The sequence below is a fragment of the Pseudomonas mohnii genome (assembly GCF_900105115.1).
In the GTDB taxonomy this organism is placed as follows: Bacteria; Pseudomonadota; Gammaproteobacteria; order Pseudomonadales; family Pseudomonadaceae; genus Aquipseudomonas; species Aquipseudomonas mohnii.
The window spans coordinates 1,655,840-1,711,647 of the sequence record NZ_FNRV01000001.1 but is presented as its reverse complement, the minus strand read 5'-3'; the positions used below and the strand labels follow the sequence as shown (position 1 = coordinate 1,711,647).

Below are 55,808 nucleotides of genomic sequence, written 5' to 3'. Positions count from 1 at the left end.
AAAGCGTGTCTGACCAGTCCGCTAGCGAAGCTAGTGATTTGGGGCATTCTGTCCGCTCTGCTGTATCACTTGGTTGCCGGTGTGCGCCACTTGATCATGGACATGGGCATCGGTGAGACGCTGGAAGGCGGCAAGCTGGGCTCGAAAATCGTTATCGCCGTCTCCGTGGTGGTAATCGTTCTGGCAGGAGTTTGGATATGGTAACTAACGTCACGAACCTGTCGCGTTCGGGCCTCTATGACTGGATGGCGCAACGTGTGTCTGCGGTCGTTCTCGCGGCTTACTTCATCTTTCTGATCGGATACGTCGTTGCCCACCCGGGCCTCGGCTATGCCCAGTGGCATGAACTGTTCGCCAATAACTGGATGCGTATCTTCAGTCTCCTGGCCCTCGTTGCCCTTGGCGCTCACGCCTGGGTCGGCATGTGGACCATCGCGACCGACTACCTGACGCCAATGGCGTTCGGCAAGTCCGCGACTGCTATACGTTTCCTTTTCCAGGCAGTATGCGGCGTTGCGATGTTCGCTTACTTCGTCTGGGGTGTGCAGATTCTCTGGGGTATCTGAGTCATGGCTAACATTCCAACGATTTCTTTCGACGCCATCATCATTGGTGGTGGCGGTGCTGGCATGCGCGCTGCGCTGCAACTGGCACAAGGCGGTCACAAGACTGCCGTAATCACCAAGGTTTTCCCGACGCGTTCGCACACCGTATCGGCACAGGGTGGCATCACCTGCGCCATCGCGTCTGCGGATCCGAACGATGACTGGCGCTGGCACATGTACGATACCGTCAAGGGTTCCGACTATATCGGTGACCAGGACGCTATCGAATACATGTGTCAGGAAGGCCCGGCTGCAGTTTTCGAACTGGACCACATGGGTCTGCCGTTCTCCCGTACCGAAACCGGCCGCATCTACCAGCGTCCGTTCGGCGGTCAGTCCAAGGACTACGGTAAGGGCGGCCAGGCTGCACGTACCTGCGCGGCATCCGACCGTACCGGTCACGCCCTGCTGCACACCCTTTATCAGGGCAACCTGAAAGCCGGTACCACGTTCCTGAACGAGTACTACGCTGTCGATCTGGTAAGAAACCAGAAAGGCGAGTTCGTCGGCGTTATCGCCATCTGCATCGAAACCGGCGAAACCACCTACATCCGTGCCAAGGCTACCGTTCTGGCCACTGGTGGTGCAGGTCGTATCTACGCGTCCACCACCAACGCCCTGATCAACACCGGTGACGGCGTCGGCATGGCTCTGCGTGCTGGCGTTCCGGTGCAAGACATCGAAATGTGGCAGTTCCACCCGACCGGCATCGCCGGCGCCGGTGTACTGGTGACCGAAGGTTGCCGTGGTGAAGGTGGTTACCTGATCAACAAGCACGGCGAGCGTTTCATGGAGCGTTATGCTCCGAACGCCAAAGACCTGGCGGGTCGTGACGTTGTTGCCCGTTCGATGGTTAAAGAGATCATTGCCGGTAACGGCTGTGGCCCGAACGGCGACCACGTGATGCTCAAACTCGACCACCTGGGCGAGGAAGTGCTGCACAGCCGTCTGCCAGGCATCTGCGAACTGTCGAAAACGTTTGCTCACGTTGACCCGGTGGTTGCTCCGGTTCCGGTTGTTCCGACCTGCCACTACATGATGGGCGGCGTTGCCACCAACATTCACGGTCAGGCGATGACTCAGGACGCCAACGGCGTAGATACCATCATCCCTGGTCTGTTCGCTGTAGGCGAAGTGGCTTGCGTATCGGTTCACGGTGCCAACCGCCTGGGCGGTAACTCGTTGCTCGACCTGGTGGTCTTCGGCCGTGCGGCCGGTCTGCACCTGGAAAAAGCGCTGACCGACGGTATCGAATACGACGACGCCACCGACGCCGACATCACTGCGGCCCTGGCTCGTCTGTCCGCTCTGAACGCGCGTACCGATGGCGAAGACGTGGCAACCCTGCGTCGCGAGCTGCAAAGCTGCATGCAGAACTACTTCGGTGTATTCCGTACTGGCGAATACATGCAGAAGGGTATTGCCCAGCTGGCTGATCTGCGCAAGCGCATCGCCAACGTCAAGATCAACGACAAGTCGCAGGCGTTCAACACTGCGCGTATCGAAGCTCTGGAACTGCAAAACCTTCTGGAAGTGGCTGAAGCTACCGCCATCGCTGCCGAAGTGCGTAAAGAGTCCCGCGGTGCTCACGCCCGTGAAGACTTCGAAGACCGTGACGACGAAAACTGGCTGTGCCACACCCTGTACTTCCCGGGTGAGAAACGCGTCGCCAAGCGTGCCGTAAACTTCTCGCCGAAAACTGTTCCGACTTTTGAACCTAAGATTCGGACTTATTAAGGGTGGCCGCCATGTTGCAAGTCAGTGTTTATCGTTACAACCCTGATCAGGACGCTGCGCCGTTCATGCAGGATTTCCAGGTTGATACCGGTGGTAAAGACCTGATGGTGCTGGACGTACTGGCCCTGATCAAAGAGCAGGACGAAGGTTTCTCCTATCGTCGCTCTTGCCGTGAAGGTGTTTGCGGTTCCGACGGCATGAACATCAACGGCAAAAACGGTCTGGCGTGCATCACGCCGCTGTCCGCCGTTGTAAAAGGTAACAAGTTGATCATTCGTCCTCTGCCAGGTTTGCCGGTTATCCGTGACCTGGTCGTCGATATGAGCATCTTCTACAAGCAATACGAGAAGGTTAAGCCTTACCTGCAGAACGACACGCCGGCTCCGGCCATCGAACGTCTGCAGTCCCCTGAAGAGCGTGAAAAGCTCGACGGTCTGTACGAGTGCATCCTGTGCGCTTGCTGCTCGACCTCTTGCCCGTCCTTCTGGTGGAACCCGGACAAGTTCCTGGGTCCAGCTGCACTGCTGCAAGCGTATCGCTTCCTGGCAGACAGCCGTGACACCAAGACGTCCGAGCGTCTGGCTTCGCTGGATGACCCGTTCAGCGTATTCCGCTGCCGCGGGATCATGAACTGCGTCAACGTTTGTCCGAAGGGCCTGAACCCGACTAAGGCCATCGGTCACATTCGTAACATGCTGCTTTCCAGCGGCGTGTGATTCAGCTGCTGTACCCGTAGGACCGCTGTACCCGTGGATGCTACGGTGCAGGCTTCAACCGGCACCGTAGTTTTAACCTGAGCAGCAGCTCATAAAGCTGCCGCTCTTATTTTGAAGAAATGAGACAAGCAGGGGCATCCGGGCTGGTACCCGGACTATCAGTGTGATCCTAGTGGCTTGTTTTGGTCGCTGCATTCGGACTTCTGCAAGTTTGCTCGGCGTCGACACCGATGGTGTTCCCCTAACCGAGGGTGACCAAGCATGCAAGAAAGCGTGATGCAGCGCATGTGGAACAGTGCCTACCTATCCGGTAGTAACGCTGCCTATGTGGAAGAGCTCTACGAGCTTTACCTGCACGACCCTAACGCTGTGCCAGAAGAGTGGCGCACCTACTTCCAGAAGTTGCCTGCTGACGGCAACTCTTCCACCGATGTTTCGCACTCCACAATTCGCGATCATTTCGTCTTGCTGGCAAAGAACCAGCGCCGCGCTCAACCGGTTTCCGCCGGAAGCGTGAGCAGTGAGCACGAGAAGAAGCAAGTTGAAGTGCTGCGATTGATCCAGGCCTACCGTATGCGTGGCCACCAGGCAGCCCAGCTTGACCCGCTGGGGCTGTGGCAGCGTCCTGCACCTGCAGACCTGTCGATCAATCATTACGGCTTGACCAATGCCGATCTTGATACGACCTTCCGTGCCGGCGACCTGTTCATCGGCAAAGAGGAGGCGAGCCTACGCGAAATTCACGAAGCGTTGCAGCAGACATATTGCCGCACCATCGGCGCTGAATTTACGCATATCACCGATTCCGAGCAGCGCCAGTGGTTCCAGCAGCGTCTGGAAAGCGTACGCGGCCGTCCAACGTACTCCGCTGACATCAAGAGCCACTTGCTTGAGCGCGTGACTGCCGGTGAAGGCCTGGAAAAATACCTGGGCACCAAATACCCGGGCACCAAGCGTTTCGGTCTGGAAGGCGGCGAGAGCCTGATTCCGATGCTTGACGAGCTGATCCAGCGTTCCGGTTCCTACGGCACCAAGGAAATCGTCATCGGCATGGCTCACCGTGGCCGTCTGAACGTGCTGGTCAATACCTTCGGCAAGAACCCGCGCGAGCTGTTCGACGAGTTCGAAGGCAAGAAGAAGGTCGAGCTGGGTTCCGGTGACGTTAAATACCACCAGGGCTTCTCGTCCAACGTAATGACCACCGGTGGTGAAGTTCACCTGGCCATGGCCTTCAACCCGTCCCACCTGGAAATTGTTTCTCCAGTGGTCGAAGGTTCGGTCCGTGCCCGTCAGGATCGTCGCAACGACCCTACCGGCGAGAAGGTTCTGCCGATCTCCATCCACGGTGACGCTGCAATTGCAGGTCAGGGCGTGGTCATGGAAACCTTCCAGATGTCGCAGACCCGCGGTTTCAAGACCGGCGGTACCGTGCACATCGTGATCAACAACCAGGTTGGTTTCACCATCAGCAACCCGCTGGACTCGCGCTCCACCGAGTACGCCACCGACGTTGCGAAAATGATTCAGGCGCCGATCCTCCATGTGAATGGTGATGATCCGGAAGCTGTATTGTTCGTGACCCAGCTGGCCATCGATTACCGCATGCAGTTCAAGCGCGACGTGGTGATCGACATGTTCTGCTACCGTCGTCGCGGCCACAACGAGGCCGACGAGCCAAGCGGCACCCAGCCGATGATGTATCAGCAGATCACCAAGCAGCGCACCACCCGTGAGCTGTACGCTGATCGTCTGACCCAGAGCGGTGTGCTGGACGCAGAGCGTGTTCAGGCGAAGGTCGACGAATACCGCAACGCGCTGGACAACGGTCTGCACGTAGTGAAGAGCCTGGTCAAAGAGCCGAACAAAGAGTTGTTCGTGGACTGGCGCCCGTACCTGGGTCACGCCTGGACTGCGCGTCATGACACTCGCTTCGACCTGAAAACCCTGCAGGAACTGTCCGCCAAGCTGCTGGAAATTCCGGAAGGCTTCGTGGTTCAGCGCCAGGTTGCGAAGATCTACGAAGACCGTCAGAAGATGCAAGCCGGCGGCCTGCCGATCAACTGGGGTTACGCCGAAACCATGGCGTACGCGACCCTGGCGTTCGAAGGTCACCCGATTCGCATGACCGGTCAGGACATCGGCCGCGGTACGTTCTCGCACCGTCACGCTGTTCTGCACAACCAGAAAGATGCCGGCACCTATATCCCGCTGAAACACTTGTACGAAGGTCAGCCACGCTTCGACCTGTACGACTCGTTCCTGTCGGAAGAAGCGGTACTGGCATTCGAATACGGCTACTCGACCACCACGCCGAACGCGCTGGTGATCTGGGAAGCCCAGTTCGGTGACTTCGCCAACGGTGCGCAGGTTGTTATCGACCAGTTCATCACCAGCGGCGAGCACAAGTGGGGCCGTCTCTGTGGTCTGACCATGCTGTTGCCACACGGCTACGAAGGTCAGGGTCCGGAGCACTCCTCTGCACGTCTTGAGCGTTACCTGCAGCTGTGCGCCGAGCACAACATTCAGGTGTGCATGCCGACCACCCCGGCTCAGATCTACCACTTGCTGCGCCGTCAGGTGATTCGCCCGCTGCGCAAGCCACTGGTCGTCCTGACGCCGAAGTCGCTGCTGCGTCACAAGCTGGCCATCTCGACTCTGGAAGATCTGGCCGAAGGTTCGTTCCAGACCGTGATCCCGGAAATCGATGCCCTGGACCCGAAAAAGGTCGAGCGCATTGTTCTGTGTAGCGGCAAGGTCTACTACGACCTGCTGGAAAAACGTCGTGCCGAAGGCCGTGACGATATCGCCATCGTGCGTATCGAGCAGCTGTACCCATTCCCTGAGGACGACTTGAAAGAAGTCCTGGCTCCTTACACCAACGCCAAGCATGCCGTTTGGTGTCAGGAAGAGCCGATGAACCAGGGCGCCTGGTACTGCAGCCAGCACCACTTGCGTCGCAGCATCAGCAACCTCAACAAGTCTCTCGTACTTGAGTACGCGGGCCGTGAGGCTTCTGCTGCCCCAGCATGTGGTTACGCATCGATGCACGCCGAGCAGCAGGAAAAACTGCTGCAAGACGCGTTTACCGTTTAACGCCTTCGCGCACTTGAAACCGAATTTAAGGAACCACAGATAATGGCTATCGAGATCAAAGCCCCCACTTTCCCGGAATCGGTTGCCGATGGCACCGTTGCCACCTGGCACAAAAAACCGGGCGACGCCGTCAAACGTGACGAACTGATCGTCGACATCGAAACCGACAAAGTCGTACTGGAAGTTCTGGCCACCGCTGACGGCGTGCTGGGCGCTATCGTCAAGAACGAAGGCGACACCGTTCTGTCCGACGAAGTCCTGGGCTCCATCGTTGAAGGCGGCGCTGCTGCCGCTGCTCCAGCCGCTGCCGCTCCGGCCGCTGCCCAGGCTGCTGCTCCAGCTGCCGAAGGCGAAGACGATCCGGTCGCTGCTCCAGCCGCTCGCAAGCTGGCTGAAGAGAACGGCATCAACATCGCTTCCGTTGCCGGTACTGGCAAAGGCGGTCGTGTGACCAAGGAAGACGTGGTTGCAGCCGTTGCTGCCAAGAAAGCCGCTCCAGCCGCCGCGCCTGCCAAGGCTGCGGCACCTGCCGCTGCTGCTCCGGTGTTCGCTGCCGGTGACCGCGTTGAAAAACGCGTTCCGATGACCCGTCTGCGTGCCAAGGTTGCCGAGCGTCTGGTTGAAGCTCAATCGAACATGGCGATGCTGACCACTTTCAACGAAGTCGACATGACCGAAGTCATGGCCCTGCGTTCGAAGTACAAGGATCTGTTCGAGAAGTCCCACAACGGCGTGCGCCTGGGCTTCATGTCGTTCTTCGTGAAAGCGGCCACCGAAGCGCTGAAACGCTTCCCGGCAGTTAACGCATCGATCGACGGTGCCGACATCGTTTACCACGGCTACGCTGACGTCGGTGTTGCTGTTTCCAGCGATCGCGGCCTGGTTGTGCCGGTTCTGCGTAACGCCGAACTGATGAGCCTGGCTGAAATCGAAGGCGGCATCGCCACTTTCGGCAAGAAAGCCCGTGACGGCAAACTGTCGATGGAAGAGATGACCGGTGGTACGTTCACCATCACCAACGGTGGTACCTTCGGTTCGATGATGTCGACTCCGATCGTCAACCCGCCGCAAGCAGCTATTCTGGGCATGCACAACATTCTGCAGCGTCCAATGGCGATCAACGGTCAGGTCGTTATCCGTCCGATGATGTACCTGGCTCTGTCCTACGATCACCGTCTGATCGATGGCAAAGAAGCTGTGACCTTCCTGGTGACCATCAAGAACCTGCTGGAAGACCCGGCTCGTTTGCTGCTGGATATCTGATAGAAGCAGTCGCGAGCTGCAAGTTTCAAGCTGCCGGTAAAGGCAGTTTGGCTTGCAGCTCGCGGCTTCAAGCTTTTCGCTAAAGAGGATTTTTTGAATGTCGCAGAAATTTGACGTAGTAGTGATCGGTGCGGGCCCTGGCGGCTACGTGGCTGCCATCAAGGCCGCTCAGCTGGGCCTCAGCACTGCCTGCATCGAGAAGTACACCGACAAGGAAGGCAAACTGGCCCTCGGCGGTACTTGCCTGAACGTCGGCTGCATTCCATCCAAGGCGCTGCTGGACAGCTCCTGGAAGTTCCACGAAGCGCAAGACGGTTTCGCGATCCACGGCATCAATCACGCTGGCGTGACCATGGACGTGCCAGCGATGGTCGGCCGCAAGGCCAACATCGTCAAAGGCCTGACCTCCGGCGTTGCGACCCTGTTCAAAGCCAACGGTGTGACCTCCATCCAGGGTCACGGCAAGCTGCTGGCCGGCAAGAAAGTCGAAGTCACCAAGCCTGACGGTTCGGTTGAAGTCATCGAAGCCGAAAACGTGATCCTGGCTCCTGGCTCGCGTCCGATCGACATTCCGCCGGCTCCGGTCGACCAGAATGTGATCGTCGATTCCACCGGTGCCCTGGAATTCCAATCCGTACCCAAGCGTCTGGGCGTGATCGGCGCTGGCGTGATCGGTCTGGAGCTGGGTTCGGTCTGGTCGCGTCTGGGCGCGCAAGTGACTGTCCTTGAAGCACTGGACACTTTCCTTATGGCAGCGGATACCGCTGTTTCCAAGGAAGCGCTGAAAACCCTGACCAAACAAGGTCTGGACATCAAGCTGGGCGCGCGCGTTACCGGTTCCAAAGTGAACGGCGACGAAGTCGTTGTGAACTACACCGATGCCAACGGCGAACAGAACATCACGTTCGACAAGCTGATCGTAGCCGTTGGTCGCCGTCCAGTGACCACTGATCTGCTGGCCGCCGACTGCGGCGTGACCCTCGACGAGCGCGGTTTCGTGCACGTTGATGATCACTGCGCGACCACCGTACCGGGCGTCTACGCCATCGGCGACGTGGTTCGTGGCATGATGCTGGCTCACAAGGCCTCGGAAGAGGGCATCATGGTTGTCGAGCGCATCAAGGGCCACAAAGCCCAGATGAACTATGACCTGATCCCTTCGGTTATTTATACTCACCCGGAAATTGCATGGGTGGGTAAAACCGAGCAGGCCTTGAAAGCTGAAGGCGTTGAAGTTAACGTCGGCACCTTCCCGTTCGCAGCCTCTGGCCGTGCCATGGCTGCCAACGATACCGGTGGTTTCGTCAAGGTCATCGCAGATGCCAAGACCGACCGCGTATTGGGCGTCCACGTGATTGGCCCGAGTGCTGCAGAACTGGTTCAACAGGGCGCAATCGGTATGGAATTCGGCACCAGCGCTGAAGACCTGGGCATGATGGTTTTCTCCCATCCGACCCTGTCTGAAGCCTTGCACGAAGCAGCTCTGGCAGTGAATGGCGGCGCCATCCACATCGCCAACCGCAAGAAGCGTTGAAGGCAATTTGAAAACGTAGCGAGCGAAGGAAAGACAAGGCAAAAACAGGTGAGGAAGCGGAGTTGACGTCAGTCAATGAGCATTCCGAGCCTGTTTTTAACGCAGTATTTCCTAGCGCAGCAGTTTTCAAATGTCTGAAAAGACAATAAGAAACCACGGCGGTTGCGGCCCGTCGTGAGCCTTGCATGCAAGACTCACCGCGGAATGTCCGCCGGACGCAGTCTTGCGTAGCTCAGCTACGCAAGCAGCAGTCACAGGTGGTGCGGCACTTCAATAAGTGCAGCACCGAATGCGCAGTACCTAACGAAGACGGTAATAAGCATGAATCTTCACGAGTATCAGGGTAAGCAGCTGTTCGCTGAGTACGGCCTGCCAGTATCCACCGGTTACGCGGTAGACACCCCGGAAGCAGCAGCAGAAGCTTGCGATAAAATCGGCGGCAGCGAGTGGGTTGTCAAAGCCCAGGTTCACGCCGGTGGTCGCGGTAAAGCGGGCGGCGTCAAGCTGGTTCGCAACAAAGAAGACGCCAAAGCCTTCGCACAGCAGTGGCTGGGCAAGCGTCTGGTGACCTACCAGACTGACGCCAATGGTCAGCCAGTCACCAAGATCCTGGTTGAATCGTGCACTGATATCGCTAAAGAGCTGTACCTGGGCGCTGTCGTTGACCGTTCGAGCCGTCGCATCGTGTTCATGGCTTCCACCGAAGGTGGCGTGGACATCGAGAAAATCGCTCACGACACTCCAGAAAAAATTCTGAAAGCCACTATCGATCCACTGGTTGGCGCTCAGCCGTTCCAGGGTCGCGAGCTGGCATTCCAGTTGGGTCTGGAAGGCAAGCAAGTTGCCCAGTTCGCCAAGATCTTCGTAGGTCTGGCCAAACTGTTCCAGGATCACGATCTGGCCCTGCTGGAAGTGAACCCGCTGGTGATCAAGGCTGACGGCGATCTGCACTGCCTGGACGCCAAGATCAACATCGACGCCAACGCCATGTACCGTCAGCCTAAGCTGAAGACTTTCCACGATCCGTCGCAAGACGATCCGCGCGAAGCGCACGCTGCCAAGTTCGAACTGAACTACGTAGCACTGGAAGGCAACATCGGTTGCATGGTCAACGGTGCCGGCCTGGCCATGGGTACCATGGACATCGTCAACCTGCACGGCGGCAAGCCAGCCAACTTCCTCGACGTAGGTGGTGGTGCTACCAAAGAGCGCGTGACCGAAGCATTCAAGATCATCCTGTCCGACACCAACGTCGCTGCAGTACTGGTTAACATCTTCGGCGGCATCGTTCGTTGCGACATGATTGCCGAAGGCATCATCGGTGCAGTGAAAGAAGTCGGCGTGAAAATCCCGGTTGTTGTTCGCCTTGAAGGCAACAACGCTGAGCTGGGCGCTAAAGTACTGGCAGAAAGCGGTTTGAACATCATCGCTGCTACCAGCCTGACCGACGCTGCTCAACAAGTTGTCAAAGCTGCGGAGGGCAAATAATGAGCGTCCTGATCAATAAAGACACCAAAGTTATCTGCCAGGGTATTACCGGTTCGCAAGGTAGTTTCCACACCCAGCAAGCCATCGAGTACGGCACCAAGATGGTTGGTGGTGTAACTCCTGGCAAAGGCGGCACCGAGCACCTGGGTCTGCCAGTGTTCAACACCGTGAAAGACGCTGTAGCAGCCACTGGCGCCACCGCCAGCGTGATCTACGTTCCGGCTCCTTTCTGCAAGGACTCGATCCTGGAAGCTGCTTTCGGCGGTATCAAGCTGATCGTGTGCATCACCGAAGGCATTCCTACCCTGGACATGCTGGACGCTAAAGTTAAGTGCGACGAACTGGGTGTTACCCTGATCGGCCCTAACTGCCCAGGCGTGATCACTCCAGGCGAATGCAAGATCGGCATCATGCCTGGTCACATTCACTTGCCAGGCAAGGTCGGTATCGTTTCCCGTTCCGGCACCCTGACCTACGAAGCTGTGAAGCAAACGACTGACGCCGGTTTCGGCCAGTCGACTTGCGTCGGCATCGGTGGTGACCCGATCCCGGGTTCGAACTTCATCGACATCCTGAAGCTGTTCCAGGAAGACCCGAAGACCGAAGCGATCGTGATGATCGGTGAGATCGGCGGTTCGGCTGAAGAAGAAGCGGCTGCCTACATCAAGGCACACGTGACCAAGCCGGTTGTTTCCTACATCGCTGGTGTGACTGCTCCTCCGGGCAAGCGCATGGGCCATGCTGGCGCAATCATCTCTGGCGGCAAAGGCACTGCAGACGAGAAATTCGCTGCTCTGCAAGACGCAGGCGTTAAAACCGTGCGTTCGCTGGCAGACATCGGCAAGGCCCTGGCCGAGCTGACTGGTTGGGCAGTCAAGTAAGCTTCGCGCTTAGCTGACGCTTTACCAAACAAAGGCCACCTTCGGGTGGCCTTTGTCGTTTCTGGTTCTTTTGAAACGCTTGAGGCTGTTTTGTGGCGAGGGAGCTCATGAAATTTAGATACGTAAACACGACAAGGTAGTGTCGCGTATCGGATAGTTCGCCCCTTAACAGTGCGCTTGACGCTCAAATTCGTTAGGATACGCGCCATTTTTGCGTCTGCGGCCCACAAGGCAGCGACGCGCTAAACGGGTCAGTCTCATACAGACCGACAGCATTTCCCTCACCCATAGGGAAATCCCTCTCTAAATTCCGATTCAGTAGTGTGGTATTTCCTTAATGAAAGTGTTGAAAGGCCAGGACATCCTGGCACTTGGTTTTATGACGTTTGCCCTGTTTGTCGGGGCTGGCAACATCATCTTCCCGCCTATCGTCGGTTTGCAGTCCGGGCCTAATGTCTGGATGGCGGCGCTGGGTTTCCTGATCACCGCCGTTGGTCTGCCGGTGATCACCGTTGTCGCACTGGCCAAGGTTGGTGGTGCAATGGATACATTGAGCAGTCCGATCGGTAAAGTCGCTGGTGGACTGTTGGCGGCTGCGTGCTATCTGGCCGTTGGTCCGCTGTTCGCGACGCCACGTACCGCGACCGTATCGTTCGAAGTGGGCCTGGCGCCTTTGACCGGCGAAAGCCCTCTGGCGCTTTTCCTGTATAGCTCGGTCTACTTCCTGCTGGTGTTCTTCATTTCCCTGTACCCGGGCCGCTTGCTGGACACGGTTGGACGCTTCCTCGCACCGTTGAAGATCTTTGCCCTGGCTGTGCTGGGCATCGCAGCATTCAGCCTTCCCGCCGGAGACATCGGCCATGCAACACCTGAATACGTTGCAGCGCCATTCTCCCAAGGTTTCATCAATGGTTACCTGACCATGGATACCCTGGGCGCCCTGGTGTTCGGCATCGTTATCGTCAACGCTATCCGCTCCCGCGGTGTCGAGTCGCCAGCGCTGATCACCCGATATGCGATCATCGCCGGCTTGATTGCCGGCGTGGGCCTGGCACTGGTTTATGTCAGCCTGTTCCGCCTGGGTTCGGGCAGCCATGAAGTGGCGGCTGGTGCGACTAACGGTGCGGCGGTACTGCATGCCTACGTACAACACACCTTTGGCTCCCTCGGCAGCGGTTTCCTGGCGGTACTGATTTCTCTGGCGTGCCTGGTGACCGCGGTTGGCCTGACCTGCGCCTGCGCCGAATATTTCAGTCGTGTACTGCCACTGTCCTACAAGACGCTGGTGATCCTCCTGGCTGCGTTTTCCCTGTTGGTGTCCAATCTGGGCCTCACCAAGCTGATTGCGTTCTCCATCCCGGTACTCACCGCGATTTACCCGCCATGCATCGCCTTGGTCGCACTGAGCTTCTGCAAGGACTTCTGGCATGAGCAAGGCCGCATCGTCGGCCCGGTGATGCTGGTGTCGTTCATCTTCGGTCTGATCGACGCCCTCAAGGGCGCGGGTCTTGCGGACTGGATGCCTGCCCAATTGGCTCACCTGCCGCTGAGCGAACAAGGTCTGGCGTGGCTGGTGCCATCGTTCATGACTCTGGTGGTTGCTGTGGTCTGCGACCGCCTGCTGGGCAAGCGCGCCGAAGCGCTGGCTTAAGCTTCGTGGGTCCGCCACAAGCGGGCCGGCGAGCAGAAACGGAAATGCCCCGTATCAATCGATACGGGGCATTTTTTATGGGCATCAGGCAGTGTCTTTTCCCCTGAACCAACGTCGAAGCATTGCAGAACCCCTGTGTGAGCGAGCTTGCTCGCGATTGTGGCCGGCCAGGCACAAGAATTTTGAATGTAATTCCGCCATCGCGAGCAAGTTCGCTTCCACAGGTTTTCGATCACCCGTTACTACATCACAAGGACCTGCATGTCGTTCATCCACGCCAACCTGATCCATATCCTCGCTGCGCTTTGGTTCGTTATCTGCTGGGGTGGCTACACCCGTTACGCGACATGGAAGGGCCGCGACACCGCGTGCCTGGCCAGCGTGCTGCACCTGTATCGTGAAGACTGGATGCGTCGCATGTTGCTGCGTGACAACCGCATCGCCGATGCCAGCGTGATTGGAAACCTGGAGCGCAATGCATCGTTCTTCGCCTCCAGCACGCTGATTATCCTGGCCGGTATTCTCACGGTGCTCGGCGCGTCGGAAAGAGCGGTGTCGCTGCTGGCGGATATCCCGATGGTGCAACAGGCTTCCCAGGGGATGTCGGAAATCAAGTTGCTGTGCCTGGCGCTGGTGTTCGTCTACGCGTTCTTCACGTTTAGCTGGTGCATGCGCCAGTACAACTTCGCGGCCGTTCTGGTGGGTTCAGCACCCATGGTTGGCGAACGCCATGTGTCCGAGCAGGAGCGAAAAGCCTTCGCGTCCCGGGCAGCCCGGGTTATTTCCATGGCGGCCAACCAGTTCAACTTTGGTCTGCGTTCCTATTACTTCGGCATGACCATGCTGGCGTGGTTCGTCAGTCCCTGGTTGTTCATGTTGATGAGTGCCGGTGTCGTGTTTGTTTTGTATCGCCGCGAATTTCACTCCGACGTTCTCGACGTGATGGTCTATACCCCTACAGAGGCACCATTGCCTGAGGTGAACAAAGAGGCGGCTTGATGAGTATTCCGTTCTGGTGTGTGTTTATCAGTGCGTTGCTGATTTACGTGGCGCGTATGCCCGTGACCAAAGCCATGAAAGAGCAGGGCGGTTACAACAACCACCTGCCGCGCCAGCAGCAGGCGCAACTTACGGGCTTGGGTGCCCGCGCAGTGGCCGCGCACCAGAACAGTTTCGAAGCGTTCATATTGTTTGCCGTGGGTGTGTTGATGGCGCATACCACGCAGACGGCGGGCTGGCTCATTGACTGGTTGGCGATCATCTTCGTGATCGCGCGAATTATCTACTTGCTGTGCTACTGGAAGGACCTGACATGGCAGCGCAGTCTGGTTTGGCTGGTGGGTTTAATCTGTTCGTTGTTGTTGATGATTAGTCCGACTTTTAGAACAGTTTTACTCTTGAACTAAGGTGGAAAACAAAACTGCAGGCGAAAGAAAACCCGCGCTTGGCGGGTTTTCTTTTATCACGCTAAAAACTGTTTCAGTTTTTAGGCGCGGCTTCTTTTGCCGCTGCTTCGTTCGATTCAGCCTGAGCTTTGGCAGCTTCAGCGTTTTCTTTCGCAGCGTCGTTCACCTTATCCTGAGCTTTGTTCATGTCTTGCTGAGCTTGCTCAGCATGTTTGTTGGCATCTTGAGCTTTGTCCTCGGATTTTTTATCGCAGGCAGCGAGACCGAGGGAAGCGGTCAACATCAAGGCAATAGCTAAAGTCTTACGCATGGGGTGTTTCTCCTTATGGAAAATATCTACTGGTCTTTCGAGCACAGCCACCAAGGTTAAGTTCCTCAAATCGTTCAGATATATAAGTTTGTTCTAATGCGGAACTTTTGCCGGGACCGTTACTTCACTGCACGAATTTTTAAATATGAGTTTCTATCAAATGGCCGAAAACCCCGTTTTTGAGCGCGCCACACGATTTCTGTCGGCACTGCGCCATTGCCAGGTCCTTGGGCTGCGTGTTCACAGCGCCAGCAGCGAAGGGCTCACGGTGGTGCTGCCCTATAGCCCGCAAATCGTCGGAAATCCGCAAACCGGCGTCATCCATGGCGGTGCGCTGACCACGCTGATGGACACCGCCTGCGGCATGTCCACCCTCTGTGTGCTGCCGGAGTTCGAGGTCTGCCCGACCCTCGACCTGCGCATCGACTACATGCACGCCGCCGAGCCGAATAAAGACGTCTTCGGTTTCGCCCAGTGCTACCGCGTGACCACCGATGTGATCTTTGCTCGTGGCTTCGCCTACCAGGACGATCCCGAGCAACCCATTGCCCACGTGGTGGGCACCTTCATGCGGATGGGCAAGGGCATCAAGGGCGCAAAAGGCTTGGGTGGCGCGATCGCCGGAGGTGCGAAATGACTGACTCATTCAAGCAGCAGCTGCAACAGGCTCATGAGCGGGGCGACTATGGCGTATTGCTGCAGCGGATTCCCTACGCCGCGCTGATCGGCGTCGAATGCTCACGGGTGGGGGATGAACTGCTATTTCGTCTGCCGGCCAACAAGGACAACATTGGTAACCCTTTATTGCCGGCTATTCATGGCGGTGTCATTGCCGGTTTCATGGAGCTGGCCGCCGCGTTGCACCTGCTGGTGTCCACCGGCTCGCCAGGCGTACCGAAGATTATCGACTTCTCCCTCGACTATCTGCGTGCCGGGCAGTTTCGCGATACCTGGGCCCGATGCCAGGTGTGTCGCCAGGGACGCCGCGTCGCCAACGTGGCGATTACAGCCTGGCAAAGCACGGAAGCGGAACCCATCGCCACGGCCCGGGCGCATTTCAAACTCGAGGAGCCCTTGAAATCCTGAACACAGCCCCCAACTCTGATGACATCCCGCCGCCGGCCTTCAAGGTCGCGGCTTAGCCATCTGATTGGAGTTTGATGACCATGAGTGTGGAAACTCAAAAGGAAACCCTGGGCTTCCAGACCGAGGTGAAGCAACTGCTGCACCTCATGATCCATTCGCTGTATTCCAACAAGGAAATTTTCCTTCGCGAACTGATCTCGAACGCCTCTGACGCTGTAGACAAATTACGTTTCGAAGCGCTGTCCAAGCCGGAACTGCTGGAAGGTGGCGCCGAGCTGAAAATCCGTGTGAGCTTCGACAAGGACGCCAAGACCGTCACCCTCGAAGACAACGGCATCGGTATGAGCCGTGAGGACGCGATCACGCACCTCGGCACCATCGCCAAATCAGGCACCGCCGATTTCATGAAGCACCTGACCGGTGACCAGAAGAAAGATTCGCACCTGATCGGTCAGTTCGGTGTCGGTTTTTACTCTGCATTCATCGTCGCCGACAAAGTTGACGTGTTCAGCCGTCGTGCCGGCAGCGCCGCCAGCGAAGGCGTGCACTGGTCGTCCAAGGGCGAAGGTGACTTCGAAGTTGCAACCATCGATAAAGCCGAGCGCGGTACCCGTATCGTCCTGCACCTGAAATCCGGTGAAGACGAGTTCGCCGATGGCTGGCGCTTGCGCAACATCATCAAGAAGTATTCCGACCACATCGCCTTGCCGATCGAGTTGCCGAAAGAAGTGGCGGCCGTCGAAGGCGAAGAGAAGCCGGCCGCCGAATGGGAAACCGTCAACCGCGCCAGCGCCCTGTGGACCCGTCCGCGTACCGAGGTCAAGGACGAGGAATACCAGGAGTTCTACAAGCACATCGCTCACGACTTCGAAAACCCGCTGAGCTGGAGCCACAACAAGGTTGAAGGCAAGCTGGAATACAGCTCGCTGCTGTACGTGCCGGCCCGTGCTCCGTTCGACCTGTACCAGCGTGAAGCGCCGAAAGGCTTGAAGCTTTACGTGCAGCGCGTGTTCGTCATGGATCAGGCGGAGTCGTTCCTGCCGCTGTACCTGCGTTTCATCAAGGGCGTGGTTGACTCCAACGATCTGTCGCTGAACGTGTCGCGGGAAATCCTGCAGAAAGACCCGATCATCGACTCCATGAAGTCGGCGCTGACCAAGCGCGTTCTGGACATGCTGGAAAAACTGGCGAAAAACGAGCCTGAGCAATACAAAGGTTTCTGGAAAAACTTCGGCCAGGTCATGAAAGAAGGCCCGGCGGAAGACTTCGCCAACAAAGAGAAAATCGCTGGCCTGCTGCGTTTCGCGTCGACCAACGGTGACGACGGCGAACAAGTGGTCGGTCTGGCCGATTACCTGGCGCGCGCCAAGGAAGGTCAGGACAAGATCTACTACCTGACTGGCGAAACCTACGCGCAAGTCAAAAACAGCCCGCACCTGGAAGTCTTCCGCAAGAAAGGCATCGAAGTGCTGCTGCTGACCGACCGTATCGACGAGTGGCTGATGAGCTACCTCAACGATTTCGACGGCAAGAGCTTTGTTGACGTGGCACGCGGTGACTTGGACCTGGGCAACCTAGACTCGGAAGAGGACAAGAAGGCCGCGGAAGAAGTCGCCAAGTCCAAAGAAGGTCTGGTTGAGCGTCTGAAAACCGCGCTGGGCGAATCCGTCGCCGAAGTTCGGGTTTCCCATCGCCTGACCGATTCCCCGGCGATTCTGGCCATCGGCGAGCAGGACCTGGGCCTGCAAATGCGTCAGATCCTGGAAGCCAGTGGGCAGAAGGTCCCGGATTCGAAGCCGATCTTCGAATTCAACCCGGCTCACCCGCTGATCGAGAAGCTCGATAAAGAGCAAAGCGACGAACGCTTCGGCGACCTGTCGCACATCCTCTTCGATCAGGCGGCCCTGGCGGCCGGCGACAGCTTGAAGGATCCGGCGGCCTATGTGCGTCGTCTGAACAAGCTATTGGTTGAGCTGTCGGCTTAACAGCGTTGTAGAAAAACCCGCTTCGGCGGGTTTTTTCATTCTGGTGTTTAAAAAATCAGGAGTCAGAAATGAGCCAAATCACTGTACGTTCCGTTGCCTATCAGATTGACGGTCAGCCCTACGAAAGCCGTGTGGCCTTTGATGCCGACCATAAGGGCCCGCGTCCGGGCTTGTTGATGGCACCGAACTGGATGGGCGTCAGCGCTGGCGCCGAGGAAATCGCCAAGTCGGTGGCGGCCAAGGGATACGTGGTCCTGATCGCTGATCTCTACGGCCAATCGGTTCGTCCACAAAATAACGATGAAGCGGGCGCGGCGATGATGCCGTTGAAGAATGACCGCCCATTACTGCGTAAGCGCATGAAAGTGGCGTTCGAGCAGCTGCAAAGCCAGGGCGAAGTGGCCGTCGATACCTCGAAACTGGCCACGTTCGGTTTCTGCTTTGGTGGTTGCTGTGCGCTGGAGTTGGCCCGGACCGGTGCGCCGGTGAAAGCGGCAGTCTCGTTCCACGGCACGCTGGATACACCGGACGTCAACGATGCGAAAAACATCAAGGGTAAGGTGTTGGTCCTGCACGGCGCTTCCGATCCATTGGTTCCGAAAGAGCAACTGCCGGCTTTTGAAGAGGAAATGAATGCCGCTGGCGTGGATTGGCAACTGCTGAGCTACGGCGGAGCGTTCCATTCGTTCACCGATCCGCATGCGAATGTGCCTGGCATGATGATGTACGACGCCAAGGTCGCTGCTCGGGCATTTACCTCGATGCATAACTTGCTGGATGAAGTGTTCAAGGGCTGATGTTGTCCGGCACTGGCTAATGCAGTGCCCGCGCCGGCCTCTTCGCGGGCAAGCCCGCTCCCACAGGGACAGATGGCGTTCGCATCATTTGTGACTCACCTCGAACCCTGTGGGAGCTGGCTTGCCAGCGAAGGCGACCTGCCAAGCGACACAAAACTAAGGCAATTCGATCCGCTCGCTTTCCCCCGGTACGGTTGGCCAATCCCCGGCCGCCCAGCGTCGGCGCGCTTCATCGATAGCCGCCGGATCGCTCGTCACAAAATTCCAGTTGATTCGTCGCGGACCATCCAGCGGTGCGCCACCGAATACAACGGCATGACTGTCGCTGTCAGCGAACAAAGTCATCTCCTCTCCGCCCGGTAGCACCACTAATGTGTGTGGCTCTACAGGTTCGCCGTCCAGTTGTACCTCGCCGCTCAAGACATACAGCGCGCGCTCTTCATGTTCGGTTGGAATCAGCAACGTCGTCGCCGTTTGCAGGGTCAACTCCGCATAGAGCGTCGGAGAAAGTACGGGAACCGGCGATTCCAGGCAGAAGCCCGTCCCGGCAATCATGCGGATTTTCACCCCCAGGTTCTCGCTGACCGGCAGTGTGGCGGCGGGGTGATGGCTGTAATGTCCCGGGCCTTGCTCATGATCCTTGGGCGAGGCCAGCCAGATTTGCAGGCCGTGCATCGTAAATCCGTTTTCCTTGAGCGCCTCTGGCGTGCGCTCGACATGGGCAATGGCGCTGCCAGCGGTCATCCAGCTGACATCACCGGTATCCACGACCTGATCGGAACCGAGGCTGTCCTTGTGCTGGATCTGCCCCTGGAACAGGTAGGTGAGGGTGGAGAGGCCGATGTGTGGATGTTGGCGGATGTTCATGCCTTTGCCCGGTGGGTAGCGGGTTTCCAGCATGTGGTCGAAAAATACGAAGGGTCCGACGCTGCGGCATTTGGCGGTCGGCAGTGGGCGAAGAATCGGCTGGCCCTCGACATCTTCGACGCGGGGGCGGATCACGAGCGGAGTGTTCATTGTGCATTCCAGACTGAGCGGGTGATGCATTCGAGCATAACCCGCTTGCGCAGCCCTTGCCGCTATTGGCTGAAAGCGCCTTCGGACAAATGGGTTTCGATGCTGACGTCGCTGGTGGTCATCAATTTGTGGATCGGGCAACGATCCGCCACGCGATGCAGTTCTTCGCGCTGGGCATCGGTCAGCACGCCCTTGAGGGTCAGTTTGACGTGCAGCGCGTACTTGCCTTTCTGCTCCTGGCTGTTGTCGCGCTTGACCTCGACGCCGACACCGGTGAGCGGGATGTCTTTTTTCTTCGCGTACATTTTCAGTGTCAGGGCCTTGCAGGCACCGAGGGCGGCGTCGAAGTAGTCGTGTGGCTCCGGCGCCGAACCCTCGCCACCGGCTGTGGTGGGCGCATCGGCAAAGAGTTCATGGTCGTCGATCTGGACGCTGTGACGCAAACCTTCGGCGGAAACGGTGTTGACGGTGACAGTCATGGGAAACCTCGCAAGCGACAGGAAAAGTCATTCGATCAAAAAAGACCTTGAAGGTATAGAGCATGCGCGCGGCGACGCGTTCCGGTTTTTTGTTCCGGCATGAAAAAGCCCCGCGATTGCGGGGCTCTTTGTCTTGATCCGGCTCAGCTGCCTTTGACGGTCTTGCCGTTGACCTTGCCGTCCAGGAGCATGATGTTGTACTCCTTGCCGTCGGTTTCGACCTGTTGCAGACGGACCAGCAGGTAATCCCAGTCCTTGGCGAACCACAGCACGGTGGTGCGCTTGCTTTGAGTCGGGTCACGCACGCGCTCGACCTTGATCGCATCGATCTGGCCAGCCTTGGTGTCGACTTTTTCCGAGCCCAGCACGCGGAAGTCATAGGTATCGACTTCGCCATCATCGACAACCTGATAGCTCATGCTCTTTTTGCCGGCGGCCACGTCATGCTGCAGCGCCAGTTGATAGGTGGATTTGTCGACCATGCCGCGATTGAGCGGAATATTGACCGCGTCGCCCCGATCGGTTCCGGTGACCTTCTTGGCCGTCCAGTCGAAGTCCAGATCAGCTTTCTTGGCCTTGCCCAGACCGCCGCGTGCGAAGTGGTAGGACTGCGGCAGCAGAGTGTCTTTGTCGACGGTCAGCGTGCTTTCTTCGGACAGGCTGGCGATCATCATCGAAGCCTTGAAGCTGAGTTTCCAGACGCCATTGGCTTCCTTGGTCAGGCTGCGTTCGGCGGTGCCGCTCATGGGCAACTGCTTCCAGTCGGCGGTGTAGCTGGCGGAGAAAGGTTGAAGGTCTGCAGCCTGCGCGAAGGGCAAGGCGAGCAGAGCGCAAGCGAAGAGCAGGGCACGACGCATAAAATCTCCTAGGTTCGAATCAAGTGGCCGCTGGCCGCGAGTAACTGTCCATCCAGTAAAGCACCATGCTCGCCGAGCGATAACCGGCCTTCTGCAAACCAGCGGACGGCCATCGGGTAAATCAGGTGTTCCTGAACGTGGACCCGCTGCGCCAGACTCTGCGGCGAGTCGTGCAACTCTACCGGTATTACAGCCTGTACGACCAGTGGTCCGCCATCGAGTTCCTCGGTGACGAAGTGCACGGAGCAACCGTGTTCGGTGTCCCCGGCTTCCAGCGCTCGCTGATGAGTGTGTAACCCTTTGTATTTGGGCAGCAGCGAAGGATGGATATTGAGCAGGCGGCCCTGATAGTGGCGAACGAAGTCAGCGCTGAGGATGCGCATGAAACCGGCCAGGACCACGAGTTTGGGATTGAAAGCGTCGATCAGTTCAATCAGAGCGGCATCGAAGGCCTCGCGGCCGTCGAAAGCCTTGTGATCCAGGAAGCGGGTGTCGATGCCCGCATCCCTGGCGCGTTGCAGGCCGTAGGCGTCGGCGCGGTTGGAGATCACCGCAGCGATGCGGACCGGGCTGTCGCCGGTCCGCGTGCTGTCGATCAAGGCCTGCAAGTTACTGCCGGTGCCGGACAGCAGCACCACCACATCACAGGTCTTAGGCATCAGTGAGCCTTGAGGTTCTTCAGTTCAACCTGGGCCGCGCCTTCGGCAGCGGTGGAGATCTGACCGATGACCCAAGGTTGCTCGCCAGCTTCGCGCAGGACCTTCAGGGCAGCGTCCACGTGCTCTTGCGCCACGCAGATGACCATGCCTACGCCGCAGTTCAGGACGCGGTGCATTTCGTTCTCGTCGACGTTGCCTTTCTCTTGCAGCCAGTCGAACACCGCAGGGCGGGTCCAGCTTGCCACGTCAACCACTGCTTGGGCGCCTTTTGGCAGCACGCGTGGAATGTTGTCCAGCAGGCCGCCACCGGTGATGTGGGCCATGGCTTTGACGGCACCGGTTTCCTTGATCAGCTTGAGCAGCGGCTTGACGTAGATACGGGTCGGGGCCATCAGCAGGTCGGTCAGCGGCTTGCCGTCGAGCTGGGTGTTTTCGATGTCGGCACCGGACACTTCGATGATCTTGCGGATCAGCGAATAACCGTTGGAGTGCGGGCCGGACGACGGCAGGGCGAGCAGGGCATCGCCCGCTGCGACTTTGGAGCCGTCGATGATTTCGGATTTCTCCACGACGCCGACGCAGAAACCGGCCAGGTCATAGTCTTCGCCTTCGTACATGCCAGGCATTTCAGCGGTTTCGCCGCCAACCAGGGAGCAGCCGGACAGTTCGCAGCCAGCACCGATGCCGGTCACGACCTGGGCCGCGGTGTCGACGTTCAGTTTGCCGGTGGCGTAGTAGTCGAGGAAGAACAGCGGTTCGGCGCCGCAGACCACCAGGTCATTGACGCACATGGCAACCAGGTCGATGCCGATGCTGTCGTGTTTGTTCAGGTTCAGCGCCAGGCGCAGTTTGGTGCCGACGCCGTCGGTACCGGAAACCAGCACAGGCTGTCTGTAGCCGGCCGGGATTTCGCAGAGGGCGCCAAAACCGCCCAGGCCGCCCATGACTTCCGGGCGCGCAGTGCGCTTGGCGACGCTCTTGATGCGTTCGACCAATGCTTCACCGGCGTCGATGTCTACACCGGCGTCCTTGTAGCTCAGGGAGGGTTGCTTGCTCATGATCCAGGCCTTTAGGGGGGATTCAGGGGTAACGACCGGGTCCAGCGGGGCCGCCGAAATCGACGAGGGCGATTGCCTCACGCGATATTCGAAGGTGCCCGGCTGTTGCCGGTCTGCGAAGGCGCGCGATTTTATCAGGCTTGAAGGGCAGCGGCCATCCTCAGGCCGACGGCAGGGGCATATCCGCCTAAAAAAACCGTATTTGTTCCGTTTGGTGGCATCCTTCACGCCTGCTCAAGGTACCGCCATTAAGCGTCTATCGTTATGACAGTGCGAAAACTTACTCGGGACGTGTGAATATTTTGCGCCGGGCGATGGTCACAGCCTTGCTCGATCGTCTTCATGCGGTCTGTTCCAGCCGCTCTTGTCGCCAGGAATCTTCCATGCGTTTTTCTAAATTCTTGTTTGTGGGCTGTTTATCCCTGACCAGTCTGGTCACTCATGCCGAAACCGTCAAAGGCCTCTATCAAGTACGCGAGCCCGTCAGCAGCCAGACGCAGGAGGAGCGTGATCAAGCGACTCAGCGCGCGCTGGACACCCTGGTATTGCGCCTGACCGGTGACCCCAAGGCAGCGCAGAGTCCGGGGTTGGCGGCGATTCGCAAAGATCCGCAGCAAATCATCAGTCAGTACGGCTTTGACGCAGGGCCGCCGGAAGTGTTGAAGGTCGATTTCGACCCGACAACCACCGAGCAGGCGTTACGTCGCGCCGGGTTGGCCATGTGGGGCGCCAATCGGCCGTCGATCCTCGGCTGGTGGTTGAATGACTCCACGGAGGGGTCAAGCCTGGTGGGCGATGGCCAGGCCAGTGCGACGCCGTTGCGCCGGGCAGCGCAGCACCGTGGTTTGCCGTTGCGCCTGCCGCTTGCGGACCTGAATGAGCAAGTCGTCGCCACGGCGCCGAATCTGGAAAGTTCCGATCCGGCTGCGTTGCGCGCCGCCTCGGAACGTTACAACGCCGACGCCGTGCTGGCGGTGCATGCCCGCGAAGAGGGCGGTCAATGGCAGGCCAAATGGCATTTATGGCTGGGTGACCAAAAAGAAGCCGGCAGTGTGCAGGGGGCCGATCAGGCTGCCGTGGCGGATGCAGTGATGCTCGCGGTCAATGAGCGTCTGGCGCCGCGATTCGTCGCCAGGCCGGGGGCTTCGACGCAGCAGTTGCTGGAAGTGCAAGGCATGAACCTTGAGCGCTACGCGACGCTCGGACGTTTACTGGAACCCTTTGGCGGGCGTCCGCAAAGTGTCGACGGTGACCGGATTCTGTATCGGGTCAATGGCAGTACCGATCAATTGCGGGCGCAGTTGTCACTGGCGAAGTTGCAGGAGGTGGCGGCGGCGCCAACCCCGGCACTCCCTGTCCAGCCCGTAGCGGACGGTTCGACCCCGGCTGTAGCGCCCGCTCCGGTTGCGACGCCGCAATTGCATTTCCGCTGGTAGATTATCTTTCTTTATATAGAAGCAATGGAGTGGTTCATGGTCGATACGCGGCGTTGGTTCTGGTTGGGTGGAGTAGTCCTGCTCTGCGCGTTTGTCTGGCTGTTGCATCCGATCCTTACGCCGTTCCTGGTGGCGTTGCTGCTGGCCTATCTGTTTGATCCATTGGTGGATCGGCTGGAAAAGGCCGGGTTGTCCCGGACCTTGGGTGTGGTCGCGGTGTTCGCGCTCTTCACCTTGATCTTCACCGCGCTGCTGCTGGTGCTGGTGCCGATGCTCGCCAAGCAGTTGTTCCGGTTGTATGAGCTGGCGCCACAGATGCTCGATTGGCTGCAGCACACTGCATTGCCGTGGGCGCAATCGAAGTTCGGGTTGTCAGAGGGTTTCTGGAAATTCGACAAACTCAAGGCTGCGATCAGCGAGCACATGGGCCAGACCTCCGATATCGTCGGCGTGGTACTGAGTCAGGCGACGGCTTCCGGCCTGGCGGTGATTGGCTGGCTGGCCAACCTGGTGTTGATTCCGGTCGTGAGTTTTTACCTGTTGCGGGACTGGGACCTGATGATGGCCAAGATCCGCAGCCTGCTGCCGCGCGACCGTGAAGAGCGCGTGGTGTCGCTGGCCGGTGAATGTCATGAGGTGCTGGGAGCGTTTGTCCGTGGCCAGTTGCTGGTGATGGTGGCGTTGGGTGTGATCTATGCCGCGGGCCTGATGCTGGTGGGGCTGGAGTTGGGGCTGTTGATCGGCCTGATTGCCGGTCTGGCGGCCATCGTGCCGTACATGGGCTTCGTCATTGGTATCGGCGCCGCATTGATCGCGGGCCTGTTTCAGTTTGGTGGCGATCTGTATCCCATGGCCGGCATCGTTGCGGTGTTCATGGTGGGGCAAGCGCTCGAAGGCATGGTGCTGACGCCATTGCTGGTAGGTGACCGGATTGGCCTGCACCCCGTGGCGGTGATTTTCGCCATTCTGGCCGGTGGTGAGTTGTTCGGGTTTACTGGCGTTTTGCTGGCGCTGCCGGTCGCGGCGGTGATTATGGTGCTGGTGCGCCATGTGCATGATTTGTATAAGGATTCTGATATGTACTCGGGTGTTGATGAACCTGAGCTCTAGGCCTTGTCATGGGTAGCCCGGCTCTTCGCCGGGTTATCGCCGGCTCCGCCAAAGAAACTGTCATAAAATCAGGGCGCCAACGCAAACCTTTGATTTTGCTTGTGGTCTGTCGCATTGTGCGGTCGGCGTCACGGGTATAAACTTCGCAAACTTTACACAGAGGCCACTAACGGTTCCTTTGGAACTGTTCAGTCAGCATGAAACCGATTCAGCTGCCCCTAGGTGTGCGTCTGCGTGATGACGCCACCTTTATCAACTACTACCCAGGCGCCAATGCCGCTGCACTCGGCTATGTCGAGCGTCTATGCGAAGCCGACGCCGGCTGGACCGAAAGCCTGATTTACCTATGGGGCAAGGACGGGGTAGGGCGTACGCATCTGTTGCAGGCGGCCTGCCTGCGCTTCGAGCAGTTGGGCGAGCCGGCGGTGTATTTGCCGTTGGCCGAATTGCTGGACCGCGGTATCGAAATTCTCGACAACCTTGAACAGTACGAGCTGGTCTGCCTGGATGATCTTCAAGCGGTGGCCGGCAAGGCCGACTGGGAAGAAGCGCTGTTCCATCTGTTCAATCGCCTGCGCGACAGTGGCCGACGGCTGTTGATTGCCGCATCGACTTCCCCGCGTGAGCTGCCGGTGAAGCTGGCAGACCTCAAATCCCGCCTGACCCTGGCGCTGATCTTCCAGATGCGTCCGCTTTCGGACGAAGACAAATTGCGAGCCCTGCAACTTCGCGCATCGCGGCGAGGACTGCATCTGACCGACGAGGTCGGGCACTTTATTTTGACCCGTGGAACCCGCAGCATGAGTGCGCTTTTCGAATTGCTCGAGCGGCTCGATCAGGCCTCTCTTCAAGCACAGCGCAAGCTGACTATTCCCTTCCTGAAAGAGACGCTCGGCTGGTAGAAAAAAGCCGGGAATGCCAAGGCCAGCGGGGTTTTCGGCATATTTCAGGCGCCAGGAAATACGCTTTCCTGCTGGGCTGCAGGCTACGCAAGTGTTTAATATGGGCTTAAGCGCTTAGATGTTGGCAAGAAACCGATAAGTCACAAAAAGTTCGATTGAATTTGCAAATGAGGATGATAGCGGGCATAGTCTCGACTTCTTTACAACTATCAGCCACGGTCGTGCCCATGCTAAAGCGCTTCGCACCCCTCGTGCCTCTCGCACTCGTCACCCTGTTGTTCGGTTGCGCTGCTCACTCTCCAGTGTCCCAGCAAGAGCAGCAGCAACAGGTTAAAAATTCTGTTACCGCACAGTCGTCCGCTCTTTACCAGGACGCTTTTTACCAGGAAGAGAAGGCCACTGAAAAAGAGCTGGCTGACTTCGCCGATGGCAAGTCGTATCAACTTCCGGCGCTGGCTGACAGCATCCTCGAACGCGGCATGTCCCTGATCGGTACCCGTTACCGTTTCGGCGGTACTTCTGAAGCCGGTTTCGATTGCAGTGGGTTTATCGGCTATCTGTTCCGTGAACAAGCCGGCATGAACCTGCCACGCTCCACTCGCGAAATGATCAACGTGGATGCGCCGCTGGTGTCTCGCAGCAAGCTGAAGCCTGGCGATCTGCTGTTCTTCGCCACCAACGGTCGTCGCGGTCGTGTCAGTCACGCCGGGATCTACCTGGGTGACAACCAGTTCATCCACTCCAGCAGCCGCAAAAGCGGTGGTGTCCGGATTGATAGCCTGGGCGACAGCTACTGGAGCAAGACCTTCATCGAAGCCAAGCGAGCGCTCGCGATGGCGCCAAACGCGGCTCCGATCGTGACCGCACGCAATTAAGCGGACATTTTGTAAGGCGAACTTAAAGTCTTACTTGAAGTTTGCCGCATAAGCGCTAGAATCTGGTCTATGAATGATGGCAAACCGCCTGCGTAACGCGCAGGCGGTTTTCTTTTCTGCACTCCAGCAGAAAAACGCCGCAGCCAGATCAGGATGCTCTGCTTATGTCGACGTCGGCCCGCCTCGCAATCATGCTTTTCGCAGCGCTGCTCAGCGCTTGCGCCAGCCGCACACCGCCGCCTGCGCCGGTGGCTCACACTCCTCTCGTTTTCGGTTCCTCCCAAGCCTTTTCGCCTGAAGCGGAAGACGTACTGTTTCGTGCGTTGGGCCTGGTGGGTACGCCGTATCGCTGGGGTGGCAATACACCGGATTCCGGGTTCGATTGCAGCGGGCTGATCGGCTACGTGTACCGTGATGTCACCGGTATCTCGCTGCCGCGCACCACTCGCGAAATGATCTCCATGCAAGCGGCCAATGTGGGCAAGGAAGGCCTGCAGACAGGTGACCTGATCTTCTTCGCCACCAATGGCGGTTCGCAGGTCAGCCATGCAGGCATCTACGTCGGCGAAGGTCGCTTCGTCCACGCGCCTGCCACCGGTGGCACGGTGAAGCTCGACAGCTTGTCCAAGGCGTATTGGCAGAAAGCCTACCTGAGCGCCAAGCGCGTTCTGCAACCGGAACACCTGGCGCGCAACCCGTAACAGCCAGAGGGTGCTGTCATGACCGCTCGCACGCTCAATCTTGACGACTCGCTCTATCACTACCTGCTTGATGTGTCCCTGCGCGAAACCCCGCTGCTCAAGCGCTTGCGCGACGAAACCCAGGCGTTGCCCATGGCGCGCTGGCAGGTGGCGCCGGAGCAGGGGCAGTTTCTTGCATTGCTGGTGAAGCTGACCGGCGCGCGACGTCTGCTGGAAATCGGAACGTTCACGGGGTACAGCGCGCTGTGCATGGCTGCGGCACTGCCCGATGACGGCTCGATGATCTGCTGCGATATTCCCGGCGACTACAATGCCACCGCACGTCGTTACTGGCGGGAAGCCGGCCTGGCCGAGCGCATTGATCTGCGTTTGGCGCCCGCGCTGGAAACCCTCGCCGAACTGGAGAGGCAAGGGCAGGGCGGGCAATTCGATCTGGTCTTCATCGACGCCGACAAGGCCAATTATCCCAACTACCTTGAACACGCGCTGCGGCTGCTGCGGGTGGGTGGATTGGCGGTGTTCGATAACACGCTGTGGAGCGGGCGGGTACTGGAAGAGCGTCCGCTGAGCGCAGACACCCGAGCCATCCAGGCGCTTAACCGTGCCTTGAAGGATGACTCGCGCTTGGACCTGTCGATGTTGCCGTTGGGCGATGGGCTCACGCTCTGCCGCAAACGGTGATCCTTGTGGATGCCTTGTGGGAGCGGGCTTGCCCGCGAGGCGGCCGTGACATTCAGCATTGATGTTGCCTGTTCTACCGCCATCGCGAGCAAGCTCGCTCCCACAGAGTGGTCAGTGACTTATTTGACTGCTGAAACCCGCCAAACCTTGTTCCCTACATCGTCCGCCACCAACAAGGCGCCTTGCTGATCTATCACCACGCCCACTGGTCGGCCCATGGCTTTTTCTTGGTCATTGAGAAAACCCGTGAGCACATCCACCGGCTGCCCGCTTGGTTTGCCGGCGTCGAACGGCACGAATATCACTTTGTAGCCGCTGTGCGGCTTGCGGTTCCATGAGCCGTGCTGGCCAACGAAGGCGCCCTGGGTGAATGGCGCCGGCAACCGGCTGCCTTCGGCGAACGTCAGTCCCAGGGAAGCGGTGTGCGGGCCGACCGCATAGTCTGGCGCGATAGCCTTGGCCACCATGTCCGGGTTTTGCGGCTCGACGCGAACGTCGACATGCTGGCCGTAATAGCTGAATGGCCAGCCATAGAACGCGCCGTCCTTGACTGAGGTGATGTAGTCCGGCACCAGATCGCTGCCGATTTCATCGCGCTCATTGACCGCCGTCCACAGTGCCCCGCTTTGCGGCTCCCAGGACAGGCCATTGGGGTTGCGCAAGCCCGAGGCAAAGATCCGGTGGTTGCCGGTGGCGCGGTCCACTTCCCAGATCGCCGCGCGGCCTTCTTCCTTGTCCAGGCCGTTTTCGGCAACGTTGCTGTTCGAGCCCACCGTGACATACAGCTTGCTGCCGTCGTTGCTGGCGATGACGTTTTTGGTCCAATGGTGATTCAGCGTGCCGCCGGGCAGGTCGAGTACTTTGATCGGTTGCGACTTGATCGCTGTATCGCCGTTTTCATAGTGAAAACGCAGCAATCGATCGGTGTCGGCGATGTACAGGTCATTGCCGACCAGCGCCATGCCGAAAGGGGAGTTCAGGTTTTCCAGAAACACCGTGCGGGTTTCCGCGATGCCGTCGTGGTCCTGGTCGCGCAGCAGGGTGATGCGATTGGCGCTCGGCACGCCCGCACCGGCGCGCCCCATGACTTTCTTCATGATCCAGCCGCGTATGCCTGTTCCGTCATCGGGTTTGGGCGGTGCATTGGTTTCGGCCACCAGCACGTCGCCGTTGGGCAGCACATAGAGCCAGCGCGGGTGGTCGAGGTTCTCGGCGAACGCGGCTACTTGGGTGCCGGCAGCGGCGACGGGTTTGGCGCCCTCCGGCCAGCCGATCGCCGGGGCGATGTTTACCGTCGGAATCAACGTCTTGTTGGGTTCTGGGAGCCTGGGTGACGGGCCGGTGCCGTCGGCGACTTGCAGGCTGGAGGTTTCACCGCAAGCGGCGAGTCCTCCGGCGAGCGCGATAGCGAGTACGAGTTGGGGCTTGCGCATACTGATCTTCCCTATGAATGCAGTGACCTGATCAGTAGAGAAGTTACGTTGCACGATGGTTCAACCGTTAGCCGCGAGCTTCCTTGAACAGCACGGCTATGCCGGGATGATAGTGACCTCCTTCGTTGTGCAACTTGCGGTAGGCGTAGGGGAAATACCAGGCGACGGCGCAGGTGTGCTCCTTTTGCAGGTCGTCGACCATGTCCTGCAATTCTTCCGGGGTGGCGCCATGCTGGGTTTTCTGCGGTGCCACAAACAGGCAGCCGAGTCTCAGGTCGCTGGCGTAACTGATGCGTTTGGCTTCGCTGGTGATATCGAGCAGGGCCTGGGTCAGGTTCAGGCTGTTCACCCGTGGCCAGCGTTGTGTGGCTTGAATCCAGGCGCGTGCTTCGGGTGTGGCGATAAACAGGTCGGCACGACCGTTGCGTTCGCCTTCATCGATTTGTTTGCGGGTGGGCGATTGTTGCAGGGTAACCATTTCAGCCATCCAGGCAGCGGCGGAAAGCAGGCCGAGATTGGCTTTTTCGTCGAGCCAGTAAGGCGTTTCGTTATCGCCGCGTACGGCATTGTAGCGGTCGATACAGTCAAACCAGCGCTCCAGCACCGGGCGCAGGAATTCCAGTTGCGGATTGCTGATGATCATGCCTTGCATGGGGCTCACCCTTGTTATTTTGATGTGGGGTTGTGGCTCTTTGATATCACTGCTTGAAGTGTGGCACAAGATTGGCGTCAGTTTATTGATTAACGGCAGTTATTCGCGCGCGTACCCCGTCTTCAATTGACGCTCCACCCCCAACCCTCTAACCTTCGCGGCTTGTTTCAGGTGCTCTGTGACTTGGGTCGACAGAGTGAAACAGGGAAGCCGGTGAGCAGGTCCTTCAATGCGTGAAGGCCTTCGATCCCGGCGCTGCCCCCGCAACGGTAAATGAGTGAAAGCTGCGCCTTGAGCCACTGCGTCGTCATCGATGTGGGAAGGCGCGCAGTCAGGCCAACGCCGCTCATGAGCCCGGAGACCGGCCTGATCCATCCAAGCGGCATCACGGTGGGCGATGCCAGGCTTCTTGCCGTCTGTTCTTGTGCCTGCCCGCCGTTATCCTGCCTCAACGGAGAGCTCTCCCATGACTGATACCCCGGATCGTGACGAACGTCACCTGGCGCGCATGTTGCGCAAAAAAGCCGTAATCGATGAACGCATCGCCAACTCCCCGAATGAATGCGGCCTGCTGCTGGTGCTGACCGGCAACGGCAAGGGCAAGAGCAGCTCGGCGTTCGGCATGCTGGCCCGCTCGATGGGCCATGGCATGCAGTGCGGTGTGGTGCAGTTCATCAAGGGGCGCAACAGCACGGGTGAAGAGCTGTTCTTCCGGCGCTTCCCGGAACAGGTGCGTTTTCATGTGATGGGCGAAGGCTTTACCTGGGAAACCCAGGATCGTCAGCGCGACATCGCCGCCGCCGAAGCCGCGTGGGAAGTGTCCCGTGAGTTGCTGCGCGATCCATCCATCGGCCTGGTGGTGCTGGATGAGTTGAACATCGCCCTCAAGCACGGTTACCTCGATCTGGATCGGGTGCTCAGTGACTTGCAGGCTCGCCCGCCAATGCAGCACGTGGTGGTCACTGGTCGTGGCGCCAAGCCTGAGATGATCGATCTGGCCGACACCGTCACTGAAATGGGCATGATCAAGCACGCCTTCCAGGCCGGTATCAAGGCGCAGAAAGGCGTCGAGTTGTGAGTCGCACGTTATGAATAGCCCTCGTCAATGCCCGGCCGTACTGATTGCCGCGCCGGCCTCCGGTCAGGGCAAGACCACCGTCACCGCCGCGCTGGCCCGTTTGCATCGCAATCAGGGACGCAAGGTTCGTGTGTTCAAATGTGGCCCGGACTTTCTCGATCCGATGATTCTGGAGCGCGCCAGCGGTGCGCCGGTGTATCAGCTGGACATGTGGATGGTCGGCGAGCAGGAGAGTCGGCGTCTGTTGTGGGAGGCCGCAGGCGAAGCGGACCTTATCCTCATCGAAGGTGTCATGGGGCTGTTCGATGGCACGCCGTCCAGTGCTGACCTGGCGCGGCACTTCGGTGTGCCGGTGCTGGGTGTGATCGACGGCACCGCCATGGCCCAGACCTTTGGTGCCCTGGCCCTGGGGCTGGCGCGCTATCAACCTGACTTGCCGTTTGCCGGTGTCCTGGCCAACCGCGTGGGCACCCTGCGTCACGCGCAGTTGCTTGAAGGCAGCCTGACCGAAGGCCTGCGTTGGTATGGCGCGTTGTCCCGCGAAACCGCCATCGAATTGCCGAGTCGTCACCTTGGCCTGGTGCAGGCCAGTGAGTTGAACGATCTCGATCTTCGCCTCGATGCGGCGGCCGAAGCCTTGGCTGGCAGTTGCGAGGTGGCGCTTCCGCCGGCCGTGGAATTCGCAGCCCCGGATGTGATCGCCGCCGAACCCTTACTGGCGGGTGTGCGCATTGCCGTGGCCCGTGATGAAGCGTTTGCCTTTACCTATGGCGCCAGCCTGGATTTGCTGCGGGCCATGGGCGCCGAGTTGTCGTTCTTTTCACCGATGCGTGACACTCGGCTACCCGAGGCAGACAGCCTCTATCTGCCGGGCGGTTACCCAGAATTGCATCATGTGGCGTTGTCGCAAAACACCTCGATGCTGAACGCGATCCGCGCGCACCACGAGGCGGGCAAACCCTTGCTCGCCGAATGTGGCGGCATGTTGTATTTGCTCGATTCGCTCACCGATGTCGACGGTACGCGTGCAGAATTGGTCGGCCTGCTGGCCGGGGATGCGGTGATGCAAAAGCGTCTGGCGGCGCTGGCGCTGCAGGCTGTCGAATTGCCCGAAGGTTCCCTGCGTGGGCATACCTATCATCATTCGCTGACCACCACCGGGCTCGTGCCGATTGCCCGTGGCTTGAGCCCCAATGGCGGTCGCGGGGCGGAGGCGGTTTATCGTGAGGGGCGGATGACAGCCTCTTATGTGCATTTCTATTTTCCGTCGAATCCGCACGCGATTGCCGCACTGTTTTTACCCGACCTTGAGGCTGCCTTCGCGGGCACACTCGCTGCCACTGTGGGCGGTGTGACACCTGAAGAAACGTGGTCTTCTGCAGGCGCTGGCTTGCCAGCGAAGAGGCCATGACCGACAACGCCTTTTCCAACGCCGAACGCGCAGCGGTCTATCGGGCCATCGGTGAACGTCGCGACATGCGTCACTTCAGCGGTGGCACGGTCGAGCCCGAATTGCTGCGGCGGTTGCTCGAAGCCGCGCACCAGGCGCCGAGTGTTGGCTTGATGCAGCCCTGGCGGTTCATCCGTATCAGCGATCGAACCTTGCGCGGGCAGATCGGGGAACTGGTGGAACAGGAGCGCATTCGCACCGCCGAAGCCCTTGGCGAACGCACTGACGAATTCATGCAGCTCAAGGTCGAAGGCATCAATGATTGCGCCGAGGTGTTGGTGGCGGCGCTGATGGACGATCGCGAGCGACATATTTTCGGTCGTCGCACCTTGCCGGAAATGGACATGGCTTCGTTGTCCTGCGCGATCCAGAACCTGTGGCTGGCCTCCCGGGCCGAAGGGTTGGGCATGGGGTGGGTCTCGCTGTTCGAACCGCAAGACCTGGCCGATTTACTCGGCTTGCCGCCCGGTGCCAAACCACTGGCTATTTTGTGCCTGGGACCGGTCAAGGAATTCTACCCGGCGCCGATGCTGGTCCTTGAAGGCTGGGCGCAGGCGCGTCCGCTAAGTGAATTGTTGTATGAAAATTATTGGGGAGTGCGCCAATGAGTGTGGCGTTGTTGAGTGTCGCCGCCGTGGCGCTGGATGCGCTGCTGGGTGAACCCAAACGCTGGCATCCGCTGGTGGCGTTCGGCCGGTTTGCCGAGCGTATCGAGCAGCGTTTCAACGCGGGTGGTCGCGGCTGGCGCAGTCACGGGGTCACCGCGTGGGTGATTGCGGTGTTGCCGTTGACCTTGTTGGCCACGGCATTTTCCTGGGCGCCTTATGTTGGATGGGCAGTGGAGATTCTTGCGTTGTACTGCGCCCTCGGCATGCGCAGCCTGGGCGAACACGTCGAACCCGTGGCCAGGGCCTTGCGCAGCGATGATCTGGATGAGGCGCGTACGCGCGTCAGTTACCTGGTCAGCCGCAAGACCAGCGAGCTGGATAAAACCGAAGTGGCCCGTGCTGCCACCGAGTCGGTACTGGAAAACGGCAGTGATGCCGTGTTTGCCGCACTGTTCTGGTTTGCCGTGGCCGGTGTGCCTGGCGTGGTGCTCTACCGTTTGAGCAACACGCTGGACGCCATGTGGGGCTATCGCAATGAGCGCTTCGAGCGTTTCGGTTGGGCGGCAGCCAGAATTGATGATGTGCTCAATTACATTCCCGCGCGTTTGGTGGCATTGACCTACGCCTTGCTGGGCAAGACCCGACTGGCCCTGAAATGCTGGCGGACCCAGGGCCCGACCTGGGACAGCCCGAACGCCGGCCCGGTGATGGCTGCGGGGGCCGGTGCGCTGGGCGTCGAATTGGGTGGGGCGGCGATCTATCACGGTGAACTGCATCAACGTCCGCAACTGGGCGAAGGCGTGCCGGCGGATGCCGACTCCATCGATCGTGGCTGGCAACTGGTCCAGCGCGGGGTATGGTTATGGCTGCTGATTCTCTGCGTGGGGGCTGAATTTTATGCTTGAGCACGGTGGACGGTTGCGCAAGGCGGCGCTCGAATACGGCATCGAGGAAGCCGATTGGCTTGACCTGTCCAGCGGCCTCGCGCCCTGGCCGTTTCCCGTTCCGGATATCCCGCTGCGGGCCTGGGCGCGGTTGCCGGAAAACGATGACGGGCTGGAACAGGCCGCCTGCGATTACTACGGCACCCTGCAGGTATTGCCGGTGGCGGGGTCGCAGATGGCCATCCAGTTACTGCCGCGCCTGCGACGGGCCGGGAAGGTTGGCGTGCTGTCGCCGTGTTATGCCGAACATGCCGAAGCGTGGCGCCGCAATGGCTACATCGTGCGTGAGGTACTGGAGCAGGAAGTCGATTTCTTTGTCGACAGCCTGGACGTGTTGGTGGTGGTCAACCCGAATAATCCCACCGGCTTGAGCCTGCCCCCCGCTCGTCTGCTCGACTGGCACTCACGGCTGGCCCAGCGCGGTGGCTGGCTGGTGGTGGACGAAGCATTCATGGACAACACACCGCAGCTGAGCCTGGCGCCGTTCTCCCATCTGGTCGGCCTGATCGTGCTGCGTTCGTTCGGCAAGTTCTTTGGTCTGGCCGGGGTGCGGCTGGGATTTGTCCTGGCCGAGCGCAAGTTACTCAAGTTGCTCGCCGAACAAGTGGGGCCATGGGTCGTCAGCGGTCCGACCCGGGTGGTGGGCCAGGCCTGCCTGCGTGACGTCGAAGGGCACGCATTGCAACGCGTGCGTGCCGAAGTGGCCAGTGAACGTCTGGCGGCGCTCCTGGGGCAGCACGGTTTCAAGCCTGATGGCGGCTGCGCACTGTTCCAGTGGTTGATCACCGATCGCGCCGAAGAACTGCATGAATTCATGGCTCGGCGCGGCATTTTGCTGCGGTTGTTCACGCACAACAGCAGTCTGCGTTTCGGGTTGCCTGCCGATGAAGCTGACTGGGTGCGTCTTGCCGCCGCATTCGCAGCCTTTGCCAAGGAAGGCCAATGACAACGTTGATGGTGCAGGGCACCACATCCGATGCCGGTAAAAGCACACTGGTGACGGCGCTGTGTCGCTGGGTTACGCGTCAGGGCGTCAACGTGGTGCCGTTCAAGCCGCAGAACATGGCGCTCAACAGCGCCGTGACGGCCGACGGTGGCGAAATCGGTCGCGCGCAAGCCGTGCAGGCGCAGGCCGCTTACCTCGAGCCGCACACGGATATGAACCCGGTGCTGCTCAAACCCAACAGCGATACCGGCGCTCAGGTGATCATCCATGGTCGCGCCGTCACAACCATGAACGCCGTCGCCTATCACGACTACAAAGCCATCGCCATGCAAGCGGTGCTGGCTTCCCACGCGCGGTTGAGTGCGGCGTATCCGGTGGTGATGGTCGAAGGTGCGGGGTCGCCAGCGGAGATCAACCTGCGTGCTGGGGACATCGCCAATATGGGCTTCGCCGAGGCGGTGGATTGTCCGGTGCTGCTGATCGCCGACATCAATCGTGGCGGGGTGTTCGCGCATCTGGTGGGCACGCTCGAGCTGCTGTCGCCCAGTGAACAGGCGCGGGTCAAAGGCTTCATCATCAATCGTTTTCGCGGCGATATCGCCTTGCTGCAACCCGGCCTCGATTGGCTGGAACAGCGTACCGGCAAGCCAGTGATCGGCGTGCTGCCGTACGTGCTGGATTTGCATCTGGAGGCCGAAGACGGCATCGATCAGCGCCAGACCGACAAGGCCGATCAGGTTTTGAAAGTGGTGGTGCCGGTGCTGCCGCGCATCAGCAACCACACCGATTTCGACCCGTTGCGCCTGCACCCGCAAGTCGACCTGCAATTCGTCGGTCCCGGCCAGGCGATTCCGCCAGCCGATCTGATCATCCTTCCCGGCTCGAAAAGCGTGCGCGACGACCTGGCGTATCTGCGCGCCAACGGTTGGGAAATCGCGATCTCACGGCACCTGCGCTACGGCGGCAAAGTGCTGGGCATCTGCGGCGGTCTGCAAATGCTCGGCGAGCAGGTGCACGATCCGCTGGGCCTGGAAGGCGTTCCGGGGTCCAGCGCCGGGCTGGGGTTGTTGGCGTTTGAAACCCGACTCGAAGAACACAAGCAGCTGCGCAATGTGCGCGGGCGTCTGGCGCTGGAGAATGCTGAAGTCGGCGGCTATGAAATCCATGCCGGCGTCACCACCGGGCCGGCGCTGGAGAACGCCGCCGTACTGCTCGATGACGGACGCTGCGACGGTGCGCAAAGTGTCGATGGGCAGATTTTCGGCACCTATCTGCACGGTCTGTTCGAATCCCCGGCAGCGTGCAGCGCCCTGTTGCGTTGGGCGGGTTTGCAGGCTGTGCAGGACGTGGATTACCACGGATTGCGCGAGCGGGATATCGAGCGGCTGGCGGATCTGGTGGAGACGCATCTGGATACCGGGCTGCTGCGTGAGCTCTGTGGGATTTGAAGTGACTGTGCAGGCCCCATCGCGGGCAAGCCCGCTCCCACAAGGATCGGGGCTGTCTACCGATTTTTTGGTCTGCACGCAGTACCTGTGGGAGCGGGCTTGCCCGCGATGAGGCCTGTCGCTACACCGCCAAATAAAAGGTTATGAACATGCTCCAACTGATCCTCGGCGGCGCCCGCTCCGGCAAAAGTCGTCTGGCTGAAAAACTCGCCTCAGACGGCCAATTGCAAGTGACTTACATCGCCACCAGCCAGCCGCTGGACGGTGAAATGAGCCAGCGGGTCGCCCATCACCGTGCCCGTCGTCCGGCCGAATGGGCGTTGATCGAAGAGCCGCTGGAATTGGCCCGCGTCCTGCGCGAAACCGCCAGTGCCGAACGCTGCCTGTTGGTGGATTGCCTGACCCTGTGGCTGACCAATCTGCTGATGCTCGACGATGCGCAACGCCTGAGCGCCGAGCGCGATGCCCTGCTGGAGTGCCTGGCGTCGCTGCCGGGTGAAATCATTTTTGTCAGCAACGAGACCGGAATGGGTGTCGTGCCGCTGGGCGAATTGACTCGCCGCTATGTCGATGAGGCCGGTTGGCTGCATCAAGCTCTGGCCGAGCGTTGTCAGCGAGTCATCCTGACCGTCGCCGGCCTGCCCCTGACTTTGAAAGGTACTGCGTTATGACCCAATCCTGGTGGCTGAACCCGTGCAAGCCGATCGATCTCGATGTGCTCGAGCAGGCGCAAGCCCGGCAACAGCAACTGACCAAACCGGCCGGTTCGCTTGGCCAGCTCGAAGCGGTGGCGGTGCAATTGGCGGGCTTGCAAGGGCAGATCAAGCCAAGCCTGGATCAGCTGTGGATCACTATTTTTGCCGGTGACCATGGCGTGGTGGCTGAAGGCGTGTCGGCATTTCCCCAGGAAGTCACCGGGCAGATGCTGCACAACTTCGTCACCGGCGGTGCAGCGATCAGCGTGCTGGCGCGGCAGTTGGGGGCTTGCCTCGAAGTGGTGGACCTGGGGACGGTGACGCCGGCATTGAACCTGCCGGGTGTGCGTCATCTGAACATCGGTCCGGGGACCGCGAATTTTGTGCAAGGTCCGGCGATGACACAGGCGCAAGGTGAGCGTGCTCTGCAGGCGGGTCGCGACAGCGTGCAGCGCGCGCTCGCCTCGGGCGCTCAGCTATTCATCGGTGGCGAAATGGGCATTGGCAACACCACGGCGGCCAGCGCCCTGGCGTGCGCATTGCTGGAGTGTCCGGTCGTACATCTGGCCGGGCCGGGCACCGGTTTGAATGCCGCAGGCGTCAGCCATAAAGCACAAGTGATCGAGCGCGCGCTGGCGCTGCACGGGGCTCAGCGTGGCGATGCGTTGCAGACCCTGTTCAACCTCGGCGGTTTTGAAATTGCGGCACTGGTGGGGGCTTACCTGGCCTGCGCCCAGGAAGGCATTGCGGTGCTGGTGGACGGTTTCATTTGCAGCGTCGCGACGCTGGTCGCGGTGCGCTTGAATCCCGAGTGCCGACAGTGGCTGCTGTTCGGCCATCGCGGTGCCGAGCCGGGGCACCGCCATGTGCTGGAAACCTTGAGTGCCGAACCCTTGCTCGACCTCGGCTTGCGTCTGGGCGAGGGCAGCGGCGCTGCGCTGGCCGTGCCATTGCTGCGCCTGGCCTGCGACCTGCACGGGCAGATGGCGACGTTCGCCGAGGCAGCGGTGGCGGATCGTCCGGCATGACGTTGCGTCTGGATATGCTGCGTCACGGCGAAACCGAGCTCGGTGGCGGCTTGCGTGGCAGCCTCGATGATGCGTTGACCGAAAAAGGCTGGCAGCAAATGCGCGAGGCGGTGCTGGCGCAAGGGCCTTGGGATCGTCTGGTCAGTTCGCCCCTGCAGCGTTGTGCGCGGTTCGCTGAAGAACTGGCAGGGCGATTGGGCTTGCCGGTCGAGTGGCAGGCCGACCTGCAAGAACTGCATTTCGGCGCCTGGGAGGGGCAGAGCGCTGCGGCGCTGATGGAAACCGATGCCGATTCCCTCGGGTTGTTTTGGGCTGATCCTTATTCGTTCACGCCGCCTCAGGGCGAGCCTGTCGCGGCGTTCGCAGCGCGGGTGTTGGCGGCGGTGGCGCGTTTGCAGGCCGCCTACGCGGGCGAGCGGGTATTGCTCGTCAGTCATGGCGGGGTCATGCGCTTGTTGCTGGCGCAGGCGCGCGGCTTGCCGCGGGAGCAATTACTCAACGTTGAAGTCGGCCATGGCGCACTGTTTTCGCTGTCGGTCGAGTCCGACGGATTGTTAAGGGAAGCGGTCTGACCATGCTGCCGTTCTGGATCGCCTTACAGTTTCTCAGCAGCCTGCCGATTCGTCTGCCGGGCATGCCGACACCGCAGGAGCTGGGGCGGTCGCTGCTGTTCTATCCGCTGGTGGGCTTGTTGTTCGGCGGTATTTTATGGGGACTCAACTGGCTGATGCTCGGCGCGCCGCTGCTGCTGCACGCGGCACTCCTGCTCACCGTTTGGGTGTTGCTCAGCGGCGCATTGCATCTGGACGGCCTGGCCGACAGCGCCGATGCGTGGCTCGGGGGCTTCGGCGACCGTGAACGCACATTGACCATCATGAAAGACCCGCGCAGCGGTCCGATTGCGGTGGTCACACTGGTGTTGGTGCTGCTGTTGAAATTCGCCGCGCTGCTGGCCTTGATCGAACAGCAACACGCCCTTGCGCTGATCATCGTGCCGCTGCTTGGTCGCAGTGCGTTGCTGGGGTTGTTCCTGACCACGCCCTATGTACGTGCCGGTGGCCTGGGTCAGGCGCTGGCCGATCATCTGCCACGCTCGGCAGGCAAGCGGGTGTTGGCGGTCAGTGGGTTGGCCTGCGTGCTGATTGCTGGCTTGAGTGGTTTTTTTGCCTTGGTGCTGGCAGTTGTGTTGTTCGCGTGGTTGCGACGGGTCATGCTGCGGCGTTTAGGCGGGACGACGGGCGATACGGCCGGGGCGTTGCTGGAATTGCTGGAAGTTGCGATGCTGGTCGGGCTGGCCCTGATATAAGGCTTCGCGAGCAGGGTTGCTCTTACGGGTTGTATGTAACAAAAAATTTGCTTTCACTTAACCGCGGGTATATACACGCACCATGCTCGAATCCCAATGTTTATGCATCAACCTGCGTCGCGCCGCCCGTGGCGTCAGCAGGCATTACGACGGCGCTCTCGACGGTTTCGGGATCAACGTTGCGCAGTATTCTTTGCTGTGCAATCTGCAGCGTCTGGATCAACCGAGTATTTCCACCCTGGCCGAGGCCATGGGACTGGATCGCAGCACCCTGGGGCGCAATTTGCGCGTCCTGGAAGGCGAGGGCCTGGTGATGCTGGTCGAGGGCGAAGACATGCGTAACCGTATCGTCCGCCTGACCGAAGCCGGTGCCGAGCGCTTGAAAGCAGCCCTGCCGGCCTGGGAAGCGGCACAGCAGCGACTGGTTGATCGCTTGGGCGCCGAGAAACGGGAAACGTTGTTGAAATTGCTGGACGAACTGGCTTGATGCCGGTTTTCCAGAACTTAAGCGGGTATATACCCGCGATTGGAGAATAATAATGACATCGATGTGGCGTACCTGTGGTTGGGTTTTGTTGGGGAGTGCGCTGATCCTTGCGTTGTCGCTTGGCGTGCGACACGGCTTCGGGCTGTTTCTGGCGCCGATGAGTGCCGAGTTTGGCTGGGGGCGTGAAGTCTTTGCCTTCGCCATCGCCCTGCAGAACCTGATCTGGGGCTTGGCGCAGCCATTCACCGGCGCGCTGGCGGATCGCTTCGGTGCGGCGAAAGTGGTGCTGATCGGCGGCGTTCTGTACGCCCTGGGCCTATTGTTCATGGGCCTGTCGGATTCGGCCGTCACGCTGTCCTTGAGTGCGGGACTGTTGATCGGTATCGGTCTGTCCGGCACTTCGTTTTCGGTGATTCTCGGCGTGGTCGGGCGTGCTGTCCCGCCGGAGAAACGCAGCCTGGGCATGGGGATTGCCAGCGCCGCCGGTTCCTTTGGTCAGTTCGCCATGGTGCCCGGCACGCTCGGGTTGATCGGTTGGCTCGGCTGGTCTGCAGCGCTGCTGGCTTTGGGCTGCCTGGTGGCCTTGATCGTGCCGTTGGTCAGCATGCTCAAGGACAAGCCTTTGCCAGTGCTTGGCCATGAGCAAACCTTGTCCGAAGCGCTGCGTGAGGCCTGTTCCCATTCGGGGTTCTGGCTGCTAGCGTTCGGCTTTTTTGTCTGCGGTTTTCAGGTGGTCTTCATTGGCGTGCACTTGCCGGCGTATCTGGTGGATCAGCACCTTCCGGCGACGGTCGGCACCACGGTGCTGGCGCTGATTGGTTTGTTCAATATCTTCGGCACCTACACCGCAGGCTGGCTCGGTGGACGCATGTCCAAACCGCGTTTGCTCACGGGTCTTTATCTGTTGCGGGCGGTGGTGATTGCGTTGTTCCTGTGGGCGCCGGTGACCACGACTACCGCTTATCTGTTCGGTATGGCCATGGGTTTCCTGTGGCTGTCGACGGTGCCGTTGACCAATGGCACGGTAGCGACCTTGTTCGGCGTACGAAACCTCTCCATGCTCGGTGGGATTGTCTTCCTGTTTCACCAGCTCGGTTCGTTCCTCGGTGGCTGGTTGGGCGGGGTGGTCTACGACCGTACCGGGAGTTATGACTTGATCTGGCAGGTAGCGATTCTGTTGAGCCTGATGGCCGCCGCCCTCAACTGGCCGGTGCGCGAAACGCCGGTGGCACGCCTGCAAACGCAAATGAGTGCGACATGAATAACTTCTGGCCGCGCATTACCCTTCTTGGCGTTTGTGCCTTGCTGCTGGCTCTGGCGTGGTGGGGCTGGCATCGGGGCGGGTTGGCCTTGATGCAGTTGGGCATGGGTGCTTGCTAGCAGGATAAGAGGGCGAGTAACTTCGATAACTGACGACTTATAAGGAAGCCCTGACATGTTGATGCGCTGGCTGGCGGTACCTGCATTACTGGTCGCGTTTACCGGGTTGGCTCAGGCCGCAGAATGCCCGACGCTGTTGGAAGGTTCGCTGCCCAAACTACGCGCCAAGGAATCCATCGACTTGTGCCAGCGCTTCGCGGGCAAGCCGTTGGTGGTGGTCAATACCGCCAGTTTTTGCGGCTTCGCCCCGCAGTTCAAAAGCCTTGAAGCGCTGAATCAACGTTACAAGGATCAGGGGCTGGAGGTGATCGGTGTGCCGTCCAATGACTTCAAGCAGGAGTCAAAGGACGGTGCCGAGACGGCCAAGGTCTGTTATGTGAATTATGGTGTGACCTTCACCATGACCGAGCCGCAGAATGTTCGCGGTGACGATGCGACGCACCTGTTCCGGGTGCTCGCCGAGCAATCCAGTGCGCCGAAATGGAATTTCTACAAGTACGTGGTCGATCGTCAGGGCAAGGTGATTGCCAATTTCTCCAGCCTGACCAAACCCGATGATCCCGATTTCATCGCGGCAGTAGAGAAGGCTCTGGCTTCACCGCCTCCCGCTCCCTGATCGATGCCCACTAAAAAGCCCCGCCTCTGTGCAAGAGAGCGGGGCTTTTTTTGCTTCAGGTGGCGAGGGATTCAGGCTCGCCGTGAAACATCAGAAGCGGTAGGTAGCGCCAACACCGAAACCGTTTGCACTGTTCTCGTACTTGGCGTTGTAGGACTGACCCAAAGCGTTAGCACGTTTGACAGTGACAGATTCTTCCTTGAGGTAGGAGTAAGCCACATCAATGGTCCAGTCGTCGGTTGGGTTGAAGCCTGCACCGATGCTGAAAATCGTCCGGTCGCCGGTAGGAATGCGTGGCGAACGATCAGTGTTGTTGGTCGGCGACTGGTCAAAGGAGAGACCGGTACGCAATACCCACTGCTTGTTCAACTGATAGGAAGTACCCAAGGCGTAGGCCCAGGTGTCATGCCAGTTCTGGTCTTCCTTGATGGTACCAACGATTTGTGGGGCGAGGGCACCGCCGCTTTGTGCGGTTACGCCGTCGTTGTTGACCGTGATGTCTTTCAGGCGGCTCCAGCGGGTCCAGGTCGCACCGGCATAGAGCTTCCAGGCGTCATTCAAATCTTGAGTCACGGAAAGGTCATAGGACTCAGGTGTTTCGAGCTTCAGCGAGGCATCGTAACGGTTGGATTTGAGTAGCTGAGGTGGCACGCCAGCGCCAGCCGTCACATCGGTGTGGCCGTCGAGCTTGTAGTTCACTTTCGAGTGGTAGGTCAGGCCCACGCGAGTGGTGTCGGTGGCTTGCACCAGGATGCCAGCGTTCCAGCCCAAGGCTGTATCGTCGCCCTTGATCTCGACATTGTTGTCGCCAGACCGTGGGACTGGGAGAGCAATGTCCGATTCCAGGGTGCCGGTAATCCGGTTGATGGTAGGGCCAAAACCGATCGATACCTTGTCGTTGAACGCGTAACTGACGGTTGGTTGCAGAGTGACGACTTTGACTTCGCTCTTGCTGCCGAAAGCGCGGCCCTGAAAGCCGTTTTCGTAGTTGGTAATCAGCCCGAACGGAGCGTAGACACCAAAACCGACAGCCCATTCATCGCTGAGTTTATTTGTATAGAAACCCATCGGTACTGAAGTGAACGGAACCATATCGCCTTTGTTGGTTCCGCTTGAACGGCCGCTGGTATCGCTGATATCGGTCGAGGCGTCGATCGCTGCGATACCGCCGGTGATTTGCTGGCCTTTGAGGCGGGCCATACCGGCAGGGTTGCCAAAAACTGTACTTGCATCTTCGGCGGAAGAAGAGCGCCCGGCATAACCAGTACCCATTCCGCTGATGCTTTGTTCGTTGAGGGCAAAGCCGCTTGCGAAGATTTGGGTGGATGCCAAGGCAACGGCGAGGCTAATGGTGGTTTTGAGCATTACTTTTTTCATTATTAGAACTCCTGGAGATCACCGGGGCGGAAATTACCAACATTTTCGTCCGGGCGCCATAGGCTGTATCGCTTGATTTAGAGCGGTTTTGTAGGACAATCCGACCAAATTCGCGACCAGATGGGCGATTTTTGGATCCAGGGTGATCAGCAGGCCACCTGATTCAGCGGTGAAACACAGGTCTGCCACGCGTAGGTGAAGTCTCTCAGGCGTCCTTGGGGCTGGAAGGTCTGGCGCCAGATTCGCGCCATTCCCAGCAGGTCGCCGGCTTCAGGGAGGGGAGTGTTCTGTTCTTCGACCAGCAGCCAGGCGATGGCTGTGGCGTAACGCAGGTTGACGGTCAATTCGAGGTGCGGGCCGCTGAGGAAAGCATGTTGGCTGGCCAGGCCCCGGACCAGGCTGGCGCGTTCGGGATCGAGTGCCAGATAGTGGTCCCAGAGTGCCTGATGACGGGGTTCGGCGATTCGGTAGAGGCCGTGTCCACGGCGGTCATGCAGGGCGGAACCCAGGGCCGACTGGCTGGCGGCAATGCCCACCAACAGGGATTCGGCAATTGCGCTATGGCGTCCAAGGTAGATCAATGTCGGGCGGATCACATAGCGGCACAGTTCGCTGGCAGCGATACCCATAAAACCCTCGAAACTCGAAATGGGCGGCGATACCTGAAAGGCTTTGGCAGCGGTGGATCGACTCAGGCTCGCCGGAAGCGGAATAAGCCGCTTGAGTTGAAGTGTAGTGTCATATTCGCGACGTAAAGGCCTGTTTTTAAAATATTTACGGCTGCCAGTTATAACCGTTATATCGGTTAGTGCTTAATCGGTATCCACGCTAGGTGAAATGTCGAGCAACAAAAAGCCCCGCGTTTTGAGCGGGGCTTTTGGTGTTTCAGCCTTGTTGGCGTCTCAGGCAACCAGTGCCTGACGGGTACGATCGATCACAGCCTGCAGCGGTTCGGCGCTGGAGTACTGATCCGGATATAGGCGTTCGCTATGACGGGCGATGCCGTGTTCGTTGACCAGCGTGAAGCTGAAACAGCCTTTGCGAGCGGCCATGATCAGGCAGTTCATTGGTGCAAAAGCGTTGGTTAGGGTGCGAATGGCATCCTGGGTATGGATTTGAGTAGACATAGTCATTGGTGTTCCTACAAGCGACACGGATAAGAACCGTGCAAAATTAAAACGTTCCAGTGACGACAACCACCATTGGTCGAACGAAGAACCCGACTGGAACAAAGCAGCCAGTTTGAAGCGCTGATAAATTGGCGCGCTTGGGCTGGCAGGTAGGTACTTAGGAGGGCAGGCAACACATCAAGGGCAAAGGTTCTGGGCCCGGGGTGAAGATCCTGATCAATTTGCAGGTTGGTTCGGTCAGAGTAAATGAGCCTGGCAACACCCTTTGCTTACGATTCAAAGGCTGTGTTGGCGCAAGAGTTACCTGGAAACCATCGAGGTGGTCGATCCCGCTTGTTCGGTGGAGGCTTCTTTTGAGAAGGCTGTCCGGGGGGATTTGTTCGACCAGAATTGACTTTCAGCTTGGTACTAACGCCGCGGATAGTAACTGATTGAATGGGCGAAGGGAAGTGTGATAGCAAAAAAGATTAAGGGCGACGTTCAATACCGTTCCCGGAGGACGTTGGATCGGTGCTGATACCCTCCTGGTACGCCCTGAAACAGCCCGCAATCCGACCGGCGGCGGTGGAAATCCAACCAGTCAGAACCCGCCTTGGTCATGGAGTTGTCACAGTTTATCCCCGACTTCGCTGACAAAACGTGCCGAAAGAGCGCGCTGATATAACCGTCAATAAGGTACTTGTGCACATAAGTTGCGCAGTCTGTCACTTCACTGTCATCCAGCCTTCAATCGCAGTGGGTGCCTGTAACCAAAATTTAAGTCAATGAAAAACATCGCTTTTTTTTACTGGTGAAAAAATCGTCAGTTTGACTGCGAGCCCCATTCCATAGGGCTTTGCGAGAGTTCAGGGGCGGTTGTCCACTGAGTTATCCACAGCTTCTGTGGATTGTCCCTAGCGCTTGCTCTAGGACGGGCGTGCTGCGTTTTTTCGACTTTACCTGTAAGAAAAAAAGAGTAGAGTGGCGCGCCTTCCGATCTGCCCCACAGTGCTTTATGAAGTTTCGTTCACATTCCATTTCCTCTCCCGCCAAACCTTCCATTGTTGTCCCACCCAAGCGCTTTTCGATGCGTGTGGCCGAGTGGTTATTGGATAGCCCACGCCTGGGCGAAAACCCCAACGTCAAACACATTGCCGGGCGTTTGCTCAAGCAGCCGGCGCGTGAGGGTGTCGTGGCCGCGCAAAGCCGCCTCGGTCAACTGATGTGTCGGGAGTGTGGTAATGCCCGGGATCGACGGATTGGCCAGGACCTGTTGCGCCAAGCCGCGCGTGCAGGTGATTTGCGCGCGCAAAGGGAACTGGGGCTGATTGAAGACTGAGCTGTCCAAGACCTGACGCCTTGGTTAACCTTCAAGCTTTATTTCAATGGCAGGAATGGCTATGGCTATGGACTTGACCAGCGCATTGCTCGGTCTGGCGGGTGCTGCACTGCCGCTGCTGGTGTTGGCCTGGCAACTGCAACGTCGAGCAGGCACCGCACAGGCAGAAGTGGCGCTATTGGAAGAGCGCCTGTCCACGGCGAATCTGGCTCAGGATGGCTTGAACGCCCAACTTGAAGCCTGTCGCGATGAAATCGCGGATCTTGGCCAGGCCAACTCCGCCAAGCAGGCCGACCTTGCCGCCGTGCGCCGTGAAGTCGAACTGCTGCAGATCGAACGTGACGATGCCCGCGATGCCGCTCACGCCTGGAATATCGAACGCGCCGGAAAAGACGCCGAACTGCGTCGTCTGGATGCCTTGGCCGCCTCGCTCAACGCAGAGCTGCGCGAACAGCAGGAAAGCCATCAACAGCGCCTCAATGACTTGCAAGGCTCGCGAGACGAGCTTCGGGCGCAGTTCGCCGAGTTGGCGGGGAAAATCTTCGATGAGCGTGAACAGCGTTTTGCCGAAACCAGTCAACAGCGCCTGGGGCAATTGCTCGACCCACTGAAGGAGCGCATCCAGTCCTTTGAAAAACGCGTCGAAGAGAGCTACCAGGCTGAAGCCCGGGAGCGCTTCTCGCTGGCCAAGGAGCTGGAGCGTCTGCAACAACTCAATCTGCGACTGAGTGACGAAGCCACCAACCTGACCCGCGCATTGAAAGGGCAGAAAACCCAGGGTAACTGGGGCGAACTGATCCTCGAGCGAGTGCTCGAACATGCCGGGCTGGAAAAAGGGCGCGAGTATCAGACCCAGGTCAATCTCAAGGGCCCGGACGGCGAGCGCTTCCAGCCGGACGTCATCATTTACCTGCCGGGCGACAAGCAAGTGGTGGTCGACTCCAAGGTCAGCCTCACGGCGTATCAGCAGTACGTTGCCGCAGAGGACGAGGCCATCGGCCAGATCGCCATCAAGCAACACGTCCTGTCCCTGCGCAATCACGTTAAAGGTTTGGCCGGGAAGGACTACAAACGTCTCGACGGCCTGCACAGCCTGGATTTCGTATTGTTGTTCGTGCCGATCGAAGCGGCCTTTTCCGCGGCGCTGCAGGCTGAGCCGACGCTGTTTCAAGAGGCGTTCGACCGCAATATCGTGATCGTCAGCCCGACCACTTTGCTGGCGACGCTGCGTGTCATCGACAGCCTGTGGAAACAGGAGCGTCAAAGCCAGAATGCGCGGGAAATCGCCGAGCGAGCCGGGTGGCTGTACGACAAGTTCGTGTTGTTTATCCAGGATCTGGATGAGGTCGGCAATCGCTTGCAGCAACTGGACAAGGCTTACAGCTCGGCGCGCAACAAGCTGACAGAGGGGCGCGGCAATCTGGTCAGCCGCAGTGAACAACTGAAGTTGCTGGGGGCGAGGGCGAGCAAAAGCCTGCCAGCCGATTTGCTCGAGCGGGCGATGACCGATGTGGACGGGTTGGTCGAATTGCCAGAGTAGCAAAACAGCATCGCGAGCAAGCTCGCTCCCACTGGGGAATGCGTTCGAATGGGGGAGCGAGCCTGCTCGCGATAGCGATGTACGCACCATCGCGACCGCCAAACACTACAACGGCAAATACCGGCTCAACAACGCCCGCAATGCCGCCGGCTTTACCGGTTTGGCCAGGTAGTCCAGTCCCGCTGCATGCACCTGGGCCATCGTTTCCTGTCGCCCATCGGCGCTGATGACCACGCCCGGCACAGGCTCGCCCAATCGGGTGCGCAGCCAGGCCATCAACTCCGTGCCGGTTTCGCCGTGGTCGAGGTGGAAGTCTACCAATGCCAATTGCGGACGCACCCCTTCATCGAGCAATGCCACGCACTCATCGCGATTACGCGCAGTCCAGACCTGACAACCCCAGCGGGTCAGCAGGCTGTTCATGCCGATCAGGATGCTGTCCTCGTTATCGATGCACAGCACCTGCGCGCCACTGAGCAATTTGCCGTTGAGTTCCGCAGGCTTGGCCGGCTGCGCGGTTTGCGCCCTGGCCAGCGGGACGCTGACGCTGAAAACGCTGCCGTGCCCCGGCCAGGAGCGAACACGCAGGGTGTGTCCTAGTACGCGGCACAAGCCGTCGGCAATGGCGAGGCCTAACCCCAGGCCTTTCTCGGCGCTGGTCTGATGACTGTCGAGGCGTTTGAACTCCTCGAAAATCACCTGCTGTTTATCTTCAGGAATGCCGGGCCCACGGTCCCACACCTCCAGACACAACTCGCCCTTGTGCCGGCGGACCCCCAGGAGCACCGGGCCCTTGGCATAGCGGAAAGCGTTGGTCAGGAAGTTCTGCAGGATTCGGCGCAACAGTTTGATATCGCTGTCGATGCGCAGCTTGCTGCTCCGGACGCGAAACTCGAGCCCTTGTTCCCGCGCCAGCGCCTTGAATTCGGCGCCGAGTGTGTCAAACAACTCATTGAGCGCGAATGGCTTGGGATTTGGATTGATCTTGCCGTTTTCGAGGCGGGAAATATCCAGCAAATCGCTGATCAGTTCTTCGGCCGAACGCAGAGAGCTATCGAGGTGCTGGACCAGTTTCTGCGCCTCGTCGGACAAACCGTCTTCCTGATGGGACAGGGCGGCGGAGAACAGTCGCGCCGCGTTCAACGGTTGCATCAAGTCATGGCTGACGGCGGCCAGGAAACGGGTTTTCGACTGGTTGGCCGCCTCGGCGTTGCCCTTGGCTTCGGTCAGGGCCACGTTGAGCTGCGACAGTTCGTGGGTGCGTTCGGTGACCCGTCGCTCCAGACCTTCGTTGGCTTCGGTCAGCGCCTGTTCGGCTTCGCGGAACGCGGTGATGTCGGTGAAACTCATGACGAAACCACCGCCAGGCATCGGGTTGCCGATCAGCTCGATCACCCGGCCATTGGGAAACAATCGTTCGGAAGTGTGCGCGCGGCCCTGACGCATCCAGTGCAGGCGGCGGGCGACGTGCACTTCGGCTTCGCCGGGGCCGCACAGGCCGCGCTCGGCGTTGTAGCGAATGATGTCGGCAATCGGTCGGCCGACGCTGATCAAGCCATCCGGGTAGTTGAACAACTCGAGGTAGCGCCGGTTCCAGGCCACCAGTTTCAGCGACTGGTCGACCACACTGATGCCCTGGGTGATGTTTTCGATCGCCCCTTGCAGCAGCGCTCGATTGAACTGCAGCACCTCGGAGGCTTCGTCGGCGATGCGCACGACGTCTTCGAGTTGCATTTCCCGACCTTCGATGGCGGCTTTTACCACTGCGCGCGTCGACGAGGCCCCCAACACACCCGCCAGCAAGCGTTCAGTGTGGGCGATCCATTCACTGTCGGCGTTCTGGTTCGGGTTGAAGCCTTTGCCCTGGCGGTAGGCAAACCGGATGAAGCTCTGGCGGGCGCGTTCTTCACCGACGAAACGTGCCGCCAGTTGCAGCAAGTCGTCGATCTGCACGGCCAGCATCGAGCGTCCGCTGGGGCGAGCGCTGATTTCCTGGCCAATGAAGCGACCGGCCTGCCAGTGTTCCGAGACCCGTGTGCGTGACAGTACCGAGACCCAGGCGAACAGGGTGAAATTACCGGCAAGGGACAGCACCACACCTTGGGTCAGTGGCGTGATAGGCAAGTGCAGCGGGTTGCTGTGTAACCACGCCAGCCCCGGAAAACTGCTCAGTGACCAGCCCAGGCTAAGGGCGGCAATCGGCAGGATCAGGGTGTAGAACCACAGGAAGGTCCCGGCAGCGAGGCCGGCGAACACGCCGCGGCGGTTGGCCTGTTTCCAGTACAACGCGCCCAGCATGGCCGGCGCCAGTTGGGTCACTGCGGCGAACGCGATCTGGCCGATGGTCGCCAGGCTCGCGGTCGAGCCGAGCAAGCGATAGCTGACGTACGCCAGCAGCAAAATGGCGACGATGCTCACCCGGCGTACCGAGAGCATCCACTGGCGGAACACTTCGAACGGGCGCTCGGCGTTGTTGCGGCGTAGCAGCCACGGCAACAGCATGTCGTTGGAGACCATGGTCGACAGTGCCACGCTGGCCACGATCACCATGCCGGTCGCCGCCGATGCCCCCCCGATAAACGCCAGCAGGGCCAAGGCCGGATGCGCCTGGGCCAGTGGCAGGCTGATGACGAAGGAGTCCGGCAGTACCGAACTGGGCAACAGCATCTGACCCGCCAGCGCAATGGGGACGACGAACAGCGCCGCCAATGCCAGGTAGGCCGGGAATACCCATTTGGCCAGGCGCAAGTCCTGAGGGTCGATGTTTTCCACGACGGTCACATGGAACTGCCGTGGCAGGCAGATAATCGCCATCATCGCCACGCCAGTCTGGACCACCATCGATGGCCAGTTGACGGTTTCCTTCCAGTATTCCTCGAGGCGCGGGGCGAGCATGGCCTGGTCGAAAAGGTCGTCGAAACCGTCATACAGGCCGTAGGTCACATACGCGCCGACCGCCAGAAAAGCGAACAGCTTCACCAGTGATTCGAATGCGATGGCCAGCACCATGCCGCGATGGTGTTCCGTGGCATCCAGGTTGCGAGTACCGAAGACGATGGTGAACAGGGCCAGCACCAGCGACACGATCAACGCGGTGTCCTGTGCTCGAACGCCCATGGCATCGGCACCGGCACCGATCAGCAGGTTCACCCCGAGCACGATGCCCTTGAGTTGCAGGGCGATGTAGGGCAACACGCCGACCAGGCAGATCAACGCCACCACCACCGCCAGCGATTGGGATTTGCCATAGCGGGCGGCGATGAAGTCGGCAATCGAAGTGATGTTCTCCTGCTTGCTGATCATTACCATTTTTTGCAGCACCCACGGTGCGCCGACCAGCAGCAGGATCGGCCCGAGGTAGATCGGCAGGAATGACCAAAGCTGTTCAGCGGCCTGGCCGACTGCGCCAAAGAAGGTCCAGCTGGTGCAATAGACAGCGAGCGAAAGGCTGTACACCCAGGCACGCACGCGCGGCGGCAGCGGCGCGCTGCGACGGTCACCGTAAAAGGCGATGGCGAACATGATGGCCATATAGGCCAGGGCGACGGCGGCAATCAGCCCGCTGGACAACGACATGGGAACTCCCGACAACCAAAGACACCCGGGCCGTCCCGCCCGGACAGACAGTCTCGCACGATGGCCGGGGTTAGTCAGTGTCGACCAAGGTCGTGGCGCGGCGGGGTGCCGCAGGGTGAGGGAGGGGTAGCCAGTTTTTTGTGGTGCGTGCCGGCCCCATCGCGAGCTTGCTCGCGATGGCGACCTTACTGGCTCAACGCAATGTCGATCAGTTGATGCAATTCCTCGACCTGCAGCGGTGCCTCGGAGAACAGAATGCGAAACACGATGGGCGCAGCCACCATGTTGATCAGCCGGTCGACGCTGGGGCGGGGCTGATCCGGGTAGCGATCCAGAATTGTCTGTAGCTGCCCGCCAATGATCGTCGCGCAATAGCTCGGCTTGAGGCTCGACTGCACGTCGCGCAGCATGTTGCGGCCGGGGGCGGAGCTCATCTCGTCCAGGTACTGTTCTGCCCAGGCACGCACGTCGCCGGACAAGCTGCCGGTATTGGCCGACTCGGTTTCCGGTTGCATGCGGGCGAGGGCGACGTCCGCCAGCAGCGCCGACAGATCTCCCCAACGCCGATAAATGGTCGAGGGCGTAACGCCCGCGCGCGCGGCGATCTGCGGCACGGTCACGCTGGCTCGATCCTGTTCTTCGAGCAGTTCGCGCACGGCCTTGTGAATGGATTCCTGCACCCGGGCACTACGGCCGCCGGGACGTAAAGTCGGAGCTGTCATCACCTTTTTCCTGTCTCGCGTCGAAGCCTGCCAACCCGCAGTCGCCTCGATCCTGAAAAACCTGTTTCGGACCTTAACACAAAGAATTTGCTTTAAGAGCGAGGCGGTAGCACACTCCACAAAAGCAAAAAATTAGCTTTTGCGGAGCGTGCCCATGTCCAGTTCTCATTCAAACCGTGCAAGCCTGTGGTTCCTGGCAATCACTTTGCTCAGTTTTCTCGCCGCCTCCACGGCACCCACGCCGTTGTACCATCTGTACCAGGAGCAACTGCAGTTTTCGGCCGCCATCCTGACGCTTGTTTTTGCGGTATACGCCCTCAGTCTGCTGGTCGCGTTGCTGACGGTGGGGTCGCTGTCGGACCACCTTGGACGCAAACCGGTCATTTTCACTGCGGTACTGCTGAACATTGTCGCGATGCTGCTATTTATCCAGGCCGACAGCGTCGGTTGGCTGATCAGTGCACGTGTCCTGCAGGGCTTCGCCACGGGGATGGCGACGGCCGTGTTGAGCGCCACGCTGCTGGACACTGATCGCCAGCAGGGGCCGCTGATCAACAGCGTGGCACCCTTGATCGGCATGGCGCTGGGTGGCATGGGTTGCGGTTTGCTCGCCGAATTTGCCCCGGCTCCGTTACACCTGACGTATTGGCTGCTGCTCGTGTTGTTTGTGATGCAGGCGTTGTATGTCTGGCGTTTGCCGGAAACTGTCTCGCGTCAGCCAGGGGCATGGGCGTCATTGCGGCCCACCCTGCATGTGCCGGTTCAGGCGCGCTCAACCTTGTGGCGGGTGCTGCCGCTCAATACCGCCACCTGGGCGCTCGGTGGTTTTTACGCCTCCCTGGCGCCTTCGTTAGTGCGCACCGCCACGGGCTCGACTTCGAACCTGATTGGCGGCGCGACCGTTGCCGTACTGACATTGACCGGTGCTTCGATGATTTTCACCCTGCGCAATTGGCCTGCCGGCAGGGCATTACAGTTGGGGGCCGGTTCGTTGGCGACGGGGGTTGCCCTGATTCTCCTGGGGGCGCACGGTGCCAGTCTGCCGCTGTTCTTCCTTGGTACGCTGGTCGCCGGTTGTGGCTTTGGAGCCGGTTTCCTGGGGGCTTTGCGTAGCGTCGTGCCGTTGGCTTTGCCCCATGAGCGCGCCGGTCTGATGTCGGCGTACTACGTGCTCAGTTACCTGGCATTCTGCCTGCCGTCATTGCTGGCCGGTAACCTGGCCCGCACCTTTGGCCTGATGGCGACCACCGAGGGTTATGGGGTCGTGCTGATCCTCCTGGCCTTGGGTGCATGGCTGGCGCACTGGCTTCGGCGCTCTTCCGGCGCTTGCAGCGCTGCTGGCCAGCCATAGGAAAACGGCATTTAATGCTGCCAATTCATTCGAAGGATCTGACCATGAAGATCATCCGCAGCAAATCTTTTACTGGCGAGCGTGCCTGGGCCGCGCTGGACATTGCCAACATGAACGGCATTACCACGCGCCTGCACTGGACTGATCAGCCCTATAAATGGCACATCAACGACGGCCAGGAAGTGTTTGTGGTGCTCGATGGGCAAGTGCAGATGCGCTACCGCGAAGAGGGGGTCGAGCGCGAGGCACTGCTGGAGGTCGGAGACATTTTTTATGCGTCGGTGGGCACTGAACACGTGGCTCATCCCGTGGGGCCGGCGCGAATTCTGGTGATAGAAACAGAAGGCAGTGTGTGACGGATTATCTGTGAAATAGATAACTCATAGAGAAATTACCCGTTATATCGATATTCGATCTGGATCTATGATGGGTTCCACCTCGCCCGAGGACAGGAGTTCACCATGACATGCCCCAACACCCTCAAGCCCGGTATCAAGCCGTTCAGCCACCTGCAGCACCCGCGCGAAGTCATTCGCCAGTTCACCCCGAACTGGTTCGCCGCCACCATGGGCACCGGAGTGCTGGCGTTGGCGTTGGCACAATTGCCCGTCGCCAGTCCCGGTTTACGCGCTCTTGCCGAAGTGGTCTGGCTGTTCAACATCGTTCTGTTCGCCTTGTTCACAGCCTTGTACGCGGCGCGCTGGGTGTTGTTTTTCAACGAGGCCCGGCGGATTTTTGGCCACTCCACGGTTTCGATGTTTTTCGGCACGATTCCCATGGGCCTGGCGACCATCATCAACGGTTTTCTGGTATTTGGCCTGCCGCGTTTTGGCGAAGGCGTGATCCAGGTGGCCGAAGCGTTGTGGTGGCTTGATGTGGCGATGTCTTTAGCGTGTGGTGTGTTGATTCCCTACATGATGTTCACCCGCCAGGAACACAGCATCGACCAAATGACCGCGGTTTGGCTGTTGCCGGTGGTGGCGGCGGAAGTGGCGGCTGCCAGTGGTGGCCTGCTGGCGCCGCATCTGGTCGATGCCCACTCGCAACTGGTGGTACTGGTGACCAGCTACGTGCTCTGGGCATTTTCCCTGCCCGTGGCGTTCAGCATTCTGACGATTCTGTTGCTGCGCATGGCGCTGCATAAACTGCCTCACGAAAACATGGCCGCTTCGAGTTGGCTGGCACTCGGGCCGATTGGTACGGGGGCGCTGGGCATGTTGCTGTTGGGTGCCGATGCACCGGTCATTTTTGCCGTCAACGGTTTGCCGGGTATCGGTGAGATCGCTGCCGGGCTGGGGCTGGTCGCCGGGATCACACTGTGGGGCTTTGGCCTGTGGTGGATGCTAATGGCTGTGCTGATCACTCTGCGCTATCTGCGTGGAGGCATCCCTTTCAACCTCGGCTGGTGGGGGTTCACCTTTCCGTTGGGCGTCTATTCCCTGGCAACGCTGAAACTGGCCAGCACTTTGCACCTGTCGTTTTTCAGTGTCTTCGGTTGTGTGCTGGTGAGTTTGCTGGCCGTGATGTGGCTGATCGTCGCCAAACGCACCGTGCAGGGCGCCTGGCGCGGTGAGCTGTTTGTCTCGCCGTGCATTGCAGGATTGAAGAAATAACCGGCAAAGATTAGGTAATGTGTGGCCTGGATCGACGTGCGACATTCCAATAAATGTATCCACGCCACTCACACCTGAATCAGGGACACGGAAGATGAGTCATCCCTCACAGTTCACCTTGCTGCGCACACGGCGTTTCCTGCCGTTTTTCGTGACACAGTCCCTCGGGGCGTTCAACGACAACATCTTCAAGCAGTCACTGATCCTCGCCATCCTCTACAAGTTGACCATCGAAGGTGATCGTTCGATCTGGGTCAATTTGTGTGCGCTGCTGTTCATTCTGCCGTTCTTTCTGTTTTCGGCACTGGCCGGGCAGTTCGGCGAGAAGTTCGCCAAGGATGCGCTCATCCGCCTGATCAAACTCGGCGAAATCGTCATCATGGCGGTTGGCGCGGTGGGTTTCTTGTTCGATCATTTGTCGCTGATGCTGGTGGCGCTGTTCGCCATGGGGACGCATTCGGCGCTGTTCGGGCCGGTGAAATACTCGATCCTGCCCCAGGCCTTGCGCGAAGAAGAGCTGGTGGGTGGCAACGGTCTGGTGGAAATGGGCACCTTCCTGGCGATCCTGGCCGGGACCATCGGCGCCGGGATCATGATGTCGTCCAGTCACTATGCGCCCATCGTTTCGATGGCCATCGTCGGTATTGCCGTCCTGGGTTACCTGGCCAGCCGCGGCATTCCACGGGCGGCCGCGACGTCGCCGCAGATGCACCTGAACTGGAACATTTTCAGCCAGTCCTGGGCCACCTTGAAGCTGGGCCTGGGGCAGACCCCGGCGGTGTC

General features: G+C 59.4%; 55 protein-coding genes and 1 riboswitch (2 of these 56 running past the window's edge). Of the genes, 42 read left to right on the top strand and 13 right to left on the bottom strand.

Translation table 11 applies throughout. The annotated features are described in order from the left end of the window. From sdhC to BLV61_RS07995, 12 genes are all read left to right on the top strand, one after another. Positions 1-204 carry the 3' portion of a succinate dehydrogenase, cytochrome b556 subunit gene (gene sdhC, locus BLV61_RS08050; protein WP_016773673.1) on the top strand. 171 nt of this gene lie to the left of the window's left edge, so only the last 204 of its 375 coding nucleotides appear in the window; the start codon falls outside the window, past its left edge; the stop codon is at positions 202-204. After that, positions 198-566: a succinate dehydrogenase, hydrophobic membrane anchor protein gene (sdhD, locus tag BLV61_RS08045; RefSeq protein ID WP_047531886.1), complete on the top strand. Its 369-nt coding sequence runs from the start codon at positions 198-200 to the stop codon at positions 564-566. Before sdhC ends, sdhD begins: the two co-directional genes overlap by 7 nt. Before the next feature lie 3 nt (positions 567-569). Next, entirely contained in the window at positions 570-2,342 is a 1,773-nt protein-coding gene (gene sdhA, locus BLV61_RS08040) for a succinate dehydrogenase flavoprotein subunit (protein ID WP_047531884.1), read from the top strand. Between the two features lie 11 nt (positions 2,343-2,353). Further along, positions 2,354-3,058: a succinate dehydrogenase iron-sulfur subunit gene (locus BLV61_RS08035; protein ID WP_047538970.1), complete on the top strand. Its 705-nt coding sequence runs from the start codon at positions 2,354-2,356 to the stop codon at positions 3,056-3,058. Between the two features lie 261 nt (positions 3,059-3,319). Next, a complete protein-coding gene (locus BLV61_RS08030; protein WP_047531882.1) occupies positions 3,320-6,151 on the top strand; it encodes a 2-oxoglutarate dehydrogenase E1 component in 2,832 nt (943 codons plus the stop codon). Positions 6,152-6,193: 42 nt separating this feature from the next. Then, complete coding sequence (odhB, locus tag BLV61_RS08025) at positions 6,194-7,414, top strand: 2-oxoglutarate dehydrogenase complex dihydrolipoyllysine-residue succinyltransferase (RefSeq protein ID WP_047531880.1); 1,221 nt, start codon at positions 6,194-6,196, stop codon at positions 7,412-7,414. A gap of 97 nt (positions 7,415-7,511) precedes the next feature. Next, positions 7,512-8,948 carry a dihydrolipoyl dehydrogenase gene (gene lpdA, locus BLV61_RS08020; RefSeq protein WP_047531878.1) on the top strand — a complete coding sequence of 479 codons (1,437 nt, stop codon included), beginning with the start codon at positions 7,512-7,514 and terminating at the stop codon, positions 8,946-8,948. Between the two features lie 321 nt (positions 8,949-9,269). Beyond that, complete coding sequence (sucC, locus tag BLV61_RS08015) at positions 9,270-10,436, top strand: ADP-forming succinate--CoA ligase subunit beta (RefSeq protein ID WP_003223015.1); 1,167 nt, start codon at positions 9,270-9,272, stop codon at positions 10,434-10,436. Then, positions 10,436-11,317, top strand: coding sequence for a succinate--CoA ligase subunit alpha (gene sucD, locus BLV61_RS08010; RefSeq protein ID WP_003223019.1), 882 nt, complete (start codon positions 10,436-10,438; stop codon positions 11,315-11,317). The genes sucC and sucD overlap by 1 nt, the downstream gene beginning before the upstream one ends. A gap of 337 nt (positions 11,318-11,654) precedes the next feature. Continuing rightward, positions 11,655-12,968 (top strand): branched-chain amino acid transport system II carrier protein, encoded by a 1,314-nt coding sequence (gene brnQ / locus BLV61_RS08005; protein ID WP_047531874.1) that lies wholly within the window; start codon positions 11,655-11,657, stop codon positions 12,966-12,968. A 261-nt stretch (positions 12,969-13,229) separates the two neighbouring features. Beyond that, on the top strand, positions 13,230-13,967 hold the full coding sequence (locus BLV61_RS08000; RefSeq protein ID WP_090464058.1) for a DUF599 domain-containing protein: 738 nt from the start codon (positions 13,230-13,232) through the stop codon (positions 13,965-13,967). Next, positions 13,967-14,374: an MAPEG family protein gene (locus BLV61_RS07995; protein WP_047531869.1), complete on the top strand. Its 408-nt coding sequence runs from the start codon at positions 13,967-13,969 to the stop codon at positions 14,372-14,374. Before BLV61_RS08000 ends, BLV61_RS07995 begins: the two co-directional genes overlap by 1 nt. A 73-nt stretch (positions 14,375-14,447) precedes the next feature. Here the strand turns inward: BLV61_RS07995 and BLV61_RS07990 are convergent, their stop codons facing one another. Continuing rightward, entirely contained in the window at positions 14,448-14,684 is a 237-nt protein-coding gene (locus BLV61_RS07990) for a hypothetical protein (RefSeq protein WP_047531867.1), read from the bottom strand. Positions 14,685-14,844: 160 nt separating this feature from the next. Here BLV61_RS07990 and BLV61_RS07985 point away from each other — a divergent pair, with 160 nt between their 5' ends. The 4 genes from BLV61_RS07985 to BLV61_RS07970 all read left to right on the top strand — a co-directional run bounded on the left by BLV61_RS07985 (position 14,845) and on the right by BLV61_RS07970 (position 18,552). Beyond that, a complete protein-coding gene (locus tag BLV61_RS07985; protein WP_090469812.1) occupies positions 14,845-15,321 on the top strand; it encodes a PaaI family thioesterase in 477 nt (158 codons plus the stop codon). After that, positions 15,318-15,770, top strand: coding sequence for a PaaI family thioesterase (locus tag BLV61_RS07980; protein WP_047531865.1), 453 nt, complete (start codon positions 15,318-15,320; stop codon positions 15,768-15,770). The genes BLV61_RS07985 and BLV61_RS07980 overlap by 4 nt, the downstream gene beginning before the upstream one ends. A gap of 80 nt (positions 15,771-15,850) precedes the next feature. After that, positions 15,851-17,755 (top strand): molecular chaperone HtpG, encoded by a 1,905-nt coding sequence (htpG, locus tag BLV61_RS07975; protein WP_047538965.1) that lies wholly within the window; start codon positions 15,851-15,853, stop codon positions 17,753-17,755. A 68-nt stretch (positions 17,756-17,823) separates the two neighbouring features. Further along, the gene (locus BLV61_RS07970; protein WP_090464056.1) at positions 17,824-18,552 is read left to right on the top strand and encodes a dienelactone hydrolase family protein; all 729 of its coding nucleotides are present in this window, start codon (positions 17,824-17,826) and stop codon (positions 18,550-18,552) included. 156 nt (positions 18,553-18,708) lie between these two features. Here the strand turns inward: BLV61_RS07970 and BLV61_RS07965 are convergent, their stop codons facing one another. From BLV61_RS07965 to purM, 5 genes are all read right to left on the bottom strand, one after another. Next, on the bottom strand, positions 18,709-19,569 hold the full coding sequence (locus tag BLV61_RS07965) for a pirin family protein (RefSeq protein ID WP_090464052.1): 861 nt from the start codon (positions 19,567-19,569) through the stop codon (positions 18,709-18,711). 62 nt (positions 19,570-19,631) lie between these two features. Beyond that, positions 19,632-20,048, bottom strand: a complete 417-nt coding sequence (locus BLV61_RS07960; protein WP_047531858.1) for an OsmC family protein — start codon at positions 20,046-20,048, stop codon at positions 19,632-19,634. Positions 20,049-20,191: 143 nt separating this feature from the next. Further along, positions 20,192-20,905, bottom strand: a complete 714-nt coding sequence (locus tag BLV61_RS07955; RefSeq protein ID WP_047531856.1) for a DUF3108 domain-containing protein — start codon at positions 20,903-20,905, stop codon at positions 20,192-20,194. An 8-nt stretch (positions 20,906-20,913) separates the two neighbouring features. Beyond that, the gene (gene purN / locus BLV61_RS07950) at positions 20,914-21,564 is read right to left on the bottom strand and encodes a phosphoribosylglycinamide formyltransferase (RefSeq protein ID WP_047531854.1); all 651 of its coding nucleotides are present in this window, start codon (positions 21,562-21,564) and stop codon (positions 20,914-20,916) included. Continuing rightward, the gene (gene purM, locus BLV61_RS07945) at positions 21,564-22,622 is read right to left on the bottom strand and encodes a phosphoribosylformylglycinamidine cyclo-ligase (protein WP_047531851.1); all 1,059 of its coding nucleotides are present in this window, start codon (positions 22,620-22,622) and stop codon (positions 21,564-21,566) included. The genes purN and purM overlap by 1 nt, the downstream gene beginning before the upstream one ends. A 383-nt stretch (positions 22,623-23,005) precedes the next feature. Between purM and BLV61_RS07940 the strand changes: the two genes are divergently transcribed. The 6 genes from BLV61_RS07940 (at position 23,006) to BLV61_RS07915 (ending at position 28,327) form a co-directional block, all read left to right on the top strand. Then, the gene (locus tag BLV61_RS07940; RefSeq protein ID WP_090464049.1) at positions 23,006-24,058 is read left to right on the top strand and encodes a DUF2066 domain-containing protein; all 1,053 of its coding nucleotides are present in this window, start codon (positions 23,006-23,008) and stop codon (positions 24,056-24,058) included. Between the two features lie 36 nt (positions 24,059-24,094). Beyond that, positions 24,095-25,168 (top strand): AI-2E family transporter, encoded by a 1,074-nt coding sequence (locus BLV61_RS07935; RefSeq protein ID WP_090464046.1) that lies wholly within the window; start codon positions 24,095-24,097, stop codon positions 25,166-25,168. Between the two features lie 197 nt (positions 25,169-25,365). Beyond that, positions 25,366-26,070 carry a DnaA regulatory inactivator Hda gene (gene hda / locus BLV61_RS07930; protein WP_007898944.1) on the top strand — a complete coding sequence of 235 codons (705 nt, stop codon included), beginning with the start codon at positions 25,366-25,368 and terminating at the stop codon, positions 26,068-26,070. A gap of 227 nt (positions 26,071-26,297) precedes the next feature. Then, the gene (locus BLV61_RS07925) at positions 26,298-26,945 is read left to right on the top strand and encodes a C40 family peptidase (RefSeq protein ID WP_047531836.1); all 648 of its coding nucleotides are present in this window, start codon (positions 26,298-26,300) and stop codon (positions 26,943-26,945) included. Between the two features lie 164 nt (positions 26,946-27,109). Beyond that, on the top strand, positions 27,110-27,646 hold the full coding sequence (locus tag BLV61_RS07920; protein ID WP_090464043.1) for a C40 family peptidase: 537 nt from the start codon (positions 27,110-27,112) through the stop codon (positions 27,644-27,646). An 18-nt stretch (positions 27,647-27,664) separates the two neighbouring features. After that, positions 27,665-28,327 (top strand): O-methyltransferase, encoded by a 663-nt coding sequence (locus BLV61_RS07915; RefSeq protein ID WP_090464039.1) that lies wholly within the window; start codon positions 27,665-27,667, stop codon positions 28,325-28,327. 119 nt (positions 28,328-28,446) lie between these two features. On the opposite strand, the gene BLV61_RS07910 is transcribed toward BLV61_RS07915, so the two are convergent. Together BLV61_RS07910 and BLV61_RS07905 are read right to left on the bottom strand one after the other, a co-directional pair. After that, entirely contained in the window at positions 28,447-29,760 is a 1,314-nt protein-coding gene (locus BLV61_RS07910) for a PQQ-dependent sugar dehydrogenase (protein ID WP_090464036.1), read from the bottom strand. Between the two features lie 67 nt (positions 29,761-29,827). After that, positions 29,828-30,412 carry a hypothetical protein gene (locus BLV61_RS07905; protein ID WP_090464033.1) on the bottom strand — a complete coding sequence of 195 codons (585 nt, stop codon included), beginning with the start codon at positions 30,410-30,412 and terminating at the stop codon, positions 29,828-29,830. Positions 30,413-30,564: 152 nt separating this feature from the next. Next, positions 30,565-30,796, top strand: a riboswitch (cobalamin riboswitch). Between the two features lie 82 nt (positions 30,797-30,878). On the opposite strand from BLV61_RS07905, the gene cobO reads away from it, so the two are divergent. The 14 genes from cobO to BLV61_RS07840 all read left to right on the top strand — a co-directional run bounded on the left by cobO (position 30,879) and on the right by BLV61_RS07840 (position 42,398). Further along, positions 30,879-31,490: a cob(I)yrinic acid a,c-diamide adenosyltransferase gene (gene cobO, locus BLV61_RS07900; RefSeq protein ID WP_090464030.1), complete on the top strand. Its 612-nt coding sequence runs from the start codon at positions 30,879-30,881 to the stop codon at positions 31,488-31,490. 10 nt (positions 31,491-31,500) lie between these two features. Then, positions 31,501-32,901 (top strand): cobyrinic acid a,c-diamide synthase CobB, encoded by a 1,401-nt coding sequence (locus BLV61_RS07895; protein ID WP_090464027.1) that lies wholly within the window; start codon positions 31,501-31,503, stop codon positions 32,899-32,901. Next, on the top strand, positions 32,898-33,548 hold the full coding sequence (gene bluB / locus BLV61_RS07890) for a 5,6-dimethylbenzimidazole synthase (RefSeq protein ID WP_090464024.1): 651 nt from the start codon (positions 32,898-32,900) through the stop codon (positions 33,546-33,548). Before BLV61_RS07895 ends, bluB begins: the two co-directional genes overlap by 4 nt. After that, positions 33,545-34,453, top strand: coding sequence for an adenosylcobinamide-phosphate synthase CbiB (cbiB, locus tag BLV61_RS07885; RefSeq protein ID WP_090464021.1), 909 nt, complete (start codon positions 33,545-33,547; stop codon positions 34,451-34,453). Before bluB ends, cbiB begins: the two co-directional genes overlap by 4 nt. Further along, on the top strand, positions 34,446-35,438 hold the full coding sequence (gene cobD / locus BLV61_RS07880) for a threonine-phosphate decarboxylase CobD (RefSeq protein ID WP_090464018.1): 993 nt from the start codon (positions 34,446-34,448) through the stop codon (positions 35,436-35,438). Before cbiB ends, cobD begins: the two co-directional genes overlap by 8 nt. Beyond that, positions 35,435-36,886: a cobyric acid synthase gene (locus BLV61_RS07875; protein ID WP_047531809.1), complete on the top strand. Its 1,452-nt coding sequence runs from the start codon at positions 35,435-35,437 to the stop codon at positions 36,884-36,886. Before cobD ends, BLV61_RS07875 begins: the two co-directional genes overlap by 4 nt. A 149-nt stretch (positions 36,887-37,035) precedes the next feature. Beyond that, positions 37,036-37,557, top strand: coding sequence for a bifunctional adenosylcobinamide kinase/adenosylcobinamide-phosphate guanylyltransferase (gene cobU, locus BLV61_RS07870; RefSeq protein WP_047538963.1), 522 nt, complete (start codon positions 37,036-37,038; stop codon positions 37,555-37,557). Further along, entirely contained in the window at positions 37,554-38,609 is a 1,056-nt protein-coding gene (cobT, locus tag BLV61_RS07865; RefSeq protein ID WP_090464015.1) for a nicotinate-nucleotide--dimethylbenzimidazole phosphoribosyltransferase, read from the top strand. Before cobU ends, cobT begins: the two co-directional genes overlap by 4 nt. Continuing rightward, the gene (cobC, locus tag BLV61_RS07860; protein WP_090464012.1) at positions 38,606-39,181 is read left to right on the top strand and encodes an alpha-ribazole phosphatase family protein; all 576 of its coding nucleotides are present in this window, start codon (positions 38,606-38,608) and stop codon (positions 39,179-39,181) included. The genes cobT and cobC overlap by 4 nt, the downstream gene beginning before the upstream one ends. Before the next feature lie 2 nt (positions 39,182-39,183). Next, positions 39,184-39,915 carry an adenosylcobinamide-GDP ribazoletransferase gene (locus tag BLV61_RS07855; RefSeq protein WP_090464009.1) on the top strand — a complete coding sequence of 244 codons (732 nt, stop codon included), beginning with the start codon at positions 39,184-39,186 and terminating at the stop codon, positions 39,913-39,915. 82 nt (positions 39,916-39,997) lie between these two features. Then, positions 39,998-40,402, top strand: coding sequence for a MarR family winged helix-turn-helix transcriptional regulator (locus tag BLV61_RS07850; RefSeq protein ID WP_090464006.1), 405 nt, complete (start codon positions 39,998-40,000; stop codon positions 40,400-40,402). 52 nt (positions 40,403-40,454) lie between these two features. After that, a complete protein-coding gene (locus BLV61_RS07845; protein ID WP_047531793.1) occupies positions 40,455-41,663 on the top strand; it encodes an MFS transporter in 1,209 nt (402 codons plus the stop codon). Continuing rightward, complete coding sequence (locus BLV61_RS31855) at positions 41,660-41,782, top strand: hypothetical protein (RefSeq protein WP_256590086.1); 123 nt, start codon at positions 41,660-41,662, stop codon at positions 41,780-41,782. Before BLV61_RS07845 ends, BLV61_RS31855 begins: the two co-directional genes overlap by 4 nt. A gap of 55 nt (positions 41,783-41,837) precedes the next feature. Then, positions 41,838-42,398, top strand: a complete 561-nt coding sequence (locus BLV61_RS07840) for a glutathione peroxidase (RefSeq protein ID WP_047531790.1) — start codon at positions 41,838-41,840, stop codon at positions 42,396-42,398. A gap of 90 nt (positions 42,399-42,488) precedes the next feature. Here BLV61_RS07840 and BLV61_RS07835 read toward each other — a convergent pair whose 3' ends face one another. From BLV61_RS07835 to BLV61_RS07825, 3 genes are all read right to left on the bottom strand, one after another. Then, positions 42,489-43,775, bottom strand: a complete 1,287-nt coding sequence (locus tag BLV61_RS07835; RefSeq protein WP_047531788.1) for an OmpP1/FadL family transporter — start codon at positions 43,773-43,775, stop codon at positions 42,489-42,491. Positions 43,776-43,921: 146 nt separating this feature from the next. Beyond that, the gene (locus tag BLV61_RS07830; RefSeq protein ID WP_047531785.1) at positions 43,922-44,404 is read right to left on the bottom strand and encodes a hypothetical protein; all 483 of its coding nucleotides are present in this window, start codon (positions 44,402-44,404) and stop codon (positions 43,922-43,924) included. A 273-nt stretch (positions 44,405-44,677) separates the two neighbouring features. Further along, positions 44,678-44,902: a hypothetical protein gene (locus BLV61_RS07825; protein WP_003214941.1), complete on the bottom strand. Its 225-nt coding sequence runs from the start codon at positions 44,900-44,902 to the stop codon at positions 44,678-44,680. A 997-nt stretch (positions 44,903-45,899) separates the two neighbouring features. On the opposite strand from BLV61_RS07825, the gene BLV61_RS07815 reads away from it, so the two are divergent. Continuing rightward, complete coding sequence (locus tag BLV61_RS07815) at positions 45,900-46,223, top strand: SEL1-like repeat protein (protein WP_081997930.1); 324 nt, start codon at positions 45,900-45,902, stop codon at positions 46,221-46,223. Between the two features lie 61 nt (positions 46,224-46,284). Then, the gene (locus BLV61_RS07810; protein ID WP_047531775.1) at positions 46,285-47,763 is read left to right on the top strand and encodes a DNA recombination protein RmuC; all 1,479 of its coding nucleotides are present in this window, start codon (positions 46,285-46,287) and stop codon (positions 47,761-47,763) included. A 105-nt stretch (positions 47,764-47,868) separates the two neighbouring features. On the opposite strand, the gene BLV61_RS07805 is transcribed toward BLV61_RS07810, so the two are convergent. Both BLV61_RS07805 and BLV61_RS07800 read right to left on the bottom strand, forming a co-directional pair. Further along, positions 47,869-51,339, bottom strand: coding sequence for a hybrid sensor histidine kinase/response regulator (locus tag BLV61_RS07805; RefSeq protein WP_047531771.1), 3,471 nt, complete (start codon positions 51,337-51,339; stop codon positions 47,869-47,871). A gap of 185 nt (positions 51,340-51,524) precedes the next feature. Continuing rightward, positions 51,525-52,061 carry a TetR/AcrR family transcriptional regulator gene (locus tag BLV61_RS07800; protein ID WP_090464003.1) on the bottom strand — a complete coding sequence of 179 codons (537 nt, stop codon included), beginning with the start codon at positions 52,059-52,061 and terminating at the stop codon, positions 51,525-51,527. Positions 52,062-52,215: 154 nt separating this feature from the next. Here BLV61_RS07800 and BLV61_RS07795 point away from each other — a divergent pair, with 154 nt between their 5' ends. The 4 genes from BLV61_RS07795 to BLV61_RS07780 all read left to right on the top strand — a co-directional run. After that, complete coding sequence (locus BLV61_RS07795; protein ID WP_090463999.1) at positions 52,216-53,412, top strand: MFS transporter; 1,197 nt, start codon at positions 52,216-52,218, stop codon at positions 53,410-53,412. Between the two features lie 44 nt (positions 53,413-53,456). Beyond that, positions 53,457-53,768 carry a cupin domain-containing protein gene (locus tag BLV61_RS07790; protein ID WP_047538961.1) on the top strand — a complete coding sequence of 104 codons (312 nt, stop codon included), beginning with the start codon at positions 53,457-53,459 and terminating at the stop codon, positions 53,766-53,768. 105 nt (positions 53,769-53,873) lie between these two features. Next, positions 53,874-55,025, top strand: coding sequence for a TDT family transporter (locus BLV61_RS07785; protein WP_090463997.1), 1,152 nt, complete (start codon positions 53,874-53,876; stop codon positions 55,023-55,025). Between the two features lie 94 nt (positions 55,026-55,119). Continuing rightward, positions 55,120-55,808, top strand: partial view of an MFS transporter gene (locus BLV61_RS07780; protein ID WP_090463994.1) — the 5' end (the start) only. The gene runs 1,186 nt beyond the window's last position; only the first 689 of its 1,875 coding nucleotides appear in the window; the start codon lies at positions 55,120-55,122; its stop codon lies beyond the right edge, outside the window.

Excerpts from the sequence above, each read along its gene's own strand:
- BLV61_RS07915 (WP_090464039.1), top strand. The coding sequence starts at position 27,665 with ATGACCGCTCGCACGCTCAATCTTGACGACTCGCTCTATCACTACCTG.
- BLV61_RS07920 (WP_090464043.1), top strand. The coding sequence starts at position 27,110 with ATGTCGACGTCGGCCCGCCTCGCAATCATGCTTTTCGCAGCGCTGCTC.
- BLV61_RS07785 (WP_090463997.1), top strand. The coding sequence starts at position 53,874 with ATGACATGCCCCAACACCCTCAAGCCCGGTATCAAGCCGTTCAGCCAC.
- BLV61_RS07805 (WP_047531771.1), bottom strand. The coding sequence starts at position 51,339 with ATGTCGTTGTCCAGCGGGCTGATTGCCGCCGTCGCCCTGGCCTATATG.
- sdhA (WP_047531884.1), top strand. The coding sequence starts at position 570 with ATGGCTAACATTCCAACGATTTCTTTCGACGCCATCATCATTGGTGGT.
- cobO (WP_090464030.1), top strand. The coding sequence starts at position 30,879 with ATGACTGATACCCCGGATCGTGACGAACGTCACCTGGCGCGCATGTTG.
- odhB (WP_047531880.1), top strand. The coding sequence starts at position 6,194 with ATGGCTATCGAGATCAAAGCCCCCACTTTCCCGGAATCGGTTGCCGAT.
- BLV61_RS07875 (WP_047531809.1), top strand. The coding sequence starts at position 35,435 with ATGACAACGTTGATGGTGCAGGGCACCACATCCGATGCCGGTAAAAGC.
- purN (WP_047531854.1), bottom strand. The coding sequence starts at position 21,564 with ATGCCTAAGACCTGTGATGTGGTGGTGCTGCTGTCCGGCACCGGCAGT.
- BLV61_RS07960 (WP_047531858.1), bottom strand. The coding sequence starts at position 20,048 with ATGACTGTCACCGTCAACACCGTTTCCGCCGAAGGTTTGCGTCACAGC.
- BLV61_RS07795 (WP_090463999.1), top strand. The coding sequence starts at position 52,216 with ATGTCCAGTTCTCATTCAAACCGTGCAAGCCTGTGGTTCCTGGCAATC.
- lpdA (WP_047531878.1), top strand. The coding sequence starts at position 7,512 with ATGTCGCAGAAATTTGACGTAGTAGTGATCGGTGCGGGCCCTGGCGGC.
- BLV61_RS07855 (WP_090464009.1), top strand. The coding sequence starts at position 39,184 with ATGCTGCCGTTCTGGATCGCCTTACAGTTTCTCAGCAGCCTGCCGATT.
- BLV61_RS31855 (WP_256590086.1), top strand. The coding sequence starts at position 41,660 with ATGAATAACTTCTGGCCGCGCATTACCCTTCTTGGCGTTTGTGCCTTG.
- cbiB (WP_090464021.1), top strand. The coding sequence starts at position 33,545 with ATGAGTGTGGCGTTGTTGAGTGTCGCCGCCGTGGCGCTGGATGCGCTG.
- BLV61_RS07935 (WP_090464046.1), top strand. The coding sequence starts at position 24,095 with ATGGTCGATACGCGGCGTTGGTTCTGGTTGGGTGGAGTAGTCCTGCTC.
- BLV61_RS07985 (WP_090469812.1), top strand. The coding sequence starts at position 14,845 with ATGGCCGAAAACCCCGTTTTTGAGCGCGCCACACGATTTCTGTCGGCA.
- htpG (WP_047538965.1), top strand. The coding sequence starts at position 15,851 with ATGAGTGTGGAAACTCAAAAGGAAACCCTGGGCTTCCAGACCGAGGTG.
- brnQ (WP_047531874.1), top strand. The coding sequence starts at position 11,655 with ATGAAAGTGTTGAAAGGCCAGGACATCCTGGCACTTGGTTTTATGACG.
- BLV61_RS08035 (WP_047538970.1), top strand. The coding sequence starts at position 2,354 with ATGTTGCAAGTCAGTGTTTATCGTTACAACCCTGATCAGGACGCTGCG.
- BLV61_RS08030 (WP_047531882.1), top strand. The coding sequence starts at position 3,320 with ATGCAAGAAAGCGTGATGCAGCGCATGTGGAACAGTGCCTACCTATCC.
- purM (WP_047531851.1), bottom strand. The coding sequence starts at position 22,622 with ATGAGCAAGCAACCCTCCCTGAGCTACAAGGACGCCGGTGTAGACATC.
- BLV61_RS07990 (WP_047531867.1), bottom strand. The coding sequence starts at position 14,684 with ATGCGTAAGACTTTAGCTATTGCCTTGATGTTGACCGCTTCCCTCGGT.
- BLV61_RS07905 (WP_090464033.1), bottom strand. The coding sequence starts at position 30,412 with ATGCAAGGCATGATCATCAGCAATCCGCAACTGGAATTCCTGCGCCCG.
- bluB (WP_090464024.1), top strand. The coding sequence starts at position 32,898 with ATGACCGACAACGCCTTTTCCAACGCCGAACGCGCAGCGGTCTATCGG.
- BLV61_RS07790 (WP_047538961.1), top strand. The coding sequence starts at position 53,457 with ATGAAGATCATCCGCAGCAAATCTTTTACTGGCGAGCGTGCCTGGGCC.
- sdhD (WP_047531886.1), top strand. The coding sequence starts at position 198 with ATGGTAACTAACGTCACGAACCTGTCGCGTTCGGGCCTCTATGACTGG.
- BLV61_RS07995 (WP_047531869.1), top strand. The coding sequence starts at position 13,967 with ATGAGTATTCCGTTCTGGTGTGTGTTTATCAGTGCGTTGCTGATTTAC.
- BLV61_RS07895 (WP_090464027.1), top strand. The coding sequence starts at position 31,501 with ATGAATAGCCCTCGTCAATGCCCGGCCGTACTGATTGCCGCGCCGGCC.
- BLV61_RS07970 (WP_090464056.1), top strand. The coding sequence starts at position 17,824 with ATGAGCCAAATCACTGTACGTTCCGTTGCCTATCAGATTGACGGTCAG.
- sucD (WP_003223019.1), top strand. The coding sequence starts at position 10,436 with ATGAGCGTCCTGATCAATAAAGACACCAAAGTTATCTGCCAGGGTATT.
- hda (WP_007898944.1), top strand. The coding sequence starts at position 25,366 with ATGAAACCGATTCAGCTGCCCCTAGGTGTGCGTCTGCGTGATGACGCC.
- BLV61_RS08000 (WP_090464058.1), top strand. The coding sequence starts at position 13,230 with ATGTCGTTCATCCACGCCAACCTGATCCATATCCTCGCTGCGCTTTGG.
- cobD (WP_090464018.1), top strand. The coding sequence starts at position 34,446 with ATGCTTGAGCACGGTGGACGGTTGCGCAAGGCGGCGCTCGAATACGGC.
- BLV61_RS07850 (WP_090464006.1), top strand. The coding sequence starts at position 39,998 with ATGCTCGAATCCCAATGTTTATGCATCAACCTGCGTCGCGCCGCCCGT.
- BLV61_RS07925 (WP_047531836.1), top strand. The coding sequence starts at position 26,298 with ATGCTAAAGCGCTTCGCACCCCTCGTGCCTCTCGCACTCGTCACCCTG.
- BLV61_RS07840 (WP_047531790.1), top strand. The coding sequence starts at position 41,838 with ATGTTGATGCGCTGGCTGGCGGTACCTGCATTACTGGTCGCGTTTACC.
- BLV61_RS07835 (WP_047531788.1), bottom strand. The coding sequence starts at position 43,775 with ATGAAAAAAGTAATGCTCAAAACCACCATTAGCCTCGCCGTTGCCTTG.
- BLV61_RS07830 (WP_047531785.1), bottom strand. The coding sequence starts at position 44,404 with ATGGGTATCGCTGCCAGCGAACTGTGCCGCTATGTGATCCGCCCGACA.
- BLV61_RS07940 (WP_090464049.1), top strand. The coding sequence starts at position 23,006 with ATGCGTTTTTCTAAATTCTTGTTTGTGGGCTGTTTATCCCTGACCAGT.
- BLV61_RS07825 (WP_003214941.1), bottom strand. The coding sequence starts at position 44,902 with ATGTCTACTCAAATCCATACCCAGGATGCCATTCGCACCCTAACCAAC.
- BLV61_RS07965 (WP_090464052.1), bottom strand. The coding sequence starts at position 19,569 with ATGAACACTCCGCTCGTGATCCGCCCCCGCGTCGAAGATGTCGAGGGC.
- BLV61_RS07910 (WP_090464036.1), bottom strand. The coding sequence starts at position 29,760 with ATGCGCAAGCCCCAACTCGTACTCGCTATCGCGCTCGCCGGAGGACTC.
- cobU (WP_047538963.1), top strand. The coding sequence starts at position 37,036 with ATGCTCCAACTGATCCTCGGCGGCGCCCGCTCCGGCAAAAGTCGTCTG.
- cobC (WP_090464012.1), top strand. The coding sequence starts at position 38,606 with ATGACGTTGCGTCTGGATATGCTGCGTCACGGCGAAACCGAGCTCGGT.
- BLV61_RS07845 (WP_047531793.1), top strand. The coding sequence starts at position 40,455 with ATGACATCGATGTGGCGTACCTGTGGTTGGGTTTTGTTGGGGAGTGCG.
- BLV61_RS07800 (WP_090464003.1), bottom strand. The coding sequence starts at position 52,061 with ATGACAGCTCCGACTTTACGTCCCGGCGGCCGTAGTGCCCGGGTGCAG.
- BLV61_RS07955 (WP_047531856.1), bottom strand. The coding sequence starts at position 20,905 with ATGCGTCGTGCCCTGCTCTTCGCTTGCGCTCTGCTCGCCTTGCCCTTC.
- BLV61_RS07815 (WP_081997930.1), top strand. The coding sequence starts at position 45,900 with ATGAAGTTTCGTTCACATTCCATTTCCTCTCCCGCCAAACCTTCCATT.
- BLV61_RS07980 (WP_047531865.1), top strand. The coding sequence starts at position 15,318 with ATGACTGACTCATTCAAGCAGCAGCTGCAACAGGCTCATGAGCGGGGC.
- sucC (WP_003223015.1), top strand. The coding sequence starts at position 9,270 with ATGAATCTTCACGAGTATCAGGGTAAGCAGCTGTTCGCTGAGTACGGC.
- BLV61_RS07810 (WP_047531775.1), top strand. The coding sequence starts at position 46,285 with ATGGCTATGGACTTGACCAGCGCATTGCTCGGTCTGGCGGGTGCTGCA.
- cobT (WP_090464015.1), top strand. The coding sequence starts at position 37,554 with ATGACCCAATCCTGGTGGCTGAACCCGTGCAAGCCGATCGATCTCGAT.